The sequence below is a fragment of the Bradyrhizobium sp. Leo170 genome (genome assembly GCF_004296405.1).
In the GTDB taxonomy this organism is placed as follows: Bacteria; Pseudomonadota; Alphaproteobacteria; order Rhizobiales; family Xanthobacteraceae; genus Bradyrhizobium.
Genome location: NZ_PSRR01000012.1, coordinates 1 through 56530 on the forward strand (window position 1 = coordinate 1; position 56530 = coordinate 56530).

A 56530-nucleotide genomic window follows, 5' to 3' on the forward strand; every position below is an offset into this window, starting at 1 on the left:
AACGTCCACGAAAAGATTGATGCACCAACCTGGTTCCTGAACGGAAAAGACGACGTTCGCTCGTCCCATTATATGGAAGACCCTGCGACCGAGTTCGACATACAGGGCCTTGAGCTCGACTGGGTGGGAGTCTGCTGGGACGCCGATTTTCGCTCAGTCAATGGCAAATGGCAGTGCTATCGGTTTTCGGGGACGCGCTGGCAGAACGTCAATGATGACAACCGCAAGATCTACCTGGCCAACGCCTACCGTGTGCTGCTAACGCGCGCCCGCCAGGGCATGGTCATCTACGTCCCGGCGGGCGATGTCATCGACGCCACTCGTCCGCCTTCGTACTACGACGGAACAGCAGCTTTCCTCTCAAAATGCGGTCTGCCACTTATTTAATAGGCGCGCGATTGAGGCTAGCAAATGGGCCATTGACCGACTTCTTCCATAAAATCTCATATCCGCATGACGTCAGATGTTCGCAAGAAAGCGGACGTGTCGTCGATCGGTTTCGCGGTCCGTTAGTGACTCTGGTGGCGCCGTGACGTTCAGCGTGATGGCGTAGGCGATCTGCGCCTCGTCATCATTGGGATAGCGCGTGGCGACGGCTTCGGTTGCCTTGAGATAGGCCTGCGCACGCTGGCCAAACGTCGTCTTTTCGTCGCCCGAATAGAATGCCAGCATCGCGTCGATATAGTCGCGTTCGCGTTCGCTCTTGGCGCCGAGTGCCCTGGCCTTTTGCAGCGCGGCGAGGCCTTCGGTGAGGTTTTCCTTCGGCGCGGGAAAATGCGGATTGTACAGCAGGCTCAGGGCAATGCCCCAATAGGCGATTCGCTTCGAAGTTTCTTAAATTTTGCTGGGTACCTGTTCCGGGCATGGTGACCGGAGGAAAGATATGAGTAAGCGGGCCAAACGTGGAAAGGCAGAAACGCTCGCACTGCCAAGGGCCGCGAGAGTTGCAGTTGGCGCCGTGGCCGTCGCCGCATTGGGATACAGCTTGCTGTCTCGCCCGACGAGCGTGCAGCCGATACGCAAGCCGTCCGCACGCCAAGCCCTGGCATCGTCAACTCTGGTTTACATAGCAACTCCAAATTATGCCTCAGCGCCAGCTCCCGCTCCGATTTCGGCCCCGGCGCCTCTGGTCGAACCACCAAAAGCTGCTGACGGTCCCGGAGCATTTGTTCGGCAGGTGGTTGACTACGCCAGCCACCAGACGCAGGGCACCGTGATCATCGATACCAAAAACACATTCCTGTATTTCGTTCTGAGCGACACGCAAGCAATGCGCTACGGCATCGGTGTTGGCCGCGAAGGTTTCTCGTGGTCCGGCGAGCAGACTGTGGCCCGTAAAACAGAATGGCCGGATTGGCGTCCACCTGTAGAGATGATTTCGCGTCAGCCTTATCTGCCGCGGTTTATGGCAGGCGGTCCCGGCAACCCGCTCGGCGCTCGGGCGATGTATCTGGGCGAGACCGAATATAGAATTCACGGCACCAACAAGCCCGATACGATTGGGAAGCGGGTTTCGTCCGGCTGTATCCGGCTGACCAATGAGGACGTCGTGGACCTTTATGAGCGGGTGAAAGTCGGAGCGAAAGTGATCGTGCTTCCGGCAACCGCTGCCCATCGACCATCCCAGGGAGCGCCGCTCGACACCGCGTTCCGATCGCCGGACCCGGCATCGCCGTCGAACCGGCCCTCGGCAGCCAACGCGCAGATGCTGTCATCTGGACCGAAGATCGCTGAGGCCCAATAACTCAGTCCTCCGCCCTCGGTCTGCAACTGATGACAAGGAGGTAATTCAAGTCCTCGCGTCGAGGTCGGCTTCAAGCCCATCGCTGCCGTTGACGCGGTATAGCTAGAAGTCCGTTCACAGGAACAGACCGGAAAGTCCGCGACCGAGAGGCAACAGAGGTTATTGACCCTTCGCGACATATTCCACCGCGACGCATCTTCGGTTGCTGACGGGGCACGGCGGAAATCGACAAGCTGACGTCTATTGCAGAGGGCGACGCTCGTGACCCAAAGGGGACGTGACAAGGCTGCCGTAACTTACGTAATATGACCGCCCAGAGGGTGACATGGGACGGCGGGGCACGAGACGGGTTTTCTATTCGAGAACATTTCAGCGATGACCATCGAAACACTCTCCGCCGAATATGGCTCTTGGCATCCAGGGTTAGTATCGGAAATACCGCGAGAGTACCTTCCTCTGTCGACAATGTTCAGAATCGAAAATGTTTCGACGAGCATTTCAAAAGCGTACGAATTAAGCGACTACTGTAGCCTGCCGCCTACTGAATTAGTCGCATTTCGGGCCGAGCGATTGATTATACATGAACTGCTGATACACGTGACTACCACCATTTCTGTCCCCGATGGCGGGGATTACGAGGATTTGGGTCGAAACTTTCGTGAGATAACCTCAACTATTCTCAAACGGTATATTGCCCCTCATAGAGCGGAATTGGCGGAACGTTTCGATCGCTTTAGACACGCGGCGTCTGTCAGCATCGAGCGCGAGATTGCAAAGAGCTTCGCAGAGTCGAGATCGTCGGGTGAACGGCGATCAAGCCATTGGCGCCGCCGCCTATTCGGCACTGACAAACAACAACACCGGACCCGCTTTCCGGAGAATGATCCCGTGGAGCGCGACCGTTCGATAGCTTTTGGATGGCGGAAACAAGCAGAAGCGGCAACCGACCCGTTGGTTGCTGTCTGTTTCGATGCATTACACAGAATTGCAACGGGAATCATGGACCGACATGATCGGCTCGTAGGCGATAGGGCGCTGCTCGCCGAACTTGCTCTCACGTTAGTCTGTAATGGATATGGCAGCGAAGTTATTGGCGATGCAATCACCCCATTCATTGAAGAAGCGATTTCACGGGAGGGCTACAGGCAACTGCCATGGCAACCACAACCGGTCGTCATGAACGTGAAGGGTGCATCTGCGTCAGGCAAAAGCACGATGCGTCCTTTACAGCGAACGCTTGCACGCAAGTTAAATTTTCGTTGGGAAGAGTTCGCCTTAATCAGTCCGGACATTTGGCGGAAATTTCTTCTGGACTACACGTCGCTCGGTGGCGCTTACAAATACGCGGCAATGCTAACAGGTCACGAGCTTGAGGTCATCGATCAGAAGCTTGACCGTCGAATGAAGGCCAAGGCTGCCAGCGGGGAGATTTCGCACTTACTGATCGACCGGTTTCGCTTTGACAGTTTTGTACCTGAGTACGGGGGAAAAGGGTCCAATAGGCTGCTGACGCGCTTCGGTAATTTAGTTTACATGTTTTTCTTGATTACACCGCCAGAAATGACCGTCGAGCGAGCTTGGAAACGAGGATTGAAGGTCGGTAGATATAAAGCCGTTGAGGACCTCCTAGCGCACAATGTCGAAGCGTTTACTGGTATGCCTGAATTGTTCTTTACTTGGGCGCTGGCTGTCGGAAAGCGCGTTCACTACGAGTTTCTCGATAACAGTGTACCCGAGGGCCAGCCTCCGCGAACCGTGGCATTTGGCTGGAATGGCGAAATGACCATCCTCGATGTTAAGAGCATGTTGGATATTGAAAGGTTCAGAAAGATAAACATCCGCGCTAAGGGACCAGAAGAAGTGTACCGCGGAAAGAGTTTTGCACCTGAATGTAACACCGATTTTTTGAGGCGGTGTGTTCGCTGGATTCCAGTTATCAATTTCGCCAGTTACAAGACGGGTGCAGTCTACGCGCGAGTAGAACATGGGAGGTGGATATGGCGCGACGATCAAGCTCTTGCCTGCGCGCTGAATGATCCTGATACGCGAGTCGGACTTGACGTAATCGCTCCAAAGATCAACGACTTGGAGTCTGACGTGAAAGGGTATCCGACAAATCTGGAGCTTGAGAAAGTGCACACCATTGGCTCTTGGGCCGAGGCTATTTACGGCTCAACCGCAGGTGCGGGATAGGTGGCACCCTTGTGGATGCGCGGCGCACCATGGCCCGCGGACCCGGGCGGCAAAGCCCATCGCCGCGCAAAGCGCCAACACTTAAAGTCAGCTTTTGGCCCTTCGCGACAGTTTGCGCAGCGCGGAGACATGTCCGCAGTTGCGGGTAGACCGGAAGTCTCGGGCTGCGAGGCAAACCGGCGCGATTGACCCACAGCAGACGCTTTTGTGTGCTTCCTGGCCCAAAATTCGAGAAACGTTCTGCGTTGCCGATCTCACTCATACTCTTATGGGTACTGGCCTGAGGGCTCATTCATCGGCGATGCAGCGACAGACGGGTAGCGACCGGACGGATCGCCCCCCTCTTACCGTGTTGTTCCGTAGTGGCATAGTTTGGAATTGGGCAATGGCCTAATATGACGTGTGTGCAGTTGTGGACGTACGCGAGGCTTAAGCAGGAGTACACTCTTAGCCATCACCGCACGGTCTTGTGGCATTTATCGGTGATGAGAACGCCGGTTGCGCTCCCGCCCTCCCCGAACCGAGGAGCCGCCATGCAGCAGCGCCGCCGTTTCAAACAAACCACATCCCTAGATCAGCGCTTGATCGACGAAGCTCAGCGCTTGCGAAAAGAGGCGCGAGGCACTCCGCACGGCGTCCAGCGCGAACGGCTTATCCGAAGAGCTCGTCAGGCCGAAACCGCCGCGCACATAAACGAGTGGCTCCGGTCGCCCGGACTGAGGGCACCCACATAACCCATACAGCCAGCTGTTACGCCTACGCGATCCGCGGACGACAACCACATCCGGATCACGTTGAGATCATCCGCGATGACGACGAGGCAGCCAAACGTCATGCGAAGCAGTTAGTGGGTGGACGCATAGAGCTATGGCAGGAGGCGCGCATGATTACAGCCATCCAGCCGGAGGAATGAGGCCGCCTCGTTGGCGGCCTCTTAGGCGTTGATCTAAGTTCATGCGGGAAAGTCCCATAATCCCGCGTTAGGAACGCTACACCGCAGGGCCTGTTGTCCTTCAGAAATGACCGTTGTGGTCGACCTACCCAGTCTCTTGGAGCGTTAGATGAGTAACCGTAAACGAGCCATAGCGTCAAAGCGTGCCCGCGGCCCTAGAAAAGCCGCACGGGCCCAACGGAACAAGCAGGCTATTGTTAGAAGCCCGAAAGACAACCCTCTGCGCTCTGTTGCCGCAGGCTCCACCGAATCGCCCAAGCTTCATGACGATTCAAAACAAAAGGCTCCCATCGTTGAGAATCGGGTGGCTGCCTTACAAGATGGCTTACGTCAGATGATGAGGGACAACAATCCAAGGGAAGGGTTTGATCTTTCTTTAGTGACGGCAAACCTGCAGGCTTATCAAGCGAAGCTTCTGGAAATGGCAGAAGCCAACATGCAATTTGCTTTTGAATTCGGCCAGAGGCTTGTAGCGATCAGGTCACCATTCGAATTTTTCGCCGTCATTGCAGAATTTACAAGCAGGCGGATCGACATGTTCCGGAAGTATTCGAAGGAGATGGCTGCGTATCCGTTCTTGGGGCACGGAACCCCTTAGTGGTCGCGCGCATGGGCCGTGAGTCGTCGGGCGGGAGCGAAGCCGTCAGGTCGCGGTTGTTCCGCCGATTCGAAGTGCCCCGCCAGCGCGGACCATCTAAGGATTGACCCGATGTCCACAACTGAAACCGTCCTGCTGATAGTCTTGGCCGGACTTGTCGTTCTGATCCTCGGCAATATCGCGTTTCAGGTGGCAGCGGAGCGAAAGAACCCGCCGATCGGCGCCTTCATCGAGTGCGACGGAGTACGCCTTCATTATATCGAACGCGGCGATGTCGCCGCGCCTTGTGTGGTCCTGTTCCACGGGAATGGCACCATGATTCAGGATCTCGTCCTAAGCGGTCTGGTCGACCGCCTGGCCCACTACTACCGCGTCGTTTGCTTCGACCGGCCAGGATTTGGCTACAGCCACCGTCCCCGCACGCGCATCTGGACCGCTACAACGCAAGCTTTCTTGTTCGCGAAGGCTCTTGACCAGCTTGAGGTGCGCAATCCCGTGGTGCTCGGCCATTCCTGGGGTACGCTGGTGGCGATCGCGCTGGCGCTGCGAAGCGACTATGCCGTGAGTGGGCTCGTGCTCGCGTCCGGCTACTACTTTCCGACCTTTCGGATGGACTTTTGGCTCATGTCGGGTCCGGCACTGCCACTGCTCGGCGATCTGATGCGCTACACCATCTCGCCGATCATATCGTGGGCCATTATGCCGAAGCTTATTCGCACGCTGTTCGCGCCGCGTGCCGTTCCGCCGGAATTCAAGAACGAATTTCCGATCTCGTTGTCCCTCCGGCCCAAACAATTGAGGGCGGCTGCCGAGGAGAGCGCGTTTCTTATTCCAGTTGCCGCGCAATTGCCGCTTCAATATCAGGGCATCCGGTGTCCCGTCAGGATCGTGCATGGAAAGGGTGACCGGCTCATCGAGCCCGACCAATCGCGCCGCCTACACGAGGCGTTGCCCCGTTCCGTGCTAGATCTGGTCGAGGATGCCGGTCACATGGTGACCTATGCAGATACGCCCGGGATCGCGGATGCCGTGGCGGCGCTGGTGCTCACCGTACCGACGAGGCCGGAACTTGGAGGCGAGGCCTCGGCGTAGATGATCCGGATGTTGATGGAAGGTGTCAGCCCGTCTCGCTGTCACCGGCGGATTGGCATCTCTGCAGCATTGAATGTGTACGCACCACTATCAAGGCAGCCAAACGCTCGGTCTTGCCGTTCCACCAACACTGCTTGCCGCCGCAGACGAGGTGATCGCGTAGGCTTTCTTGTTGCAATGCGTGAGTCCGGAAGTGGCCCTTCGAGGACCTGCCGATGGGCGGCGCTGATGTCTGGTTCTGAGGTCAATGCAGACGTTGCGCGCTTTCCTGCGCGGTGCGCTCTCGAGGGCTCGCCTTGTTCGCCCAAGGGCCGAACTCTTCCATAACATCGGATATGCGAGCGGTCACTTCTGGCCCAATAAGCGAACGCTGGGGAACTGGCAGGTTTAGGATCGTATTTCTGTTAGCACCTGTGCCCCTAAGCTCGTTATGTCCGCTTCTTAGGGGGAGAGCGGACGGGGGCAGAGTGGAGCGGCGACATCGGCTCATGATCCAAGGCGGACCCTTGACGCTGCCCGCTTTAAGTAACGCGTCGTCAGGTCGATTGAAGGCGTGCCGACGGTCGGCCGCTAGACGCTAGGCTTAGGCATTCGGAGTGTGACGCGGCAACCCCGATCCAGATTTTCGTAATCGATCATGCCGCCGAGTTGCTGTGATAACAGAGAGACAACCCGCGATCCGACGCCTTCCGGCTGCTGCGTTCGGATGCCGACGCCGTTGTCACTCACAGTAAGGACCACTTCTCCATCGGTATGAAGGTCGACGTGGATATGACCCGGCCGCCCGTCCGGGAAGGCATACTTTAGGCTGTTCGTAACGAGCTCATTGACGATGATCGCGATTGGGACGGCCTGCTCGCTGTGAATATACAGCTCATCCGCCCGAGCCGTGATCGCCACAGGGCTTGTCCCAGTCAGTGACGCGGAAAGATGCTGGCATATTTCTGTGAGATACTGCTTTGCATCGACGACCTTCCGCTCGGCCCTGATCGTGAGGTGATCGTAGACCTTTGCCATCACCTGGACGCGTGAGGCCATGTCGCCGAGCGCGTCTGCCGCGCTCACGCCAGCCTGCTTGGCCTGCAATCGCATCATCGCGGATATCATGGCTAAATTGTTCTTCGTGCGATGCGCCAACTCCATGAGAAGAACCGTTTTCGCTTTCTCGGCGGCAACCACCCTCTCCAGTTCGTTACGGAATCCCTCTGCAACTAGGCCGATACCGAGACCTGTCGCAACGAACAATCCCAAAGGTAGAAGATGGGCAATCCACGGTGCAGCGGGCGCGGCGTACACCGCATATAACGTGGCGAGTGCCGTCCCGAAAAATGAGCTAGCGCGATCGAACAGAAGGCCACATAGAAAGATCCCGGGAAGAAGGAAGAACAATCCGCCGAAGCCGCTTTGCGATTGCAGACCCATTTGCACAAGAATGAAGAACGCCATGATGAGGGCGCTCGTCCCAAATCGGATATAGGCAGGTTGCGGATGAGCGGGAAGGAAATAGAGTAGGCGTTCCATTGAGTAGAAACCGTCAGGCTGCGCTTTGAGTTCCCGAAGCTCTCGGCCAATGTCCCTATTCTGTAGGCCGGCCTGCTCCGGCGGTGGCGGGCTGTAGGTGCGCTGCAACAGGAATTCGTCAAAGATGCGAGCCCTCTTCGTCGGCTCCTGGGCCCTTAGCAACAAAAATCCATGTCGCTCGCACGTCGGTATTCAAGGTAAGAGCCGCCTCGTTTTGCTCAATCTGAGTTCTTCGCACTTTGGCCCGAAGCGATCATCGAGAAGGCCGTACTCGACGACCTTGATGTGGACTCTTCGCCATTCGGGAAGGCACGGTAGCTATACTATCGATATTAGAGGGAGCGGCGTTCTCGCCGCGGGGAGGATCCGCCGGTCCGTGTGATGCTCGCTGCCGCCGTGGTCGTGTACGTGCCGAAGATGATCGCAACTCTCTTTCGCCGGCGCTGCGCTCGCAAGACGCGCGAGCGTCCTGAACAAAGGACACTAAGTGTGGTTTCTCACCGCGCTTGGATTTACGATGTGCTGGGACTCTGATTCCTAATGTTCTCTACGGCGTTCACAAACTCCGGCACAGTCCCAAATCTGCCAACATTGCCAAGGGCGGTACCGATCACATGGTGGGCTCGTCGAATGAACGTTGCCACGGAACCCATTTCGCGCGGAAAGAGAGGAGAGATGTCCTGGCGGCCCCGAAGCCGGTACGCCTCGCGGATGTTTCGCGCGACTTCTTCTCGTTGCGTCCTGTCCTGAGTTAGTAACAATCCCATTCGCTCCGCAACGGTGAACTCGGCCGGCTCAGCGGAATGCCGCAAGAGCAACGCCTCCAGCGAGGACAGGGTATAGCTCAAGCGCTCTATGGGATTGGGGAAAGTCGTGCCTGTGCTGAACAGAAGTAAGCTCGCCCTGACGGCCAGCGCGAACGCGCTCAGTCCTTCTGGGCGCACCAGCCCCCCGACCGCGTCAAGGCCGGGCCTCATTCCCTTCAATGCGTCTTCGGAAATTCGCCAGTCAGGCGCGTTCGGCACAAGTATAGCCTCCTTGTAGGAAAACGTCCCATCTCCGAGAACAAGGAGGTTCGAACTCGGGACAAGCTCCGATCCGAGCAGGGCATTCGCGGAAACCGCTGGAAAATTTAGAGCGGCCGGCGAGAAGAATCGCAGGAACGCAACGATTATCCTGGCAATGACCGCACCTTCTTCTTCGATCTTTCCTGCTTCTGCGCGCAATTTGAAAACAACGGCGGCGAAGCCCTGCATGCGCTCGCGCAGCTTGTTGAATAGGCCGACGATACTGTCGCGTTGCTGTGGCGCAAAGCTGAGGGCCTGCGACTCCAGCCTTTCGATCATGGCCTTGGTTATCGTCGCTATTTCGGCTGGCCCCACCGTGAACGAGTTCTGCACTTCGAGATTGGCAATGGGTGCCCACAGCTCCAGCGGCCGGACGGCATCCCGGCCATCTCTTGCTATGGTCTCAGCGAGACTCTTCCTATCCTCCACCTGAAAACTGTCTTGCAGCCATTTGATTATTGTCTTCTCCACGAACCCGCGGCTCAGCATCCGGCGCGCCCAATCTGTCTTTACGATGCTTTCCGTCAGGGCCTGCATCTCGGCAAAGGTCTCTTCATCGAGCCCAAAATGGGCGCTGTCCTTATACGTGAACACAAACGCACGCCGGCCCTCGGCATCATTCGCCCAGACGAGAGGGACCGCGAGCATCTCCTGGTCGGTGAGGGTCACGCCGGGTGGACGCTCGCTCGGAAATCCGTCGCCGCGGGCCGGCTCCAGTTCGATCTTTCTTACCTTGTGCAAGAGCGCGTCTGCCGCCGCGGCCAGTGTGGCCGCCCGGCCTGGTGCAAAGGAGAATTCCTGCTCCGGCTCCTCGACACCTCCGCCGGACGAGACGTTCGTTTCAGCAGCGACCGCCGGCGCCGGCTTGGTAGCTGTCTCAAGCCGGTTCAAGGATTCCTGCAGCTTGCGCAATTCGTCCAAATCGGCCGAGTGAAATTGATCGAGCTCACTCTGCAGCCAGCCATGAAAGGACAAGATGCTGTCGGTGTAGGATTCGGCAAAGGTTCGAATATCAACGAATTCGCCACAGCTCTCGATAAATGTCCGCGCCGGAGCCGACCAATTGCGCCACTCCAGCAATGGGGCAGTCCTGATGTGAATGCCGGTTTCAAGCGTCCCGCCTTCGGGATGATCGGGATTCGATTGGAAATGCATGTACATCTCGGAATTAGGCAACTCATTGTGCAGAATGTAGTTGCGCAGATCCTGGACGAACCTTACGAGCGCCTGGTCTTTGAAATCAGCGTCTACCTTGGCCTGGTAGCGGTCCAGCATTGGCGTATTGCTGTAATTCTCCCGCATGAATATGCGCGTGTGTTCGACCAGTGTCAGTGCCCCCGCGACGAAGTTGTGGACGCGGCGCGTAACCTCGCGATGGGTCTGGCTTCCCGCTTCCCGGTTGGCGACCGCCATCAGGCGAATGCCTTCATCGGGATCGTTCACGCGGCGTGTGATTTCGATCAGCTCCTGGGCGTTCATCCGAAATATGTTGAGCGTGAATGTTCGCTGGTGAGAGCGGTTTATGTGCTCCATCCCACGCGAAGCATGGATGACTTTGAGAAGATCGCCTCGATTTGCTTCGCTCACGACCTTTTCCCCAATTGGATACGTTAGAAGATATCACGAAAGCCGCAGACCAGGGCGTCTTTGCTTCGTTGATGATGTTGGCCCAATGACGGTAGACTGCGAGATCGTAAAAAAGACCAACTATGGGCCCAGCCGGCGAAGTCAGCTCTTGGCCCGTCTCAGACCTCCGGCGATGACCGCTTTCGCGCCGCTCTTAAGGGCATAGCGGACATCAAACGCGCCTTGATCCGCTGCGTCCCAATCTATGAGCACACGTTCTATTTAGTCCCGATGGACGCCGGTTCGTTGATGGCGCCGACCGCTCGATGATGTGTTGTCGAGAACAAGCCATCTTATCTTGCTTCTTCCGGTGGCACTTCGCTGTATTCCCTCCCTTCTGGTCTTTCCGGCGTCGACCCAATTGGCAAGTTGAAAACATTAATGTTGCCTTGGCTCAAGAACGCTCTTGGAATCTACTAAACTAGATGAAGGCGCTTCCAGAAGAGTCGCCCCCTCCATCCACGTTAAAGCTGTCGGCTATTTCGTGCATCTAGCACTGTCTTAATGACCATGTCGGGCAGGTTCGCCTGTAGAGTAGCAAGTTGCTGCTGAACTGGTGCGAGCCCCGTCGCATCGGCGCTGACCGTATCAACGTCTCTGTGCCAACTGCCGATACCGTTAGTGCTATCTTGGATAGCTCCCCTACGCCTTCAACACGCCTTTGGCTTCCGCTTCAGCGCCCGCCGCTTTTGAGTAGCGGTCAATTTACGTTTAAGCGAGGCCAGTACTGCCACGGTATTTTTCTGTTCCCGAGATTTTCGGATCGATACTTGTGCAATGGTCATGATGCTCCCCCAAGCGACCAATGCTCGAATCTTTGGAGGGCTTGATCAAGATCACTGATGCGTGCGCGTCTCGATCAACTTCGGAGTGTTGCTTTGGAGCGACACGCGTGAGACGGAGTTGCACGTATAGCAGCGGAATACACGCGCGGCACCAAATCGCGCTTGTTCGGCCAGTCTGCTAGATGCTGCATCGGGTTTCCGCACGCCTCACACATGCGGACTTCATCTTGTGGTTCCCCAACTGCGGTAATGGAAAGCCGGTCCCGTAAGCTTCGAAACCACCGATAAACCCAGAGTTGAACCGCCGCATGAGTCGAATTGATGAAGATGCCGACCCGTAAAACTACGGGCCGCCCTTTCGACATTAACCGAACCGCTCAACCCTAATCCGCGACTTCGCTTGTACCGCGGTGCCAAACCAGCGAAATCAGCATCGCAGTTCTACCTCGGCGCGAGCGATGAAGCGGATTAAGTCCAGAGTATCCGAAGTGAAATGTCCGGCCTGCAACGGCACCGGACTTGAGCCGGTCCGACAACCACCGTCCCCAGGCCGGAGGCTCTATTCACCGAAGTGCAAGGCTTGCGACGGGAAGGGGAGATTGAAGGAGGCGGCCTTAAAAGATCGCCCTAAGTCCGAAAGCTAAAGCGCGTCAGCGTGTCCTGATTGAGGACCACGGTTCCACACTACTTTTTGATTTCGGCTGCGGTGCATGCTTGAGCTGAGCCTCGATGCAACTCTTTCGCTTGCAACCGTCGATTGTACGCTGTTTCTGGGCGATGTCAGCTTCTGGCCTTGGCTGTGTGAAAACGCCAAGAAGCTTGATGGCGATAGAAGAAGTTGTTCGTCCAAGACTGTCTTAGCCCCTCAAACTCGCAAGCGCACTCAACTTTAAGAACGAACTGAAGAAGGTAATTCTCGCCGCGTTTCGATCTTTCGCGTTTTTACATAGCCAGGGCCCAAGCCGGACCTGTCGATCGGTCGCTCTGGTGGTCTGGTTTTGGGGTCAATGCGGACAAAGCGTGCCCGAGTGCGCGCGAAGGCCTTTCCCGAACATTGGTCTGGTCATCCAAAGGCCGCGTTCTTCCATAACCACTCGTACGCGAATGCGGGCCGTCAAAAATGCTTGGCGGCCAGAAGTCCGAGCAGAACCGTGCCTGAGACGGCGGATACTGCGACCATGTTGATCAGGTTTTGCGTGGCCACCGATAGCGTCGATGCCGCAGACGCCGCCGGCGAGTTCGCTTTTGATTTCTTGCGTTTTTGCCTTTGTGGCGTTGTATTTGCAGACATTGTATTCCCGGAGATGGTGGATCAGGCCGCATTGCAGCCTGACCCTGACGCTTTCCCTGTCGAGATTTGGCCCCGATCTGCAGCCACCATTGCATGTCGAGGGACGAGAAAGCTTAAGGGGTCTGGTAAACCAAAGCTGACCAGAGTTGATGGTTTATGAATTCGCGAAGTCTATCGCGCGGCAAGCGGCGCTAGGCTTCGGCAATATCGTCGACTATATCAATCGGGACCTCTCGCGGCAGCGTGCCAGTGTGCGCCGGTACCACACGCTGACATGCCACCTCATCTATCCGGCCGGTGAAAACTCGACCGGCCTGATGGGCTCCAGACGGGTTCGCCGCCATCCCCATCGCCGCAATTGATCCGTCCCAGCGTGCGGCTTCTCCTGCGGTCCCCGCGCTTTATGGGTCCGGGTCCCCTCGCTCGTTATGCTGCCTCGCTTGGGAGCGTCGACGTCATTTCGGCGATCTTCTGAAACTCGATAAATAGCTCGGGCTGGAACTGCTCGAGGTAACGCGCCACGCGGTCGTTGGTGATCAGCTTGCGGAGATAGCCCTTCACGACCGTGAGGTGGAGGTGATCCTGGCCGTACGAGTCTTGGATCGAAGATATCGCTTCCTGCAATCGCGAGAGTTCGCGTTCCATGCGGGCAATAGCTTCGGCCGTCATGCCCTTCAACCGTTTGGGCGTCTGTGGGGTGACCAGCTGGGCCTGAGGAGTGCCGGCCAATATGGCTGAGGCATAACTGACAGAAAAATTGTTGGCATTGATGAGGAGTTCGGCGGCCTCGATCTGACGCAGAGGGCTCATCTTGCGAAGAACATCAAAGACAGCCAGGGGACACATCCTGTCCTTTAATAGGCCGACAACCTCCTCGCATATCCCGTCAAGCAGCTGTGCTTTACGCGCTATGCTGCGAACATGGATGTCGAGGGCCCGTGCTATTTTATCCTTAGGGACGTTGCGCTCGATCGCTTTGGCGATCATTCGCTGCTCCTGGATCGGAGACAGGCGGCTAACGCGCTTGTTGTAGGTAAACGCTTCATCGTCGGTCGAGACCAGGCATTCAACCTCACTCTCCCCAAGGTCGCGAAGCACTTCGATCCGCAAGTGGCCATCAAGCAACAGGTAGGAATTCGGATCTCTCGTGTCCCGAATAACGACAGGCGGTTCGACCAGTCCGATCTCGCGAATGGAGGCTGCAATCTGGCGGTATTTATGACTAGATTTCGCGGTTTTCTCGATCGCCTTGACTGGCAAGATCGAGGTGATTTGCACCACCACGAAATCGGAGCCAAAAGCCTGGGTGATCGTGTTTGAGGCAGTAGTATCGACTGGTTTGCTCATGTCGTTAATCCATCGGCGATCCGCTGTTCCAGAAAGGCGGGCATAGTGTCCAGACGCTCGGCCTTGAGCAGATTTGCAAACTTCTCATCGTCGCGTAGCTCTCGCATAGCTTCGACGATGAACAGTAATCGGCTTTGTGTGACCTCGGCCTTCTTGACGAGCAGCTTTTGACGGTCCGCCTCTTGACGATAGATACGAATGATCGATTCGCCGGTAAGCGGTCGCTTGGCGCCGTCGCGCCGTCCAAACCGGCTGTCATGAATGTGTTTGCCGCTGCGCTGTCGCTGCTCGATAATCCTGCGCACCGCGACCAGCTTCTTTCCGCGTAATTTTCTTTCCGTGTAGGCCTGCGTCAGAGCTTGCTGAACATCCTCATCGCTCGATTTTGCAATCTCGATTGCCATATTCAGGGGAAGAATGCCTGCTTCGACAGCCGTGACGAGCCGTTCCTCGCCCTTTTCCAATAGGGTGCCAATCATTTGAATGTATTCGACGCTAACGCCGATCTTTGGTGCAATCTCGCGGTCGCTATAGCCGCGGCCACGCAGCGTGCTGATATCCTGCAACAGGTCGATAGCTCGATGCTGCCGCCTGGCACAATTTTCAACCAGGCTCATAACTAGGCAATCACTTTCCTCGGCCTCGATGACTATGGCTGGAATCTCTGTCTGACCGAGCTGAATGAACGCTTCGATCCGGCCCTGGCCACACACAAGATCATAGCTTGCTGAGTCCGCATCGCTCTTTCGTGGGCTAACCGTGACCGGACGCTTGAGCCCGACATTGGCAATGCTCTGCACGATCTCCTGAAAATTGCGACGATTTCGGACTCTAGGATTTAGAAAGCGAATCTGGTCAATCGGGATGGTATTTACATGTTTCGGTCCTCTCGATTTGGATTTACTCATGCTGCCTCCAGAAATGAGGTGTGGGCCGCCATCGAATAGAGAAAGTCGAGCGATTCGAATCGGTAAGCGTCGAGCGAAAGCGCATTGTCTTCCGCCATCCGAATCCGGCCCTCTTTCATGTCGATACTTGGAAGAACATAGTAGTCGAGAGGCTGTTCGTTCGAGCGATCCAGGCGAACGGCAACCGTGACGTCCGGCGCAAGACCCGTGTCAAACCGAATTTGCCATCGGAGCGCACCAGTCTGGGTCTCAAAGGACCGCGCGAGCACGATTGAAGCGGTAAATTCCTTATTGACCAGAAGGAGATGAGTTATGGGGTCACAGACGACGGATCCGCCCGCCTTTTCGAGGCCCGCTACAATTTCGGCTAATAGTCCAGGAAAGGATTTGCGTAGGTGCCGATTGATTTCGATGAATTTGTAATCACGATCGGGCGTGTAGCCTATAAGGCTGTAAGCTCTCAAAAGGCTGCCGAAGCGGTGACGGTATAGGCTCGATGAGGGCATACCGTCCCGCTCGTCGATAATGAAGCCTGACAGGGAGCCCTCCTCTGCAAGCACGGCTTGAAGAAGGGCGAGCAATTCCTCATCGGAATAATGATTGTGACGTTGGTCTATAATGTGTCTGGCACGCTCAAATAGAGCGCGGTTGACAATCGAGGGAAAGACACCATCCGCTCGAACCCAGGTGTCGCGCTGATTGACTACACGTCGCTGCTTCAACTTGTAAGAAACGCGATTGAAGACGTTGTTGCCGATATACTTTTCGTTCGTCAAAATCTGATGGATTGATGCCCGAGTCCATGGGCGACCAAGGTCGCTCATGATGCCCCGCTGGTTTAACGCTAGTGCGATTTCGCGCTCCGACTTACCTCCTTCGACGAACATCGAATAGATGCTGTGGACGTGTTCGATTTCGTCAGGCGGGCCAGGAGTAAGGACGACGCGGTCGGTTTGGAGGCTCTTTCGATCGCCGCGGCCGAGTTCACCCTTGGGATTCCGAAGCTCATCGATTAAGAGGCGTCGCAACCCAAATCCAGCCGGGCCGCCCTGGCGAAAGCCGTGTTCGATGAGTCGGCATTGGCCGGCAAAAACCTTGACCGATAGCTCGCGGCTATATTCACCAGCCATGACCCGTTTGACGTTCTTGAGGAGGATCGAACCGATACTGCCGTCATTGTCAAACTGTTCGCCGCAATAATGGACACGTATCCCTGCCCGAGAGCAAACGTGCTCGTGATATGCGCCTTCGTCCGCATCCTGAAATCGTCCCCAGCGGCTGACGTCGTAGACTAAGATTGCTTGAAAGCCGGCCGTGCCTGATTGCACTTCCATAATGAGCGATTGCAATCCGTCACGACCGTCCATTCTTAAACCGCTACGGCCGGAATCTTCAAAGACGCGCACGATAGTGAAGCCCCGTTGCTCGGCATAGCGACGTATCGTGTGGAGTTGATTTTCGGTGGAGTACTTCTGAAGGTCTGTCGACATCCGGACATAGGCAGCGGCTAGCGAAGGACCTTCTCCTCGATTTTGGCTCTTACCGTTGCTTTTGATCCGTCTTGTCAATCAGCACCCAATTCCGATGCGATTCTGTTGGCCTCCCCCCAAGGCATATGAACTAGCCGCCTGATCGTACGGGATAGGAGGGTGGAATGTCGTTTCCAAAAAAGGGTAAGTCCTTTCCAAAAAGTGGTAAGTCCTTTCCAAAACAGGGCGGAGACGGCAGTTCGGATTTCAGCGTTGACGATCATGCGTTCGCGATGAAAATCGCATCGGCATTGACGTCGGAACTCAGGGATCGAAACTCGCGTGCAAAGTTGGTGGCGGGCTGGACGGGTGCGAATGAGCGCACGGTCAAAAATTGGATTTTAGGACGATATGCGCCCTGCAGCAGACACTTGGTGGTTTTGGCTCAGCACTCAGACCAGGTGCTAAATGCCATTCTGTCGATGGCGGATCGGCAGGATCTGCTTTTAGCTCCTAAGGTAGAGGACCTGAGACGAAAGGTATTCGAGTTGGCGGCTATCATCGGGGAGCCTAGCCGCTCATCGACTAGACCTCATACATTTTGATTTCGTCCGCCGGTCGACTCGTGTCGAGCGGGTAGCCTGGCCGGAACGGTAGTTGACTCCCTATCGAAACACGTAAAGGGTGCGCGTTGGTGATGGCTCTCTGCGCGGGAGCAGTGCACCGCACGTCAACCTGCGAACAGCGGAGCTACGCTGTGAAGAATAGCCGTGCGAAATGGAGGCAGCGTAGGGCCGCCCAAAAATTTTATCACTTCACCCATTTGAAGGTGACCTTGCTTCCTCCGAACAGTTGCCAAAACGAAGGTTCACTCCAAAGCGCGATATCGTGGCCGCCCTGTCTGAACAAAAGAGTAGTTGCAACTGTTCGGCTAACGGTCATCTCCGCACTATAGCCCTCGTTTGCACTAGTCGATTGGGTCCCTATTGCACATGTCGCACTGTCGACTGTCAAAATCTCCGATAGGCCGTCATTGTCGTGATTTTCCAGAGCAATCAACGTCGTATTCGAGCTAATGGGTGGCTGGGGAAACTGCTCGATCCAAACCTCCCATGCGTCATCAGCGCTTGGCGTATAGACCGCGATGTCAAAGGTGTGCTTCGTTGGATCGTCCGAGCTGAGTTTAGCAATGCTCTTGAGGACCTCGCTCGAGGAAAGCATTTCCGGACGGATCGGAGGGCATCCGAATATACTGCAGCCCACAGCAGGATTGAGAGCTATGCAGGAAGGCCGTGACTCGGGAGCAAACAAGACTACGTTCAAAGCTGTGCCGGATACGCAGCATTGATTTGATGACGCTGCTGGGACACCTGACTTCAGTAAGCATTGAGCAGGTGCCGTTGGGGTCGGATTTACGTATGTGTATGCGTGACAATGCGTATCCTTGGAACAGGCTTGGCGACACCATTCGGGCTGAGCTAGGGACAGATTGAACACCATGTAGTCCATCCCGAAACGAGCTGTATCGGTCTCCGTGGAAACAAGAGAATGCATGCCGGACACGCAACACTGGCTCGGCGAGGCTGTCGGCACACCTGACTTAAGGTTGCAGCTGGATGTAGGCCCTAGCGCGCCGGGACGGACGTATGTGTACGCGCGGCAGGATCGAAAGCCCCCGCAGAGATCGCGGCAGAACTCCGGTGTCGGCGGCGTGATGGTCACAAGAAGCTGAGGGATGTCCATGCCTGGACGATCTGTGTCGATCTCAGTGGAAAGCGTGCGGTATACCCCAGACACGCAGCACGAGTTGGCGCTTTCCGACGGCACGCTAGATTTAAGAAAACAGAGTGACCTCGTCGCGTCGTGGGTAAAGGCCGCACAATCTTTGTTCTTGGTGCATTCCTGCCGACACGAATCAGGGTCGGCGGAAGGGATTCCAGGTCCTAAGTCCATTCCAAACAGGTCGGTGTTCGGCAGGATCGTGGTATGAAGCTTAAAGACATCCGCGCTACAAGTGCCGCCAAAAAGCCACGCTGCGACGATGACTGTGGCGATGGCCGGCCGCTTACCGCCGATCATGACAGCCTCCAATCAGTTGGTCGGCCGGTGCCCGTGGCCGTGAAGGAGCTATCGGTTCTTCCTCAGGTTAGGTTACCACGCCGGGCAGGGTTAGGGGAAATTATGGCTCGTTCTGCCAAAACTTTTCCGGCTGCTGGAGCCGTTACTGACGGCCCAAACGGTCACTTTTTCGAGCGCGAGTCAGTGGCTTCACCGGCGCGAAGCGTCCCCCGATCGGCATCAACGCCAAAAACGTTAGCTCAGAGGCCAGTTGGCCGAGTTGGCGTGGGCAGCTGATCCCCCCACGGCCCATTTTGCCTTTACCGCACCAAAGTTGAACAGGATCGAATTGCGAGAATCCATCGAGGTGAGGCGGACTTTCAGCCCATGCGTTGAGGAGTGCGGTGAAAGATATTCAAGAGAACCAGCAGAAGGTCGCCAATTGCTGGCATGCAGCAAAATTAACTCTCGCAGCGAGGTGATCCAAAGCTGCTATGGAACAATTGGGAGCGCTCAGTCCGCGGATAGCGGCATACGCTAGACCTAATAGGCGTGTGAGACGGATCGGCCAGTCGCCCGCCGACTTGGTACTTGCAGCTGGTCCGTAACGCAACCATCCACAACGAGCTCTGAGCTACGACGACGGAGCAATAGACGAAGGGCTCAGGGCTGAAGATCAGGAACAGGTCATGAAGTTGAATGAAGCCCAGATAACGAAAACGCTGTCACAGTTTCAGGCACAAGTGCTTGCCGAGGATCATCCGGTAGCCGCACAGTTCCACGAACTGTTTGGGCAGCATACGTTCTTTCTCGATGCCAGGGGGCTGCACGTGTTGGAACTGCTCGAAGTTCCTGGGATGGAGGCTGAGGAAGGAGAGGTAATAAGTCTGGCGGATTGGGCCAGCGCTGACTTTATGAAGTTGACGACACATCAGCCCGAGCCTACGGGCCTCGTCGTTCGCCTGAAAGAAGTTCAGCACTAACACGATCTAGTCAGATAACTTTCCTTATGCGCGTTTGGCTTACTCACTTGCCGAAGTGCGGTCTTTTCGGAAGTCGATGCTGCGCAGAATAATGCTGGGCGGCGTGCCTTCGAACTCACTCGCCTGATATTTGCCGGCGGCGCAGGTCTCGATGCGCTCGCGCAACCGCATGAATTGCGCCTCGCGCTGGCCCGCTCTCGCGCGCACCACACCCTCCAACTCATCCATGGCTGAAGTTGAAATCGCGCAGGGGACCTCCCTCTGGCCGTCGAGCAGCGAGAACAGGACGACCATCCTGTCGTATTCATAGCCGATGAAGCGGCCGGGCATGAGCGTCATATGACCCACTCCTTGACAGCGGCGCAGCCAATGATGCCTCAGCCCCGCTCGCTAAGCCGAGCAAAGTCCACGAGGATGGCCGCGACGAGATCGCGATGCCTTGTGTCTTCCGGCGGCAGGCCCGCGGCGTACAGCTTGAGCACATAGCGCGCCTTGGCGGCCGCCTCCGGCCATGACGCGGCGGGAATCGACAACAGATGGTCTTCCACCTCGGCCCGGCGCTCGCGCAGTTCCCGTGCATGGGTTTCGACCTCCGCGAGCGCACGGCGGATGTCGGTCGCCTTTTGCGCCGCCATGCCGCGGTGACGGTCGAGATCGAGCGGTTCGTCAGGCATCGGATGCGCTCGCGTCAATGCCTTGCGCGTCGGCCAGATCGACAGAGCCGATCGAGACCACCTCCATCGCCAACCCGCGAGAGCCTTCCACCGGCACCTTGATCATGGTGGCGACGCGGCGGAACGCCTCGAACGATAGCCCTTCGATCGTCTCCTCGTCGGTGACGACCTCATAGGCGCCGGCGGGCAACAGGCGATCGATACCCCTGATCCGGAACGGGTGCTTGAAGGTGACGACTTCTCGTCGTGAACGGATGGTCATGCGCGCCTGCCTTTCGCAAAACGCCGGCGTCGGCGCTGGCCCCGAGAGCAGCATGCGCTCCTTGTGCTGCAATAGCCATCGCTTTCTTAGCCCGCGCGGCCAATAGAGGTATTCCATCGCTTCGCGCGTGCTCTTGTCGCAGCTGACGCAAAATGCTTTAGCGCTCGCTATTCCCAAAACATAGGCGTAGGGTCGGCTATCACCGCATTTACCGTGGCATCCATCGGTGACTGAGGGCCGCGCACGCTCCCGCCGCAAAGCGCAGGCGTGTACCCTTGCGGCAATTTCGTCTGACCGAGTGGATCGTACCGCCGGCCATCGTCCTGCGGTTGCTCGGGATCATTGTGATCGCGGTGGCCGTCTTCCATGCCTAAACTGAAATACCTGGTCAGCGGCCACCATGAAGGTATCAGCGAACATCTCGGGCGCGTCACGGTGGCGGCCGCGCTGAGGAAGGCGAGGCAGCTCGTGCAAGAAGGCTGCATCGACGTGAGGATCTGCACCCCGCGCGGGCAGGTCCTGTTGTCAGACGACTTCAACCATCTCGAAAAGCAGGAGTAGACCGCCATGGCCAAAGGCCAGCAACGAGGCAACCGCGAAGCCAAGAAGCCCAAGAAAGAAAAGATCAAGGTCATCGCCGCAGCACCTAGCCAGAAAGCTGCGACCTGGCAGCAGCCGAGCTTGACGCCAGGGAGGAAGAAATAGCCGCTGATCGGTCGTAGCGATTATGTCATTCAGCTTTTGGCATCTCGCAAGTCCTGTGATCCGCCTGCCCTCACAGGGCTAACAAGGGCAGGAATGACCGATGCACTTCGTGATCGTCACAGGCGATCGTAAGTTTCGGTGTATCAAGTGCGTTTACATCGGTCCAATGCAGGTCCCGGATTTTCAAGCATAGACCAAGAGCAAATTACGCCCGCCGAAAACGACATGAAGGCCGCCTCAGGCAATATCAAAGGTATAGAGTACCCAATAGGCCAGGGGACACATCCCGTCCTGTAATAGGCGTTCGTGCTGTGTCGTGGCGCAGACGTTAGCTCGCTTGCAATCGAAGCCGAAGCGACGCGGCCACAGATTCAAGGAGAACGTGATACGCTCGGTCGACAATTTCGTCCAGCGAGCGCGTACGGGCGAACATGGCTTGCGCCCGACCGAGCAACTCGTTGCGAGTCGGCATCCTGTTCAGATGAACGGCCGGCAGCGCGTCGACGGCATGACACTTTGCTTCGTTAATCGCTTCCCGCAGGGCGGACAGTTCGGATGAGTGCATCGCTGACGTAATTGCAAGCGCAATGCGCTCAGGATTAAAACGGTTAGCAAGCTGCTCGGCCGCTCGATTGATGACCCTCGCTCCGAGCCGATGTTGGTTGCGCCTCACCTGCTCGGGCGGCGCCTTCAGGTCCCAGACGATCCCCAGGAGAGATAGCGCCTTTAAGATGTAGAAGGTCATGTCAACTTCCCACCAACGGAAGCCTTGGCGAACGCTGCTTTGATAGGCGTGATGATTGTTGTGCCAGCCTTCGCCCATCGTAAGCAGCGCCAGCAGCCAATTGTTGCGAGAATCATCCCCAGTTACGTACCGCTTGCGTCCGTGAACATGCGCGAGAGAGTTGATGCAAAAGGTCGCGTGATAAAGCAGCACCGTGCTCCACAAGAAGCCGACCACCAGTCCTGACCATCCCGCGACGAGAAAACAGCAGGCGGCGAGTGCTATTGCAGGCAAGACCTCAAATTTGTGCAACCACCTCAATTCGGGAAACGATGCGAGATCCGCAACTTTAACAAGGTCAGTCGCGTCGTGCTGTCGCGCGAAAATCCAGCCAACATGGCTGTAAACGAAACCTTTATGCCGGGGCGAATGCACATCTCGATCGGTATCGGAATGCAAATGATGATGCCTGTGCTTGGCCGCCCACCACAGAACGCTCTTTTGGGCGCTGCTTTGAGCAAGCGCTGCTAGAATGAACTGAAACAGTCTGCTGGTAGAGTAGGACCGATGCGATAAGTACCGATGATACCCTGCACCGATGGCGAACATGCGCAGCCAATAGATCGCTATACCGATAACGGCCGCCTGCCACGTAATGCCGGACCAGAACGCTGCGGCGCATCCCAGATGGATCAATGCAAATGGAAGAGCTGACGGGTAGACGATATCATCATGCTGTTCGTCGACGTCGAGCTTCGACATATCAACAGGTCCCAATAGCTTCCTGTCAGGCGTATGCAAAGGATGCCTAAAAGGCTGGCTCAAATCGCTTAGCGAGCCCCCTCAGTCGCTCGACAAAAAAGAGCCCCGCTGCTGGGCGCGCCAAGCGGCGGGGGTCTTTACCAGAAGCTTTGCCGGTACATCCGCGGTCAAAGCGTTGGCGGCGAGGGCGGAAGTTTATCCAGCGCGCAGATTTTCCGCGGCAGATTTGCCGGTCCGGCGGTCTGCGACGACCTCGAAGGAAACCTTCTGTCCCTCATTGAGAGTGCTCAGGCCCGCACGTTCGACCGCGCTGATATGAACGAAGACATCCTGGCTGCCCTGATCCGGCTGAATAAAGCCGAAGCCCTTTTGGTTGTTGAACCACTTCACTGTTCCCGTTGTCATGGGAGATCGTCCTTCGATGTGTGTATTTGAGACCGCGCTAAACGCTATCGGTTAACTCGAGATCTGGGAGGAGGGTCGTCAGTCAGGCGCGCTATTCGCGGCGAGGCCAAGTCGTTCGGCCGAAAACTCGAATGTTTAAGACATAGTTACATTGCAGTCGCAGCGCAAGGGAATGTTTGCGGATCGCGCTTAAGGGCCCATGTGCCATTTCAGCGCTCCTGCGGCGCGGTTTTCCCCTACCGAGCACATGGGCACCATCTCACGAGACGGCCAGCCTTGAACGCGATGTCTGCGGAGGGGCCCTCAGGAGCTGGAACACGGGCTCGCAATCGGAACGAGGCCAATTGGAACACGAGATTCGCGTTCGGTCAGCGCAAGCCTTGCACCAGCGCCGAACTTCGCACTTTCCCTTGGCTTGCGTTTAAGCCAGACTTATACTCGCACATGACGATAAGGACTAAATCACCAAAACGCACTCGCCCATCCACTGTTCAAGATCCCATGATGGGGTTTCGGGCGCCGCCGTTGTTGCGAGCCTCTATCGTAAAATGGGCTGAGAACCAGGCTGACAGACCTACGTTACCAGAAGCCGTCCGGCGCTTGGTCGAGCTAGGACTGACGGCGAAGACGGAGCGCCGTTCCGGGAACGAAGGGCAGAAACAGCGCGCCCGTACAATGGCCGGTGAGACGATCGACGAGATGGCCGATGCCACAGCCAATCAGCACACTCGGGCCAGCCGCAAGCGACGCCTCCTCAAAGGACCGGAAGAGTTTCAGGATGTGCGAGTGGATCGGCGCGGAAGAAAGACATGAGTCATGCACGCCACTCACTGGCTGGTCGAATTGGGGGTGAAATCCGAGAAGTGACCGATGAGGGCGCAAACGAGAATGAAACGCGCCTTCGTCAACATCGCACGCTAACAAGATCACCACGACACAGACCGGGAGAGTAACCGAGCCGGGTCGCTATATGTCAAGCTTGGATGGCCTACGTTACGCGGCCCGATCTCGGCGTCCGGCGGCATTAGGTCAACCATACTGCCTGTGTGGCCTCACTGAAGCTCCCGATAGTGTTCACTGCATCACAGTACAGAGCAGCCGCAAATCTTAGGGGAAGAAATATGTCACATGCCTACAAGGCGAATGAAGACGTTCACCACCAGCCTCAAGGACCACAGGGTCGTGCCGCAACTGACCAGTCGATGATCTACACCATCGTTCGGCGTATGCCGATTGAGGCAGACGGGCGGATTAGATACCGCATCAAGAGTAAGTCAGAGAATATTGAGCGAGTAGTTACCGAGGATCAGCTTTCCTATCCTCAGTGATTTCTATGACGTAGGACTCCGATTGTGCTGAATGATCGCGAAAACATCCTGAACGCACTCCGTGAGAAGCCGCTCAAACTCTACGAAGTCATGAAACGTGCCAATGTCGTGAATGAGGAAACTTGCCAATCGCTTCTGTTGAAAATGCGAGAGGAAGGCTTGGTCAAGTTCGATATCCATAAGGGGCGCTGGCTCATCGGATGATTCGCAAATTGCGCCCCGTCCAGCACTGATCGCAGAAAGATCGCTACGCGATTAAGGAGGCATTTCCGAGTTGGCGTTGCCTCGGCGGAGACCTAAACCGGCCCGCAGGTTTCATGTGGCTGATCTGCATCCCCTCCGGCCGCAACCACTTGTAAGCCGTGATTTCCTGCTTCTCGGTGAGTTGATGATGTGTGGGGCACATAAGGACCCTTTCGGGCAGGACCTGCCCCTCAGCAGCTCGGTTTGCGGTCACCGCCATCAGTTTCTACCAGCGAGGGCCTGCAGGTTGGGCGCCCGCCGACCGTAATGCAGAAGCTTTAACGTCACTCGGTTTCCTGAGGTCGGTGAAAGTCGGAATTCGAGGCTAGTTTTGGTCGTCCATGTAACACCGAGAATCCTGGATTCTTGCTATTCTCGCTTAGGGAGAGGACCTCAGCCGCAGCGTTCGAGCAAGTTTCTTTCTAGTTTCTCTCCCTCCGCCATATGGCGATTGAAGTCGAATGGCGGAAACGCGCCGCAGGCGTGATTCCGGCGGAGCCGAGAGCGCGGCCCAAAGGGCAACGCCATTCCCCTATCTTGCCAACGGCGTCGCTGGCTGGCCCTTCGCCAGAGCTACGGCGGTTTGTTGAGTGGCCTCAAGCGCAGCCTGAACGTCAGGGCGCACGCCGACGCCTCCCCAGTTGCTGTGCGTGATCGGATTTTCAGCCCTGCCAGTCGGCACGACAACGAAGAGGTCGGAACCTAGTTCATTCAGACCGCCTGGATTCGCTCCTCCGCGTGTTGTTGCGCCAACCACAGTTGCGCGCTTGAGCATTTGCAGGTCGTAGGCAAACTCCTCACCCGCCGAATAAGTCTTTGGGCCAACCAGCACATAGACGGGCTTGCCAAGATAGTGCACCGGCGTCGATGAACTCCAAAACGACTCCGTTCTGAAAGTCGAAGTCCCACGATTGCGCCAGATGAGGTCGTTGATATGAACACGCTTGCCGGGATCGAGGAAGAAACTGACAAGGTAGGCTACAGACGCCGGATGTCCGCCGCCATTGTCCCGCATGTCGATGATGAGCGCGGCGGTGTCCGACAGGTTACGCATGGCGTCGTCGGCTGCCGGATTAAAGACCTCGGGCGGAACGAACCGCGCCAAGTGGATGTATCCGATATTGCCGTCTAATCGTTTCACCTCAAAGCCGGCATCCTGCGGCGTGGTCGGCGGAGGCTGGTTACGGAACGGCGAGCCAAAGATCACCCTCATATGGCTGTCGTTGGTGATCGCACGGAGTTGCTCGGTCAGTTGCAGCGCAAACTGAGCTGGATCGGTTACGCCGGCATAGGCGTTCGTTCTCAATGCCTTCTCTAGCGCATCCGCCGCCTGCATGCCCACATCCGGGAACACATAACCCTCGCGCAACTCGACAGCGATGCCGCCGATCACCTTTCTGACCGTTGTCTGATCCAAGAGCACGCTTTGCGCCGTATCGGAAGCCACCTCGGCACTTGCCGTTGATGGCGCGGCCACAAGTGTAGAAATTGTCGCGAAGCAGGCGATAAGAAATGACGATCGACGATACAGCATCTGGCTCCCGGTTACGGTCGGATTCATTACAACAGGTGCCAATTTTAGGACAGATCTGTGGCGAACGCTAATCGCCACAGAGTGCCGAAGCCGCGCTTGCCGACGATTGATCGCGAGCCAACCGCGTTCGCCGGACCGGCCGCGTGCGATTTCCGTCCCCCACGGATTAAGCTATCATCCGATTCGAGCGCGGCCCACGCCTCCCCCCTCCGATCGGGAAAGTATCACTCATACCGGGCCACCTGATCATCGAACCGACTGTTCGAGCGCCAAGCATAAGGAGGGATTGCGAAGATTGCTCGCAATAGGAGGTTGCCGATGAAGCTGTCTGCGCCGATTTACCATTGAAGCACAAAGCCAAACGACTATCCCGCGGGGAAGGTATTCCACTCCATGTCGCGCTGAATCGCATAGCCCTTCAGGAAGGCTATAGCGATTGGAGCCTGCTTGCGGCGAAGCTGTCCGCGTCCAGGCCTGCTGGCAAGCTGCTTGCGCGATTGAAGCCTGGTGACCTGGTGCTGGTGGGCGCGCGCCCGGGCCAAGGCAAGACGCTGATGAGTCTTGAGCTCGCCGTCGAAGCCATGAAAGCCGGCAATCGCGCCGTGTTCTTCACGCTGGAATATACGGAAAAAGACGTTCTGGATCGCTTCCAGGCAATCGGGGCGGAGTACGCGCGGTTCGACGGACTGTTCGAGCTCGACTGCTCCGACGCGATAAGTGCCGATTACATCACAAGGATGTTGGCGACAGCGGCTCGCGGCACCCTGGTGGTGGTGGACTATCTGCAATTGCTGGATCAGAGACGTGAAAACCCCGGATTGGCAGAGCAGGTTCGCGTGCTGAAATCGTTCGCGCGAGACCGGGGGCTCATCATCGTCTTCGTCTCGCAGATCGATCGATCATACGATCCGGCGAGGAAGACGTGTCCTGACATTGGCGATGTCCGGCTGCCCAATCCGCTGGACTTGCGGCTGTTCAACAAGACCTGCTTCTTGAACAAAGGTGAGGTCCAGTTCCGGGCCGTGAGCTAGCGCGGGCCAATTCGGTCTTGCTCCTGTCGTGTGCCAAATCGATCGCGCGCGACAGGGCCGCAACGTCCCGTTCCATCCGTTTCTGATACCGCCAATGATGCATTTGGCGGCTGTTTGCGCCGTCGCGACGCGCGACAGAAACCAATCGTTAGGACTCTGTTGGGACCGATTTTCGCGGCTTCGATTCGTTCTTTGAGAACGAAGTAAAGTCAGATGCAGAACAAGGCGATGCCATCCAACTTTGTTTCTTCTTCGTCTCTGTGCACTTTTGAACAAACTCGCGGTCGCGATAGGAAACTGGTGTTGTCCCTCTTGGGCGAAGAATTGCGCGCTTGCGAAACTCTCCGCCGCCGCGCTGCCTCGCGCCGCCCTGTTGGAACAAAAGCGCGCAATATCGGGTTGGCTCACTACTTGTCCAAGGAGGAGAGCAATGGATTGGAATCGCGTTGAGGGCAACTGGAAGGCAATGAAAGGCAAGGTCAAGGAGCAGTGGGGAAAGCTCACCGATGATGACCTCGACGTCATCGCGGGAAAGCAGGACCAACTCGAAGGACGTTTGCAGCAACGCTACGGCTATGCGAAGGACCAGGCCAGAAAAGAGATCGATGACTGGTATGGTCGTCAGAACTGGTAACTTCAAGAAGCCCCGCTTTTGCGGGGCTTACTTTTGATCGGAAGATCCAAGTTTCGACCTCCTTCCGGACAGGAACAAAATGTCGCACCGGCACGTTCTTCGTCCACAATCGGAATGGAGGAATGAGATGAGGAGCTACCTTCTTGCCGCCACCATGATCGTATTGTTTGCCGCCCCCGCTCTGGCTGAAGACGTTGGCGTTGGGGTTGGGGTTCAGGCCGGACCGGTTGGCGGTGGCGTCACTATTGGTGAGCCTCGCGATCACCGCGACCGCGATCGGACCACCGTCATCAAAGAGCGTGAGCCTCGCGATACCGACAGAACGACGGTCATCAAGAAAGAAAACGAGGACGGATCTCGCGAGAAAACCGTCATCCATCATGACAACGACTGACTGGAAAGCTGGTGAAGACAGCCGGTAACAGCCGAAGAAGTTGGAAAGGCAGTCGGGCCGCCAGGCGGGCATTCTACTAGAGCATTTTCGGTTCTGATTGAATCAGAACCGAAGCTCTCGATTCTTGCTTTGACGCGTTTTCTTCACGCGAACCGGTGTCCACTTCGCTCGAAAACGCTCTAATCCGCAAGATACTGCGCGGGCCCTTCAAGTCCTAAAAGAGCCTCCGTTGCTGGCCAGCGGGGGCTTTTCTCATACGGGGCGTTTTGTTGGAGATCGGAAATGGGAACGAACGATCGCTCTCGGCGCTTGGCTGGCATGTTCTGCCCGCAATGCTCTGTTCGAGAAAGCCGGACAATACGAGGCGCAGATTTCGATCAACGCGTGACTGTTCGCGCCGTCCGCAAGCCCGGCCGAAACCAATCGTTAGGACTCTGTCGGGACTGATTCTTCCGATATCGATTCGTTCTTTGAGAACGAAGTGGAGCCGTATGCAGAACAGTCAAAGGCAAGGTGCCTCGCAACGACGATGCCGACGCTCGCGATACAATTTCAGGGAAAGAACCGATCCTCTAGACCGTCGTTGAAGCCAGAGGAATTTGAACAATCTCGGTGTCCTCTTCATTTGTCACCAAGATGAAGTTTCCTTCGCGCACCATCTCCGGTTTTTCCGTTCCGATCCTGTGAGCGATGAAGCTCCCGTGATCCCTGGCCTCGTCGTCATTCGTACACGCATGGCCGGACAGGTCATGAGCTTCGATTTGGCCAGCTAGATGGAAGAAATACCTGGGCATGTCGGCCAACTGCAATTCGGCTTGCTTGTTCCTAAATCAAACAGCGCGCCCCGCCCTGGGCGTGCTAGTCGCCTTTTTTGTCACCGCTCGGGGGCGCCGGCCTGGGTGGTGGTGGGCTGCCCACGCTTCCGGGTGTACCGCCGGTCCGGGCTCCAGGTTTGAGTGGCGGGGCGCTCCCGCCCACGGCGCCTGTTGCGGCGGCCGGGTCGCCAGGCCTGGGCGGCGGTGGACTGCCGACGCCTTGCGCAAACACCTGAATTGGCGCGAGTGCGAGAGCTGCGGCGATCAGTATGGAGAGCTTGCTTTTTGACATTCGCTTCTCCCAATGATGTCTCACGATAACCTTCGGGCTAGGTGCAAAGTTCCTCATCGACACCGACCAGTGAAGCAAGTCCTGATAATCCTTGAAGCTGGTCTCGCATTGATGTTCTACGGAGTGGTTCAAGGCCTTCTTCTTCCATCGTTCGATGGGAAGCGATCAATAGTCGCCGTCCTCGGGGCGCATATCTGCGACGAGGTGCGATTTCTGCGATTTGCGCACAAGTCTTTCAAGCGCGGCGCACTTTTTCCGAATCGGTGTTCCGCGATAGCTCTCTTGTCAGATCAGTTGCAGCCATTGCGAGTCAGGCGGGCATGTCCCTCAAACGATTACCAGAACCACGCTGTTGCGTGGGCGATGATTGCTGCCGTGATCCTCACCAAGGACTTTACGGAGAAACGAGATGACCAGCCTCAAGATATCAGTCGCTTCGGCCATGCTGCTTTCGGCTGTGGCGGCGGCGCCGGTGTTCGCGCAGCAAGCGATTCAGGAGCCCGGCCTGCGGGCATTCTATTACCCCAACTCGGATGTGCTGAATTCGGGCGCGAGCGCAAACAAGCTTGTGAATGACGCCAGCGCCTACGCGGCAATGGAAGGCGGTCGTGCTTCGCAATGTGCTCCGCGGGTTCGGTCTCAGAAATCCGGATCGCGGGCCGTTGCAGCAGCGGACAATCGGCAGCTTCGCTGCGACTGACGCTTCGTCCATCCTGAACCTCTAACGACAGTGCGGGTCTGCTTCGGCGGCCCGCGCTTTCACACGCTGAGAGCTGGAGAGCTTCGGTCGCTTCCCTGGTCCCGGATCTCGCTCGGGTCCTCGGAAAGCAACGCGCGAATTTCTCGCAGCTCCTCCAGGATGAAATTCAGCACCACGCGCGTGCGCGGCGCAAGATGCCGACGTGAGGAGTAGACCAGGCTGAACGGAATGTTCGGCGACGGGAAGTTGTTCAGGACGCGGACGAGCTGGCCGCTGCGCAGATCGTCGAACACATCGACCAGCGCGAGATAGGCAATCCCGTATCCATCTCTCGCCGCCAGATGCACCGCGCTGGCGTCGTTGGCGAGGAATCCTCCCGATACGCGAATTTGCTGGGTGCCTTTGTTGGTCACGAACGTCCACATATCCGGATGCTGGCTGGTGGCGTGGACGATGCAGGTGTGCTGTGCAAGTTCGGCGGGCAAGGAAGGTGCGCCATGCTTTTCGACATAGCTCGGTGCCGCCACGGCGACGCGCGAAATCGTGCCGGCATGACGAACGACCAGCGATGCATCGGCGATTTCGCCGACGCGCATCGCAAGATCGAGACGATCTTCGATCATGTCACCAATCCGATCACTCACCACCAGCTCGACCTTCAGCCCCGGGTGATCCGCCAGCAACTCGGGCAGACGGCGCGCGAGGAAGCGAGCTGCGGTGCCGGTCACGCCGACGCGGACCAGTCCGATGGGAGAGGCGCTCTGTCGTCCCACGGCCGTCAGCATGCCCTCGACGCCGTCCAATATCGGTCGCGCGAGGAGGACAAGCATCTGTCCGTCATCGGTGAGGCTGATCTTTCGCGTGGTGCGATGGAATAAGCGAACGCCGAAGTGCTCTTCGAGCTGCGAAATCTGGCGGGCGACCGCGGCCTGGCTCACATCACGCTCGCGCGCGACGGCGGAAAACGAAAGAACTTCCGCTACGCGTACGAGAATGCCGAGGCTGCCGAGAAGGTCCATCGCCGGTGCGCCTGTTCTCTAAGGCTCCGCCACCTGCAGACGCGCTTTCTCCAGCCTTTCCTTGAGAGAGAATAGTTTTCCACTGAGCTCATCGAGTTCGCCGGGCGCGAACTCCGCGAAGATAAATTCAATCAATGAATCTCGTCGCGGCGCCAATCCTTCCAGATGCTCCAACGCTCGATGCGTCAGCGACAGGTTGACGATTCGTCCGTCTCGTCGCGATGTCTTTCTCTGGATTAAGCCCTCTTTCTCAAGGATTTTTGACTGCGTTGTGACAAACGACGCTTCGACGTTCAAAATTTTCGAAACCTTGCCGACCGACAACCCGCTGTCATCGCCGGCATCGGCGAGGATCAGCATGATCTTCCATTGCGGGCCGGTGATTCCGAGCGTTTTCGCCCAGGACTGATAGAGTTCATCAAGAGATGCGTGGAGCGACGCTATTTCCCGACCAAACTGTCGAATAGAGTCTCGCTTCCTCATTGCGAATACATCTGCTCCGTTCATTGGTCATGTCACCGAGTGTATCTTGGCTGCAACAAGATCGATTTTGTTGTCATTTGGTAATGGTGTTATCTAGATCATGACAAATAAGTTCGTTACTTATGCTCGGGCAAGGGGGCTGGTCGGCTCGACGCGATAAATTTTCCGTCAGCTTGGGACACTTGTAATTGGGCATTACGCGAGAGCGATGGGTCTCAGGCCGCTCGTTCCGCTTCGACTGACACCAGTCCGTCAGATCAGGAGGTTGCAATAAAATGACTGTCGTTAGGACATTCGTACTTGGTGGGGCCGCAAGCCTCATCACTCTGGCGGGCGCGCAGGCGGCCGATCTTCCGGTGAAGGCGAAGGCCGTCGAATATGTGAAGGTCTGCTCGCTGTACGGCGCCGGCTTCTGGTACATCCCGGGCACCGACACCTGCATGAAGATCGGCGGCTATCTGCGCGTGGACGCCACCTTCAACGGCGGTATCCATGGCACGCCGGCGTGGAACGGCGATATCGGTCAGGGGAACCGTTATCGCGATTACTTCGCCGCTCGTTCCCGTATGGCGCTGACGATCGATACCCGCACCGCCACCGAATATGGCGTGGTCCGCACCTTCGGCCAGGCCGACTTCCAGTTCTCGACGCTCGGCGGCAGCACCTACAACCCGAACTCGATCAATACCGGCCTGCCGGTTGCCGGCTCGCAGTTGCTCGACACTCCCGGCGGCGGCTATGTCGCGGTCGAATACGTCTTCATTCAGTTTGCCGGTTTCACGTTTGGTAAGTCCGCTTCCGCCTACGCTACTCCGTGGCAGGGCTTCCCGGGCAACATCAACTCCAACCTGCTCGGCGGCCAGAACACCGACACCGGTGTGAACAACATCCAGTACACCGCGCAGTTCGGCAACGGCGTGTCGGCCAGCATCGGCTTGGACGATCCGACGGTCTGGGATCGCACCGCGGTCTACAACCTGTCGCTGCCTCTGAACGCGACGTTCAACTCGGGCAACGCCTATGCGGGCGTTCACTCGCCTGACGTGGTCGGCAACATCCGCGTCGACCAGGCTTGGGGTCTGTTCCAGATTTCGGCCGCGGCGCATGAAGTGAGCGGCTCCTACAACACGCTCAACGCGGCTGGCGCGCCAGCCGGCGGCGTGGGTCTGCCGGGTGCGGCACCGACCGGAGCGTCCGAGCTTTCCGGTCACCCTGACACCAAGTGGGGTGGCGCGGCGATGATCGGCGTGAACATCAAGAACATCCCGACCGGCCCCGGCGACGACATCAAGTTCGACGTCAGCTACGCCAAGGGCGCGACCAAGTACGTGATCTCCTCCTCGTCAGCCTCGCCGAGCTTCGCGATGTTCGGCGGCGGCGGCGCGGGCGCCTACCAGAGCATCGGCTTCGGTGCCACCACCGACGGCGTCTACCTGCCGGTCGCGGCCGGCGGCGACGGATCGCTGCATCTGACGGAAGCCTTCGGCATCCGCGGCGCTTTCAACCACAACTGGGATCCCTACTGGTCGACCAGCGTCTTCGGCAGCTATTCGGCAGTCCGGTATGATGGTGCGGCGAAGGCGTTCATGTGCCTCAACTACACCACGCCGGCCAAGGCGGTCAGCGCGGACTTCGTCTGCAACCCGAACTTCAACGTGTCGCAGCTCGGTGCGGTCACTCGCTGGACCCCGGTCAAGAACCTGACCTTCTCGGCCGAATTCCAGTGGTTCCACCTCGACCAGAGCTTCCAGGGCACCGCCGTCCTGGGCCCGTCGGCGCCCAAGCCGGCCGCCCGCTACGAGTTCAAGGACCAGGATACCTTCCTGCTCCAGCTCCGCGCGCAGCGTAACTTCTGAGGACAAAGAGCCGCAGCACGCCTGCGGTTCTACCAACGTCAACAGAGACCTGCCGCAAACAGTTCTTCGTGTTGACCTCCAGGGACCTCCGGCGATGCCCCGCCGGAGGTCTTTCCTTTTGGCATGACATATTGTTCACGTGACATGGTGTCCGCGCGACATATTGTTGTTGCGTCCGGTTCCGCATTTGCTCATATTTTATGCAGAACTAGCCGGTGAATTTCGATTTTCGCTCTGGCGTTTCCTATGGCGGCCGATGCAGCATTCCGCGCCCTGTCGGCGCTCTAGGGTCGCTTCCATAAGGAGCAGTCGGGGACGCCGTCGGTTATGCCCATCCTGTCCCGCGAGCATAATGAATCAGCAGAAATGTCTTACCTTGACGGTTCCCTGGGCTATGCCCTCCACCGGGCGCAACTGGCGGTCTTTGAGGGAATTCTTCAGTGTTTCGCTGAGTCCGACGTAACGGCTGCGGAATTCCTGGTGCTTGTGGTGGTGGCGGAGAACCCCGGCATCAACCAGGCTGATCTCGCCAAGAGCCTTGAAGTGGAGCGCCCGAGGATCGTTCCGACCCTCAACAGCCTGGAACAGCGCGGATTAGCCAAGCGCACCCAGGTCGCGCAAGATGCCCGCGTCAGGCAGATCCACCTTACCAAGAGCGGCCATCAGCTCGTGAAGGTGCTGCAACGGCGCGCCCGGGACCATCAGAAAAGGGTCATGGCGCGGCTCGACGAAACCGAGGCAAAGGTGATTCTCTCCTGCCTCTGGAAACTCGCAGGGCGAGATTGTCCCGACGAAGAGCGCATCCGTCGGAACGGAGCACAAGTCCGCAGCGTCTGAGCCTTCGCTGCGAACGTGCTGATGAGCCGCTGGTCCCGCTGCTCGGCGTCATTCCGGCTGACGATCACGCCTGGACGTTGATCAGCTTCGCCGCGGTCAGGCCGAGGATGTCGGCCTTCTCATCGCTCAATGACGTGCATGCGAAGATGTGGTCGACCGGCTGCAACTGCCACGGATAAGGATAGTCGCTGCCCAGCACGAGCTGGGACGCGCCGACCTGCGCGGCCAGATGCCGGATGGCCTCCGGCGAGAACACCAGCGAATCGAAATAGATCTGCTTGAGATATTCGGTCGGCCGCTTCTTCAGCTTGATGTCGGGATTGCAATTGGCCGGGCTGACCAGGCAGGCGTGATCCGCACGATCCGCATAGGAAGGCAGATAACCGCCGCCATGCGCGGCGATGATCTTCAACCCGGGGAAACGGTCGAACGTGCCTTCGAAGATCAGGTGCGCCAGCGCAATGCTGGTCTCGGTCGGGTAGGCAACGAGGTTGGAGAGCCAGCCGTTACCGGCGAGATGCTTGTTCAATTCCGCGATGCCCTGCGGATGGATGAACAAGGGGACGCCAAGCTCTTCAGCCTTGGCCCAGACCGGGTGAAATTTGGGATCGGAAAACGGCATGCCCTCGACCATGCCGCCGATGGCTGCGCCTTTCAGCCCCTGCTTCTTGACCGCTGTCTCCAGCTCCTTCACCGCAAGATCGGGTGCCTGCAGCGTCAGCGACGCGAAGCCGGCAAAACGATCCGGCTTGGATGCACAAAGCTCGGCGAGCTTTTCGTTCTGCATCTGCACGATTTTGCCGGCGAGCTCACGATCGCGGCTGTACCAGAACGGATTGATCGACAGCACTTCCATGTCGACCGCCTGCGCGTCCATCGCCGCCAGCCGCTGATCGAGACTGATGAATGCTTCCTCGGCGCCGCGCACCGGAGGGACCTGGATCTTGCCGGCATCGTTGCCCAGCAGTGCGCCGGCCTCCCGGATCTGGCAATGCGCGTGAACGTCGATGGTCTTCACACGCTTGCCGTTGACACTGACCGGCAGCGTCTGGCGCGCCGGCTGCTGCGCGTGCGCGCTCCGCAACAGACCGCAACTGCAGAACATGATGCTGGCGGCAGCGCCGCCCTTCAAGAAGTTTCGACGGGTGGTCACGCGGGTTCCTCCCAGTTTTATTTTTGAAGCCCGCAAGGTAAGGTAGAAAAAGCGGCCTCAGCAAGGCAGCCGGTGCGCGGCGCACAAATGCAACCGCGGTTAGAGCGCTCTTTTCAGAGGTGCTTTTCGAAGAACGTGTCCGGATACGGATCGTCGTTGAAACGCTCGATCTCGTTCCAGCCGCGGTTGCGGTAAAGCTGCTGCGCCTCGGGCAGCGCGCTGTTCGTATCGAGACGCAGGACCTTGATGGACAACTCGCGGGCGATGTTCTCGGCCGCCTCCATGAGACGACGTGCGAGCCCAAGGCCGCGTGCTGATGGCGCGACCCACAGCCGCTTGATTTCCGCGATCTCGCCGCCACCGCCCTTCAGTCCGACGCAGCCGATCAGCAAGCCGTCCGACATCGCGACGAGGAATGCGCCGCGCGGGCGGATCAAATTCACGGCCTCCGGATCGCGAGACAGCGAGACGTCGAAGCCTTTCTCAAAGCGGCGCGCGAGTTCGGCATAATATTCGCCGAGGCAATATCTGGCGTCGTCGCGCCTCGGGTCCATTTCCTCGAGCACGATGCGGCCGCGCCCCAGCGCGGAAGCGACAAGGTCCATCGCGCGCAGAAGTTCTTCCTGCCGCGCGTGGCGGGCCAGGAAGTCTTTGGCTTGGGCGTTGGAGAGCGCTTCATAAGCGCGGAATTCGGAACGGCCGGCCTTGGTCAGCCGGGCGACGCGGCGCCGCGCATCCTCGGGATGCGGCACGGTCTCGATCAGGCCTTCGTCTTCCAGGCCGCGCAGCAGGCGGCTCATCAGGCCGGAGTCGAGCCCGAGATACTCGCGGATCGCCGCGACATCCGACTGCCCATGCCCAATTGCGTTGAGCACGCGGGCGCTGCCGAGCGGGCGTCCGCGCCCGAGAAAGGACGTGTCCAGGGCGCCCACCTCGGAGGTGACGGCACGGTTGAAGCGGCGGACACGCGCGATGGGGTCGAGCGGCATGATATCTGACTTTAGTCAGATAACTCGTCCTGTCAACCGGACAGGCGATTTGCGATGACGTTCCGCGCGGTGCCCTATCCAGGTCCGAAATCGCCGTCCTCACGTCCGGCGCGGTCACGCCGGCTTTATGCCGGCCTTTGCAATGACGTCACGCCATTTCGGGACTTCGTCTTCGATGCGCTTTCTCATGCCCTCGGGTCCGTTGGCGATGACCTCGAAGCCATCATTGCGCAACTGCTCAGCGATCTTCGGTGTCTTCAGGATCCCGATCGACTTGGCCGAAAGCAATTCGATTATGTCCACCGGCGTTTTCGCAGGCGCAAGAAAACCCTGAAACGTGTCCGAGATGAAATCTCTGTAGCCAAGCTCGACCATGGTCGGAACGTCGGGCAGATCGAACCAGCGATGCGCGCCGGTCACGGCCAACGCTTTTAGCGCGCCTGATTTGATATGCGGATGCGCCGGTGGCAGCGCCGCAAAAGCGACCTGCGTGGTTCCGGCAAGGATCGCCTGGATCGCAGGCCCCGCGCCCGAGAACGGCACATGAGTCATATTGGCCCCGCAGACGATCTTGAAGAGTTCGCCTGACAGATGCGGTGTCGTTCCGACGCCGGGACTCGCATAGTTCAGTTCGTTCGGATCGGCCTTGGCACGCGAGACGAGATCGGCGATCGAAGTCACGCCGAGATCGGGGGACACCAGAATCACGTTCGGCGAGGTACCGAGTTCGGCGATGGGCGCAAAATCCTTGTACGGATCATATGGGATCTTGGCATAAAGTCCGGGATTGACGACATAGGCGCTCGAGGTGACGAGCAGCGTGCAGCCGTCAGCGTCTGCATGCGCAGCAATCCCGATGCCGATATTGCCGCCCGCACCGGGACGGTTCTCGATCACCGCCGTTCCGCCGATCGCCTGGCCGAGATGGGTTGCGAGGACGCGCGCGATGATGTCGGTCGGCCCCGCCGGCGCGAATGGCACGATGATCTTGATCGGCCGGTCGGGATAGCTTCCTGCGCCGGCTGGTCCTGGCCTGAGGCTTGCGCCTGTTACCAGACCGATGAACGTTCCGCCGGCGTGCAGGATCTCCCGGCGCGACCGGTTCTTGTGTTTCCTCTCCTGCATTTTTCTTTTTCCTGTTCTGTCCCTAAAGCGGGATGACTTTTCTTCAACGCCCTACATGTCGAACACCGCGACCGCGCGGATCGGCGAGGCCGTGCCTTCGCGCCACTTCATCGGCAGGCCGATGAAGGTGAATTGTCCCTTGCCCAGCAGCGCTTCGAGATTGCAGAGGCTTTCGATGTGGGTGATGTCCAGATCGAGACACGCCTTGTGCACCAGCAGATTGACGTCGCTGTCAGGTCCTGGCCGCATCGAATCGATGCCGAAATGCACGATGCCTTGGCTGGCGAGCCACTCCGTGGCGGCGACGTTCACGCCGGGATTGTCGGTCGAATAGGCCTTGCGCGGAAAGGTACGTTCGTGATGACCCGTGCATAGCAGCACCGTGCCGCCTTTCGGCACGCCGACGGCGGACTGCTTTACGGCGGTTTGAAGATCAGCGGGCGAGATTTCGGCGCGCGGCGCGATGTGCCGCAGGTCGAGGCAGATGCCCGGCACGATGCATTTTTCCAGCGGGTACTGGTCGATCGATATGCCTCGTGGCCCGAAATGCCGCGGTGCATCAATATGGGTTCCGCCATGATCGGCCATCGAGATGAACATCGACGACAGTCCGTACACATTTCCGGACTCTGCCAAGGCTTCTTCATGGTTCTTCCACATGCCGTGTATGATCGGCGGATGGCCAGGATAGCTCGGCGTACGATGATAGAGCTCGCGGCTGAGGTCGACGATCTTCATGAGGTGCACCTTCCTGGGTGGGAACTGCGGACGAACGGCATGTGTGCATGGCCGGCTGAATGAGCTTGTCCTTTGGCGTCGGACGTCCTCGATGCGCATTCGGCGGCGTGCCTGGTCCCGCCATCCTACGTTTGGTGAAGGCTCCCCTCAATGCGTCATTACAATGCGAACGAATCGGCGAGCCCGCGAGGCGTTAACCTCATCCATTTACAATCCGTAAACACCTGCAAGCGCAGCCTCCGCACCGGAGGTGCAGCATGCTCATCTACCCCGTACCTGTCGAAGTGACGAAGGCGAGGGTTCAGCTTCTCGCCCATCAGATGGAAAAGGCCCCGCCTCGTATCATCAACGAAGCCGTCCTTGACGTTTTCGCGGCCAAGAACAAGGTCGAACGCGACGCTGTTGCCGTCGATATCAAGGCGTAGAGCGCACGGACGTCCCTCTCGTATTGTCAGCGCCAGCCCTTGCAGTGAGAAAAGCCATCCCTCACGTTGCGCCGAGTCGGCCTGCGCGATCAATGGCGGCGCGGACCTATCGAAGCGTTCGGGCGTTGACGGCAGACCATCCCGGTGATGGTGGCGCCATTGTCTCACCGCGAGGTCACACGAATGAAGCGGCAGTTCATCATCGCCCTCGGCGGGACGACGTTGCTACTCGCGTCATTTGCTTCCGGGCAACCGATGGCGCAGGGCACGGACGCATCGGGACAGCAATTGTTCAACAATTCCTGCCGGACCTGCCACACCACGAAAGAGGGTGACAATCGCGTCGGTCCGCATCTGCACAACATCGTCGGCCGGAAGGCTGGCTCATTGCCGAATTATCGCTACTCCGAGGCGATGCAATCTGCTGATTTCGTGTGGGACGAAGACAAGCTCGGACGCTTCATCGAAAATCCGGATGCCCTGGTGCCGGGCAACGGCATGACGCCCTATACTGGAGTCCGTTCTGCCGAGGACAAGGCGAAGATAATTGCCTTCCTGAAGTCATCGAGCCAATGAGCCGCGCCACTTTCCCGGCACGACAAGCATGCTCCGGAAAAGTGGAAACCGGTTTCGCCTAGAGGTGATGACTTTTCTTCGAAGCGTCATCCCGCTCTAGCTCTTTGTTTGAGCATGATCTCCGCGCAAACGCTTCGCGTTTGTCGCGAGGGAAAACCGGTCTCCACTGTTCCGGATCATGCTCTAGCGAGAAGTCCGAAGCGTTAGCGCGGAGATCATGCGCGGGCAAAGCGATGAAATCATGATCCGATTGATCGGATCATGATCCGGAACGCGCTACAGCGGTAACGCTTTTTCGCGCACAATCCTTTGAGCCTTGGATTATCGTCGCCTCACTGCGTGGCGTACCGCGCGGAGCATTCACCACCATATGAAGGAAGCGCGAGTGAACGGTAATACGCATGCCACTCTCGATCCACAAGTCGCGGAGCTTCTGGCGAAATTGCACGCCGCTGGGACGCTAACATTGGGGACGACCCTTTCCGCTGACGAAAAGATCGCCGCTGTGCGCACGAGAATGACCAGCATCGCTCAACTCGGGTTCCCGCCCGAGCCAATCGGGATGAGGGAAGCTTTCATTCCCGGTGCTCCCGGTAAGCTGATGACACGTGTCTATATACCCCAGCGAGAACTCGCGCTTCCTGCGCCAGCGCTGCTGTACTGTCACGGCGGCGGCTTTGTCGCTGGAAGTCTGGACAACTACGATACCGCTCTTGCTGCGCTGGCAAACCGCGCCGCTTGCCTGGTCGTGTCGGTGGCCTACCGGTTAGCTCCGGAGCATCCCTACCCGGCGGCGAATGAGGATGTCTGGGCTGCGCTACAGTGGTTGAGCCGTACAACTGAAATCAATGTCGATCCGCGACGCATCGCAGTGGGAGGCGACAGTGCGGGTGGATTGCTCGCGGCATGGGTCGCACAGAAGGCAAGAACCGAAGGGTTGCCCTTGAGCATGCAGGTTCTGCTCTATCCCAACCTGGATACGACGGTATCGAGCAAATCCTGGCAAGAACTTGGGACCGGCACGTACGGATTGCGGCGAGACGATATGCTCGATTGGTATGATGCTTATCTCCCGCCAGGCATCGATCGCACCGATCCACGGGTTTCACCTGCCTACGCGACTGATCTCGCGGGGTTGGCGCCGGCATTGATCATCACTGCCGAATTCGATCCGTTGCGTGACGAGGGAAACGCGTACGCCGCCAGGCTCCGCGACGCCGGGGTTCCGATCGACCACTATTGCTGGCCAGGGATGATTCACGGGCTGCTGTTGGTCGCAGGCGTGCTCGATGCGGGGACGGTGCTAGTTCAGCGCGTGTCCGACGGCCTTCGGTCCGCTTTTCATCGCTAGAGCATGATCCGATTCCGTCCAATCGGATCATGCTCGATCGGTTTCAGTGCGTCGGCACGACGAAGATCTGGCCGGGATAGATCCGGTTGGGATTGCGGATCTGCTCCTTGTTCGCCCGGTAGATGACAGCATAGCGCTGCCCTGCGCCGAATGCGCGCTGGCTGATGCGCCAGAGGCTGTCACCGCGGGAGACGGTGGCGGTCGTGATCTTCTGCACCACCACGGCGGAGGGTGAGCCCTTGTCGGACGGAGCGGTCGTCTGGGCAGCGGCCAGCTTGGTCGCGGCGGCTTCCGAGGGCTTGGCCTGCGCCGGCAAGGAGGCGGTCGTCAGCGTGCCCGGAACGTTGAACGGCACCTCGGCACGCGCGCGGACGGCGCCGGAAGCAGCCTCCACCTCGTCCAGCCTGATCCGGTAATTGCCCGCCGCTACGCCGGCATTGATCGCGACCGAGAGACGTCCGTTGTCGTCCGACGTCACGGCGGTGACAAAGCTGTCGTTGAGATAGAGCCTCACCGCGGCGCCGGGGTGTGTGCGACCGCTGACACGGAGCTTTCCGCCCGGCTCGGTCTCGACCGCTTCCACGACGATCGCGCGCTCCGCTCCCGGCGTCGGGGCGGGATCCTGCGAGAGGACCTTCACAGGTTTATCCGGCGCTATCAGCGCCACGATCGGCTGCTCCTTCCCGGCGGGCTCGAGCGCCACCGCGACGCTCTGCTTGGACGCGGTCTCCTTGCCGTCGGGCTGCTTGACGCGCAGGGTTAGATCGTAATTCCCCGGCGGCAGCGGGCGCGGGATCATTGCGAATTGTCCCGATTGATCGGCGACGATGCGATCGTGCAGTTCGCCGTTGCGGAGCAGCTCCACCGTCGCACCCGGCGTCGCGCGGCCCGCGATCACGGCTTCGCCTGTTGGTTCGATGCGGACGACGTCGAACTCGGGCGTGCCCTCGCTGCTACCCGGCGCGGGAGGCAGGCCGGTAAGCGCCGTTGCGAGGTTCGCAGCCTCCGATTGCAGGGCCGACAGAGCCGATGGTGCCTGATCGCGCTTGCCCGATGCCGAATCCTGCGCTGCAGGCGCAGAAGTCGTGGCAGAGCTGGTGTCGACCGGTGGCGTTTGCCGCGCGGGAGGAATGAGGAAGAACAGCGCGACGACGCCGGCAATGGCAAATGCCAGCATCGGCACGACCATTCGGCTTATCGACGTGGCGCTCATGATGTTCATCCGTTTGGCCGAATCGCTTGATGGCGCGAGGCGCAGCATGGCGGGAACAGTGCTCCCATCTGTTCGGTCCATCAAGTAGCCTTCAAGTAGCGTTAAGTAGCGTTGCGGATTGGTCAGCCGGGCTGACCTAATCGGCGCTTCCTCAGTGCCAATCCGCCAGATTGATCGCGAGTGCAATGGCCCCAACCAGGACTAGGCTCACCGCCCAGACCGTCTCCAGATTGAACCAGCTTCTCGCCACGTACCTCACGCCGAGATAACGATACACCAGCCACGCCAGGCATCCGCCGGCGCTGATCATGGCTGCGGTGTGGACCAGGGCGACCAGCAGCGCCATGGCGAGGTTCTGGTTGACGACGCCTGCCGCTGCCTCATGGCCATCATGGATGCCGGAGGGCAGGCAAAGCCCGAGATAGAGCGGCACGATCATCAGCCCGGCGCCATGGGCGATCGCGACCGCGAACGACCACAGGCCAAGTTGTGTCGGCGGTATCCGTGCTAGCGCGCGGGGATGGCGAGGCCTGAGCAGTCGCGCGACGCCGAAGGCGATGACGAGCAGGCTGGCGCCGGCCTGGATCGGGCGCTGCCACTCCACCAGCGCGATCAGGAGCGCGAACGGCAGCAGCACCAGCAGCATCGCCAAGAGGTGACCGACCGACAGCGGCAACAGCGCACTGACGAGCGCGCGCGGGGATTTCTCCATCAGGCCCGCGGCGACCGCGAGCGGCCAGCCCATGCCGGGATTGATCCCGTGATAGAGGCCGCTCGCGACGATGCCAAGCCAGAGCCAGAGGATGGGCGAACCTGCTTCGTTCAATTCCAGACCGACGGATAGCAGAAGGAGTCCGTCGAGCAGTCGCCGCCTTCAAGGCGGATCTGATGCGCCCGGTAGCCATCGGGGAAGCTCACGAAGTAATCGCGGGCGAGCTCCAGTCCGCCCTGCGGCCCGACATTGGCCATCACCTTCGCGCCCGGCACGCCGTCGGGATAGAACTGGTCATCCCAGCTCGAGTAGAGCGAGTTGGTCCAGTACACCCGCTTGCCGTCGCGGCTGATCTCGACCATCTGCGGACCGCCGGCGAAAGCCTTTCCGTTGGGATGAGGCGTGCGGCGCGCGATGCCGCCGACATGCACGGAGCCGGCAAGCTTCGGCTTCCTGGGATCGCGGACGTCGTATTGGCGCATCTCGCCGGTGCCCCAGCAGGCGACGTAGAGAAAGCGATCGTCCATCGACAGATCGATGTCGGTCACCAGCGGCGGCACCGCGCCAAAGCCCTGCAACAACGGCGGCAGTTTTTCCTTTGGCGCGGGTTCGGCGGGAATCGTCGCCGTCTTCTCGATGTGGAACTTGCCGCCCTCGCGCCACCAGGTCCAGATCGAGCCTTCGAGATTGGTGGTGTCGACGACGACGCCGGCGAAGCCATATTCCCTGACCGGATCATGCGCAGGACGTATCTCAAGCGCCATCTGGTGGTTGGCGCCGAGATCGATGGTCTGCACGTTGCGGCGGGCGCGAAGGTCCCAGAAATGCAGCCTGTGGCCGTATTTGTTCGACAGCAGATCTCCCGGGACGATGCCGTTCTCGAATTGTGGCGGCAGCCCCCACTCGCTGCTCACCATGTAGTCGCGCGGCAGATTCCACCAGAAGTCATAATGCAGCGTCTGCGGGCCGCGATCGATCTCCCAGCGCCCGAGCACGTCGAAGCTCTCGCAATCCATGATGAAGATGCCGGGAGGCCCCTTGGTGCCATCCTTGCCGCTGCCGCCGAGCGTCGAGACATAAATGCCGTCCGGCCCGCAATGGATCGTGTGCGGCCGCGAATAGCCGGTCTTGTCGAACACTTCCTCGGGCTCGATGATCTTGTGCAGCTTCGCCTTCGTCGGATCTGGCTTCGTATCGACGATATAGATCCGCGAGGACCGTAGTCCCGGGATGATGAGATAGCGGCGTTCGACAAAGGCGTGTCCCGCGAGCGGCGACAGCGCGGAGGAGCAGGCGTTCCAGCCGAAATGATGGAATTCATCGCCCTTGTTCGGCATCGTCACGGTATGGACGATCTGGCTGTAGGTCTTTGAGCCCGGCTTGACGTCGATCACCGCGAGCGCGTCGGGCTTCGAGAAATCGGGGCTGAGCAACAGCGTGTAGGCAAAATCCTCCGGCGGCGCTTCCATGGCAAGCTTCGGCGACGCATGGAACGTGGGGTCCGGTCTCATCGTCATGACTTCCTCCGGGTTATGTCGGCTTGCGCCAGCGGCTCGGACGCGCGGAGCGAGGGTGGCAGCTTGCGTTGGGACTTGCGATCAGGACTCCGCGGGCGAGGGTTGGCAAAGCCAGCTTACGGCATCGCGCGCCCGCTAGGAATATGCTTGCGGGCACACTCGCGACATTCTGCCGTGAATGGAGACGGGTAGTATCGTAATATCGTAGCCCGGGTGAAGCGCAGCGTAACCCGGGGCCACTTGCACACGCTGATGCAAACACCCGGGTTACGCTGGCGCTCCACCCGGGCTACGAGGCTCGAACTTGATAATCCCTAAGCCATTTCCGTCGTCAATTCGAAGGTTGGTTGCTAAGAGCCGAGCCTGCGTTCATTCGGGCTCGATCTCACCCGGATTTCAATCTATGATTGATAAAAGCAGAGTTCGGCGACAGGCGTGAACCGGGAGGGTCCAATGCGTTTCAAAATGCTGACGCTTGTCGCGTTAGTCGCGAGCTTGCAGTCCTTTGGCGCATTCAACCGGCCCGCTGCGGCAACTGACGATGAAGGTCCCCGGGAAGTCCTCTGGCCGACAAAATCCTGGCAGACGTCGAGCCCCGAAGAACAGGGGATGGACTCGGCGAGTCTTGTCCGGCTGATAGAGCACGTCGGCACTTATCAGCAGGACAGCCTGACGATCATTCGCCACGGAAAGATCGTAGCTGATGTCTACTACGCTCCGTACATCGCCGGGGTCAGCCACGATTTGAGATCAGTGACCAAGAGCGTCGTCGGCACGCTGACCGCTATTGAGCTGCAAAAGGGCGACCTTGATAGCGTTGATCACCCGGTCATCGATCTGTTTTCAGACAAGCAAATCCAGGACGTCGATGACCGGAAAAAGGCGATGACGGTGCAAAGCCTTCTCGACATGACATCGGGCATCGAATGGCTGGAGAAGGCCTATCGCCCCGGCGAGACAATCATGAAGATGTACGAAAGCCCCGATCGGACAGCCTTCGTGCTGAACCAGCCGATGGCTGGCGCGCCCGGCGCCAGTTTCAACTACAATGGTGGCAACCCGTATCTGCTGTCCGCGCTCATCAACAGGAAGTCCGGGCAGAGCGCCCTTGATTTTGCAAAGAAGGAACTGTTCGAACCGCTGGGCATCCACAGCGCCCGATGGGGAAATGTGGATGCGCAGGGTGTGTCGGACGGCGAAGCGGGCCTGTATCTCGCGCCTCACGATATGGCCAGGATCGGATACCTGTATCTTCACAACGGGCAGTGGGAAGGAAAACAGCTTATCCCGGCTTCATGGGTCGAGAGGGCGAAGTCCGGGCCCGTGGCCGCGACGTTTGGATTCCGCTACGGAAACCTGTGGTGGTCGTATCCCGAAAAGGGCGCCTACATGGCGCGCGGCCGGCATTCGCAATTGATCCTCATCATACCGAGGCTCGATGTTATCGTCGTTATGACCGGAGCCCTGCGGGACACCGAATTCTATTCGGCCTCCGGGCTGATCGACGACATTTCAAACGCGGTCAAATCCGATAAGCCGCTGCCCGAGGATCCCATCGCCAAGGCGTTGTTGACTGAAGCGATACGTCGAGCCGCGACGGAAAAACCATGCGCCATCGGCGGCACGCCAGAGCTGGCCAAGGCGGTTTCGGGAAAGGTCTATCATTTCTTCGACAACAGGCTGCGGTTGAAAAGCTTCACGCTGAATTTCTACGAGTCGGATTCCTCATGGGTCATCACGACCTATACCGACAAGGGAAACGGCCGGTTTACAGGATTGGTCGGCCTAGATGGATTCTATCGCAAGAGCCCTCCGGCGCAGTATGGGATCAATGCCGCAAGAGGACGCTGGACCAGCGAAGATACGTTTGTGATGGAGCGCCGGATCCTGGGCCATGGCGAAATCCAGACCTGGGCGCTGACCTTCGACGGCGACAAAGTGAAGGTGAATTTCGAAAACACCGACGGCTTCAAGGCGGAGCTGCAAGGCGAGAGCACCGAGTAAATGCAGCCCGCTGCGAGGGCGGGGCCCGATCCTGCAACAGATGGAGCGCCCCAAGCCGCGCGATGTGTCCGTCGAATATCGGAAGTGGGTATTCGCGTCGGTGTGGTCGACGAGACGGTCATGACTATCTCGCCGACCAAGGAGCCGATTCGGTCCGTTCAGCGTCACGACAGGGACTGCGCGACGCCGGTCCGGCGGCCAAGCCTGGATATTTCGACCGGAGTGATTTCTCCATCGAGCCAGTCTTGCTCGCGCGCCAGGGCCCTCCAGGAATCTTCCAAGCGCTTGAAGTAAGTTTTCGTCTGTTTGTCAGTTGTGCGCTTTGCAAGCTTTGAACAGATCACCGCGTTATCCAAAAGATGCTGCGACTGCTTCATGGAAAGTCCTCCCGTTTCGAAAGAAACGTAGGCGATCGGCAAGGCCATTCAACGAAACTTCCGTGACCATTTGGTCACGCTCATGAACACTTGTTCATCGTGAGCTTGCAGTCGCGGGCAAGCAAATGAAGTCAATCACGGCTCCGATGTCTCACGCAGCGATTTCCGAACGCGCTTACATCTCGACTTTGCGAGGAGCGGGAACATCGCGATATTGGCCGCGTTGAGGGGCCATCGGAATGCGTCAATGGAAGGCCGCCTATGAACAAAGCAACGCTGAACAGAACAACGCTGAATGATTTCGCAACCGCATGCGTCCTGGCGCTCGCGCTCGGCATCGTCCCGGGCACGGCACAGGAGGCCGGGCGAACGAAGGTCGGCACGCTCACCTGCAGCATATCACCCGGGGTTGGAATGATCGTCGGGGGACAGCGGCAACTGAGCTGCATCCTTACGTCGGCGAAGGGCAGGGCACGCGAGCCTTATGATGGCACCGTCAGCACGCTCGGAATCGACATTGGCGCCACGTCCGGCGGCCAACTGACATGGGCGGTTTTTGCGCCGACAACACTGCGCCGCGGCGCGTTGGCGGGAACCTATGTGGGTGCGACCGCCGGCGGCACAGTTGGCGCCGGCGTGGGCGCCAACGTCCTGGTCGGAGGCTCGGACCGCACGGTCACCTTGCAGCCGGTGTCCGTGCAGGCGCAGACCGGCCTGAACATTGCCGCGGGCGTCTCCAATATGGAGCTGCGGCCGGCCGCTGCGCCGCCCGCCCGGCGCAGGGCTCAGTGACTGGTATAGGCCCGGCTCATGGCTTAGTGCCGGCGTCCGTGTTCCGGAATGCCTTCTCTCCGGCATCGGACACTTCGACCCACTTCTTGTCGGGCGCGGCGTCGGCGACGTAGTTGTCGTGCCAGTTCCACCACTTGTAGGTGGGGGTCTGGGGATAGCCTTCGGGCGAGTCCTCCCAGACCTCCTGCCGGCCCAGCGGCGTGATGTCGAGGTAGTTCCAGGTGCCTCCCATCTGCTCGTCGCCGCGGTTGTTGATGAAGTAGGTGCGGAACACGCGGTCATCGTCGCGGTAGAACACGTTGGTGCCGTGCCACTCGTTCACGCCGAAGTCGGCGTCGAAGCTGTCCGTGATGGTGAACCATGGCATCTGCCATCCCATCCGCGCCTTCAGCCGCGTGATGTCCGCCTGCGGCGCGCGTGAGACAAAGACGAGGGTGGTGTCACGGGCGTTCAGGTGGGCGAGGTGGGCGACCTGGTCGGCCACCATGGAGCAGCCCCGGCAGGCGTGGTCGGGCCAGCCGAACACGCCTGGCTCGAAGAAGGCGCGATAGACGATGAGCTGACGCCGGCCGTCGAACAGGTCGAGCAGGCTGGCCTTGCCCGCGGGCCCCTGGAACGCATACGCCTTTTCCACGGCCATCCACGGCATGCGCCGGCGCTCGGCGGCGAGCGCGTCACGGGCGCGGGTCTGTGCTTTCTCCTTCGCGAGCAACTGCTGGCGGGCCGCTTCCCACTCCTGCGGCGATACGACCGGTGGTGCGTGCATGGCGGGCTGGCCGCCTTTCCGTCCGTACTCTGTCGATGTGTTCATGGCTCTTGAAACCTCCTGGATTTGGCCGAATTCGCGCGCCTCGTGGCGCGAGGCGCGTTTCCATTCGCCGCTCATGGCTCGTCGTTGGTCATGAGCCAGCTTGGCACCGGAGATCGAACGGTGGGAGTAACAAGTGTGGCGCTATTTGGTTCGAGCTGACAGCGGACATAGCGATGGTTTGACCGATTTTCAGCTCGGACGCACGTGCGGGCGATGATATCGCAAACAGCATCTCAAGGGATCGCGCACGATCGGCGGCGTGCAAGCCGTGTGCGATTCAAAGGCCCAACCGGCGGCTTAAGCTCAGTTAATTGCGCTTCGGCCTGACGGTGTCCGCAGTACCCTGTATGAAGGCCTGGATTTTCACAACGTCCGCTTCCGTCAGCTTGCCGGTGAAATCAGGCATGCCTTTGTCGCGGAACGGGCCGTGGAAGACGTTGTCCTTCAGATTGGCGATCTCTTCGGCGCGAACGTAGCCGAGATTTCTTATGTTGCCGCCGCGGTCGACACCAGGCACACCATGGCAGCCTGCACAGGCCGCGACATAGATGTCACCGCCTTCCTTGACATCCTTCGGATCGTACTTCACTCCCTGCAGGAGACCCTCGGTCTGATACTTCACGAACTCCGGCAGCTTCGCCTTGCCGCCCAGCGCAAATGTATAGACCGTTCCCGGGTTCTGGTACTCGGTCACTCGGTGCGCAATGCCGAAAACGCCGCCCCAGCCGACCGCAATCGAAACATACTGTGTGTTATCGATCATGTAAGTTGCGGCAGCCGCGACCACGCCGGTGCCGGTCGGAGTTTCCCACAGCTTGGTTCCCGTTGCTGCGTCATAGGCGACGAAGCGGCCATCCGCTGTCCCCTGGAAAACCAGGTTGCCCGCGGTGGTCAGCGTACCGCCGTTCCACGGCGACACGTGCTCGACTCGCCAGACTTCCCTTTGATGCACCGGATCCCAAGCGAGCAGTCGTCCAAATGCAGACGACTTCGGAGGCGTGCTGTTGAAAACGACGCCGACATTCCCACCCAATATGGAGCCAAGCTTTCCCGGCGTAGCTGCATTCTGCGTAAACGACTTTTCCGGCGTCAGACTAAGCGGTAGGTGCTGCGCTGGAATGTAGACGAGGCCGGTCTGGGGATTGAACGACATTGGGTGCCAATTGTGAGCTCCGTCTGGCCCGGGAATGGAGTCGTATGGATCGTCACCGCGCGCAGCCGGTAGCTCGATGGGCCGCCCGTTGGCGTCGTATCCCGTCGCCCAATTCACATCGACGAAGTTCTTCGCCGAGATAAACTTGCCGTTGGTACGATCGACGACGAAGAAGAAACCATTCTTCGGCGCGTGCAAGATCACCTTACGCAGTACGCCGTCGATCACAATGTCAGCGAGGATCATCGGCTGGGTTGACGTGTAGTCCCAATTGTCGCCGGGCGTCTCCTGGTAATGCCAGATATATTGGCCTGTGTCGGCGTTGAGCGCGACAAGCGAGGCGAGGTAGAGATTGTCGCCGCCCGACGGACTACGGATTTTGCGATTCCAGGGACCGCCGTTTCCAGTGCCGACATAGACCATGTTCAGGTCGGGATCGAACGTGATCGTGTCCCACGGAGTGCCGCCGCCACCATTGAGCCAGTATTTGCCTGCCGGGTCCCACGTCTTGGCCGCGGCTTCCATCGAAGCGTCCTCAAACGGCTTCGATGGATCCCCGGGCACAGTGAACCAGCGCCAGAGTTGATTACCCGTCTCGGTGTCGTACGCCGTGACATAGCCGCGCGCACCGTACTCGGCGCCGCTTTGGCCGATCACGACTTTGCCGTTGAACGCGCGTGGAGCGCCCGTGATGGTGTAGGAGTGCTCGTGGTCGATCAGCGTGTCCTTTTCCCAGACCTTCGCGCCGGTCGCGGCATCGAGCGCGATCAGGCGCCCGTCATAGGCCCCCACGAATACCTTGCCCTTGTAAATGGCGACGCCACGGTTGACCACGTCGCAGCAGCCCCTATAGCCCTTTGACCGGTCGACACCTGGATCGAACGACCAGAGTTTTTTCCCGGTCCGCGCGTCAATGGCATGGACCACGCTCCAAGACGCTGACTGATACATGATGCCGTCGACGACGACGGGCGTTGCTTCGATGCCCCGCGACGATTCGAGATTGTAGCTCCAGACCAAGCCAAGGTTCTTCACGTTGTCGGTGTTGATCTGATCGAGCTTGCTGAACCGCGTTTCCGCGTAGTCCAGGCCGATGGTTGGCCAATCCTTGGATATTGTCGCGTTTGCCTTGATAAAGTTGCTGTCGACCGCCGAGGTACTCGCCTTGATGCGGTCGAGCGTCGCGTTGGTGACGCTCTGCGCCGACGCGTTGAAAGGGAGGGAAAGACCAAGGAGAGCTGCAAGAACAACTTTTATGTTACTGGAGGAGCTCTGGATCTTGAACCGATATCCCGGCGTCGTCTCCAGCGATTCACTCTCTACGTTTGATAGCGCCACGTGTGGTCCCTGGCTTACGAGTGCTTGCGCGCTCACCGAGAAGCGATGCCCGCGCCCACGGCTTGCGTTGGTCGATAGGGCGCATTCAAACTGTCTCCCGCTACTGCACGATTTCAGTCTCCCAAAAAAAGGTTGCAGTTGTAGGCGAGCGGCCAACACATGGCGGAAGGTGACTTGGACCGCGCGGTCCGAAGCGGGCCAGTGGCAACCTATTGCCGGGGTGTTGGCTCAATGCCAAAGTTGCCGAATGCAAATACGAGACGCCTTGCCAGAGGACGCGATTGCCGGCTGTATCGTGTTGAAGTGGTCGATCGCGGAGCTTTGCGAAGCTGACCATCGAAACGATCCCTCTATCCTGGCGCGATGGTTGGGCAACAAGACCCATGAGAACTTCCGCGCTTGGGTCAAGCAACCCGACAATTCAGTGCTGGTGGCCATCGAACATGGCGACATTCTCGCGGTCGGTTCAGTAACCGATGTGGGAAGGATCGGCCTTAACTATGTATCGCCTGATGCACGGTTTCGGGGAGTTAGCCGCGCCCTGTTGCGCGCACTGGAGGCGCGAGCCGCTGAACGAGGCAACGATCGGTGCAAGTTGTCAGCACCGAGACCGCCCGCCGATTTTATCTGTCGAACGGCTATGTTGAAGACGGGCCCGCGGTCGCGGTGTTTGCCTGCGGCGCGCGTGAGACAAAGACGAGAGTGGTATCACGGGCGTTCAGATGGGCGAGGTGGGCAACCTGGTCGGCCACCATGGAGCAGCCCCGGCAGGCGTGGTCGGGCCAGCCGAACACGCCCTGCTCGAAGAAGGCGCGATAGACGATGCGCTGACGCCGGCCGCCGAACAGGTCGAGCAGAGTGGCCTTGCCCGCGGGCCCCTCGAACGCATACGCCTTTTCCACGGCCATCCACGGCATGCGCCGGCGCTCGGCGGCGAGCGCGTCACGGGCGCGCGTCTGCGCCTTCTCCTTTACAAGCAACTGCTTGCGCGCCGCTTCCCACTCGTGCGGCAACACGACCGGTGGTATGTGCATGGCCGACTGGCCGCCTTTCCGTCCGCTTTCTGTCGATGTGTTCATGGCTCCTGAAACCTCCTGGATTTGGGCGAATTCGGGCGCCTCGTGGCGCGAGGCGCGTTTCCATTCGCCGCAGGCTTGGCAGCGGAAATCGAACGGTGAGAGTTACAAGTGTGGCGCTACTCGGTTCGAGTCGCTGATTGCAGCCGCCATGCGCGAGGCAGGCATTTCTGGCGTCAATTCGAATGTGGCTTAGGGCCCAGAAGCAGAAGTATCACTGACGCATTATTGGTGCGCTGCCATAAGGTGTTGGGTCGGCCTCACCAGCTCGCTTTGCTTGATGTGCCGCATGGCTTGATGCAGACTTTGCTGTCTCAAGACTTGCCTATATGAGGCAAATTCGCGACTGAAGGGCAGGCATTGCCTGCGAGGCTGACATATGAGCGCAGGGCTCGACATGTCCGCACCGCAAATGTTGCGTCATGGGCGCGACGTGTTGTTCGCGCTGTGCCTCATGGCAGGACTTGTCTTCGGTCGGGTCACGCCGGCCCTCGCGCTCGAACAGGTGTCGCTGCAACTGAAGTGGAAACATCAGTTCCAGTTCGCCGGGTATTACGCCGCGGTCGAGCAGGGATTCTATCGCGACAATGGCCTCGATGTCTCGGTTCGCGAGGGCGGTCCTGGCATCGATGCGGGCCTCGAAGTGGCCAAAGGCGCTGCCGACTTTGGCGTGTGCACGACCAGCGTGCTCGTCAATAGCGCCGAACGCGCCAACAATGTCGTCCTCGCCGTGATCTTTCAGCACTCCGCGGCGATCATCCTGGTGCTGCACCGCGCCGGCATCCATGCAGTGTCCGAGTTGAAGGGCCACGCTTTGATGGATGCCCCCGGCAGCGATGATATCGCGGCGATGCTGAAGCACGAGGGGGTCAGCTATGCGGACCTTCCCCGCATCACCCACTCCGGGAATCCGCGTGATCTGCTCAGCGGCAGGGCCGATGCGATGGTTGCCTACAGCACCAATGAGCCGTACCTGTTCGAAGAGTACGGCACGCCTTATATGGCCTTCTCGCCGCGCGCCTACGGGTTCGACTTTTACGGTGACAACCTCTGCACCTCAAGGCGCCAGATTGTAGAACATCCCGAGCGCGCAGCAGCGTTTCGCGCGGCAAGCTTGAAGGGGTGGGCCTATGCGCTCGCCCACAAGGAGGAGATCGCCGATCTGATACGACGCAAGTACTCCGCGCAAAAAAGTCAGAAGGCGCTCCTGTTCGAGGCAACACGGACCGAGCTGCTGATCGAGCCGCATCTCACGGCAATCGGTCATCAGAGTACCGCGCGCTGGAACGCCATCGCTCGCGCTTATGTCGACCTCGGCATGTTGCGTGAAGCGAAACTCGCGGAAGGGCTGATCTATGCGTCTGACGATGAAACATGGCGATCGCAGATGCGAGATCCGAGAGTGTGGGCGTTCCTTGCGGTCGTTGTCGCGATCCTGCTGGGCCGGATCCTTTATCGCCGGATTGCGCGCGCAGTCGGTGCGCTGCGACTGAGCGCGGCGATGTCGGGATTGTTCGTCCTCCTCAGCATTCCCGCGCTGATATTCATCCTCGCCTACAACTACTGGCAAAACTCGGCCACGATCAATGCGACGCTGAACGACGTCGTGGCCAAGACCAGGCGGGCTAGCATGGATGACGCGCGAAGCCTGATCAATCCGGTCGCGGCCACGCTCGAGTTGCTCGCCTCCTTCGCCGCGGAGGATCCCGAGGCCTTCAAGAAGGAGGAGAGCCGCGAGTTGCTCTTCAAAGCGCTCACGTCGGCGCCGCAGATCGACGCGGTCTATGTCAGTTTGGAGGATGGCTATCATCGCGTTGTGACCCGGATCGACGATGACCGCCGGCGCTCCGATCCCAAAATTCCAGCGACAGCGAACTGGCATTCCGCCTATATCGACAGCTTCTCCGGCTCACCGCGACGGGTCCGACACCGCACGTTCTACGATACGTGGCCTCACGTCGTAGGGAATTATGACCTTCCGACAATCGAGGACATCAGGACCCTCGCGGGCTACCAAGCGGCGAAGGATAGCCGCGCACTGATCATCGAGGGGCCTCGGCCGAATCCAGACACCGGCTTTCCGGTCATCATTCTGAGAGTGCCTGTTGTCAAGGACGATGCGTTCGTCGGCTGTGCTTCCGCAAATATCACGCTCAACGTGCTGTCGCAGTTTCTCACCAGCCACCGCGCCAGCCCCCACAGCACCACTGTGATCGCCAATCCGACCGAGGGCACGATCATCGCCTATCCCGACCCGAAGAAAGGCGTGAGACTGGAGAACGACCGCCTGGAAATGGCCAGGCTGGATACGATTGACGACGGCAACGTACGTGAAGCCCATCGGCTACAGAGCGATACCAATCGCGACGACTTCCTCTTCCGCTCGCCGCAGGGCGGCGAAGAAATCAGCGCCTCATTTGCCCGCGTTCCTGGAAGTTTCGGCAAACCATGGGAGGTCATCACCCTGACGCCGACCGATGATTTCATCGGAACCCTCAAGCGAACGAACAAGCAGATGGTCGCCCTGATCGTTGCTCTCACCGGCATCGAGTTGCTGCTGATCTATTTCTTCTCCCGCAGATTGTCACGGCCGATCGAATGCGTGTCGCGGGACTTGCGGTCAGTCGAGGACCTGACGTTCTCATACGGGGTCGCGACGCCATCAAAGATCAAGGAGATCAAGGAACTCCAAGCCGCCGTCAAGTTGTTCGAGACGTCGCTGCGCTCCTTCTCTTCGTTCGTGCCGATGGGCATAGTCAGGAATCTGATCAAGACGGGAACCCCGCTGACGCTCGGTGTCGAACAGCGTTTCATGACGATGCTTTTCACCGACTTGAAGGACTTTTCCACCCTGTCGGAGCAAATGGCGCCGAATGATCTACTCGCGCAACTTTCGCACTATTTTGAAGTCGTCTCGCAGGCGATAGCGGAGGAGTCCGGCACGGTCGATAAGTTCATCGGTGACGGCATCATGGCGTTCTGGGGCGCTCCGGTCCATCGCGACGACGATGTGTTGCGTGGCTGCTGCGGCGCGATGCGGGCGACGAGGCGAATGGAACAGCTCAATGCGGACTGGAGTAAGCAGGGGCGACCGTCGTTGCATCTTCGGGTCGGGCTGCATTGCGCTGAGGTGCTCGTCGGCAACGTCGGTTCAAGCGAGCGGCTCAGCTACACCGTCATGGGAGATGGGGTGAACGTTGCCGCACGACTGGAGGGCATCAACAAGAATTTCGGGACCACGATCTGCATCAGCGACAGCGTGGTCGAAGCCGTCGGGCCGGAAATCGTGGCAAGGCCGATCAGAAAGGTTCAGGTCAAGGGTCGCAAGCGGGAGTTCATGATCTATGAGCTTCTGGGCATCAGGGCCAGCGACGATCCGGAGCTCAAGGCGCGGGACAATGCAACCAGACTGTGCGATTTGACATGGGAAGCCTCGTTACATTTCGAGCGAAGTGAATTCGATCAAGCCGCCCGCCGCTACGAAGATATCTTGACTGCCTTCCCCGATGATCCAGTTGCAAAGTCGCTGCTTGCAATGTGCTCGGCAAAGGCATCGGCTTAGCCAGGCGCGCGTCCTAGTCCGGCACCGGCACGTCGAACGTGTTCAGCGTGACGGAGACCATGGCGTAGATGCCGACGAGATAGGACAGCTCGGCTGCACCGTGCTCGCCGAACTCCTGCAGGGCAGCGCGATAGGTCAATTCCGGCAGCACGCCACCGTTCACCAGCGCCGAGGCCATGTCATAGGCGACCGCCTCCTGCCGCGTCAGGTCGAGCGGGCGCTGGCCGGCGACGATGGTGGCGAGCTTCTCGTCGGAGAGGCCGCGCGCCTCGGCGACCAGCACGTGGGCATAGAGCTCATAGCCCGAGCGGAAATGCGATCCGGTGACGAGGATCGCGACCTCGCGCACCGGTGCCGGCAGCAGCGGGTTCGAGGCGACGGCCTTCACCAGATCCCACACCGGTTTGCCGAACCTCGGCTCGCGCAGCCAGGGATTCCAGGGGCCGAGCAGCGCGCCGTCGGCGCGCATGTTCACGAAGCCCTTGAAATGGCGTTCGATGCCCTTGCGCATGTCGTCATAGAGCGGCTTCTGCTCGTCGGTCAGCTCGGTCGGATCGAGGATGGGAAGGCGCACGGTAAAGCCCCTCTCTCTGATGAAAATCCAAAAGAAGATTTGAGCGTGGCCTGCGTGGCGGCACGAAGCAAGTGAAGTTGCCGTGACATGCGATCGGGCGAGATGCGGCCGATTCGGCTTCCAAATTTGTCGGCGATTTGCCTTAAGTCTGACCGCCGCGACGCGGCGTCAGTGTGAACCGCAAGCCGTCGCTGGCCAGGAAATAGAGCGGCCGCATGTCGTGCGGACCGAAAGCTGCAGCAGTGAGCGGACCGCCGAAGCAGGCCCCGGTGTCGAGATTGACGCGATTGCTGCGAAGATCCGGCCTGCTGGTGTCGGTCGGCGTGTGGCCATGGACCACGAACGCGCCGTGCCAATCCTCCGAGGACAGGAACGGTCCCCGGATCCAGAGCATGTCGCGCTCGGATTGCGCGTCGAGCGGGACGTCCGGGCGCACGCCGGCATGAACGAAGAACCGATCATGGTCGTGAAAAGAGAGGGGCAGCGCCTTGATCCAGGCGAGATGGTCCGGCGGGATATCGCAGGGATCGTCGACGCCGTAAGCCGCCAGCGTGGCCTCGCCGCCGTTCGACCACCATTGAATCAGCTCGGCGTCCGAGCGGTCGCGCTTGGCCGCCATCACAAGCATGTCGTCGTGATTTCCGCGCAGGCAGCGAAATCTGGACGGCGCGGCGGCCTGCTCGCGCATCAGATAGGCGATCACCTCCCGCGA

The 56530-nt window shown here is 58.9% G+C and carries 50 protein-coding genes and 4 pseudogenes (1 of these 54 cut by a window edge); 24 read left to right on the plus strand and 30 right to left on the minus strand.

Features of this window, described 5'->3' with window-relative positions:
* Nucleotides 1-387: DNA/RNA helicase domain-containing protein (locus CWO89_RS04090; protein WP_130577390.1), on the plus strand; the 387-nt coding region annotated here is incomplete at its 5' end.
* 72 nt (nt 388-459) lie between these two features.
* Here CWO89_RS04090 and CWO89_RS47555 read toward each other — a convergent pair.
* Entirely contained in the window at nt 460-672 is a 213-nt protein-coding gene (locus CWO89_RS47555) for a hypothetical protein (protein WP_245475708.1), read from the minus strand.
* Nucleotides 673-883: 211 nt separating this feature from the next.
* Between CWO89_RS47555 and CWO89_RS04100 the strand changes: the two genes are divergently transcribed.
* The 4 genes from CWO89_RS04100 to CWO89_RS04120 all read left to right on the plus strand — a co-directional run bounded on the left by CWO89_RS04100 (nt 884) and on the right by CWO89_RS04120 (nt 6579).
* A complete protein-coding gene (locus tag CWO89_RS04100; protein WP_165420989.1) occupies nt 884-1744 on the plus strand; it encodes a L,D-transpeptidase in 861 nt (286 codons plus the stop codon).
* A 375-nt stretch (nt 1745-2119) separates the two neighbouring features.
* Complete coding sequence (locus CWO89_RS04105) at nt 2120-3937, plus strand: hypothetical protein (protein WP_130577392.1); 1818 nt, start codon at nt 2120-2122, stop codon at nt 3935-3937.
* A gap of 1061 nt (nt 3938-4998) precedes the next feature.
* Nucleotides 4999-5487, plus strand: a complete 489-nt coding sequence (locus tag CWO89_RS04115) for a phasin family protein (protein WP_130577393.1) — start codon at nt 4999-5001, stop codon at nt 5485-5487.
* Between the two features lie 111 nt (nt 5488-5598).
* Nucleotides 5599-6579, plus strand: coding sequence for an alpha/beta fold hydrolase (locus CWO89_RS04120; protein WP_130577394.1), 981 nt, complete (start codon nt 5599-5601; stop codon nt 6577-6579).
* A gap of 570 nt (nt 6580-7149) precedes the next feature.
* Here the strand turns inward: CWO89_RS04120 and CWO89_RS04125 are convergent.
* The gene (locus CWO89_RS04125) at nt 7150-8208 is read right to left on the minus strand and encodes a sensor histidine kinase (protein WP_130577395.1); all 1059 of its coding nucleotides are present in this window, start codon (nt 8206-8208) and stop codon (nt 7150-7152) included.
* A 404-nt stretch (nt 8209-8612) separates the two neighbouring features.
* Nucleotides 8613-10754: a hypothetical protein gene (locus CWO89_RS04130; RefSeq protein ID WP_130577396.1), complete on the minus strand. Its 2142-nt coding sequence runs from the start codon at nt 10752-10754 to the stop codon at nt 8613-8615.
* 2264 nt (nt 10755-13018) lie between these two features.
* Between CWO89_RS04130 and CWO89_RS04135 the strand changes: the two genes are divergently transcribed.
* A complete protein-coding gene (locus CWO89_RS04135) occupies nt 13019-13231 on the plus strand; it encodes a hypothetical protein (protein WP_130577397.1) in 213 nt (70 codons plus the stop codon).
* A gap of 64 nt (nt 13232-13295) precedes the next feature.
* Here CWO89_RS04135 and CWO89_RS04140 read toward each other — a convergent pair whose 3' ends face one another.
* Genes CWO89_RS04140 through CWO89_RS04150 form a run of 3 tightly spaced genes read right to left on the minus strand, consistent with a single transcriptional unit; the run spans nt 13296 to nt 16692 of the window.
* Nucleotides 13296-14216 carry a plasmid partitioning protein RepB C-terminal domain-containing protein gene (locus CWO89_RS04140; RefSeq protein WP_130577398.1) on the minus strand — a complete coding sequence of 307 codons (921 nt, stop codon included), beginning with the start codon at nt 14214-14216 and terminating at the stop codon, nt 13296-13298.
* Nucleotides 14213-15124 (minus strand): plasmid partitioning protein RepB C-terminal domain-containing protein, encoded by a 912-nt coding sequence (locus CWO89_RS04145; protein WP_130577399.1) that lies wholly within the window; start codon nt 15122-15124, stop codon nt 14213-14215. Before CWO89_RS04145 ends, CWO89_RS04140 begins: the two co-directional genes overlap by 4 nt.
* The gene (locus tag CWO89_RS04150; protein WP_283813499.1) at nt 15121-16692 is read right to left on the minus strand and encodes a recombinase family protein; all 1572 of its coding nucleotides are present in this window, start codon (nt 16690-16692) and stop codon (nt 15121-15123) included. Before CWO89_RS04150 ends, CWO89_RS04145 begins: the two co-directional genes overlap by 4 nt.
* Nucleotides 16693-16778: 86 nt before the next feature.
* On the opposite strand from CWO89_RS04150, the gene CWO89_RS04155 reads away from it, so the two are divergent.
* On the plus strand, nt 16779-17198 hold the full coding sequence (locus CWO89_RS04155) for a hypothetical protein (protein ID WP_130577400.1): 420 nt from the start codon (nt 16779-16781) through the stop codon (nt 17196-17198).
* A 205-nt stretch (nt 17199-17403) separates the two neighbouring features.
* Here CWO89_RS04155 and CWO89_RS49395 read toward each other — a convergent pair whose 3' ends face one another.
* On the minus strand, nt 17404-18672 hold the full coding sequence (locus CWO89_RS49395; protein ID WP_130577401.1) for a PAN domain-containing protein: 1269 nt from the start codon (nt 18670-18672) through the stop codon (nt 17404-17406).
* 668 nt (nt 18673-19340) lie between these two features.
* Between CWO89_RS49395 and CWO89_RS04165 the strand changes: the two genes are divergently transcribed.
* The gene (locus CWO89_RS04165; RefSeq protein WP_130577402.1) at nt 19341-19634 is read left to right on the plus strand and encodes a hypothetical protein; all 294 of its coding nucleotides are present in this window, start codon (nt 19341-19343) and stop codon (nt 19632-19634) included.
* 39 nt (nt 19635-19673) lie between these two features.
* Here the strand turns inward: CWO89_RS04165 and CWO89_RS04170 are convergent, their stop codons facing one another.
* From CWO89_RS04170 to CWO89_RS04180, 3 genes are read right to left on the minus strand one after another with little or no spacing between them, the layout of a single operon-like run.
* On the minus strand, nt 19674-19973 hold the full coding sequence (locus tag CWO89_RS04170) for a DUF1488 family protein (RefSeq protein ID WP_130577403.1): 300 nt from the start codon (nt 19971-19973) through the stop codon (nt 19674-19676).
* Nucleotides 19974-20011: 38 nt separating this feature from the next.
* Nucleotides 20012-20308 carry a hypothetical protein gene (locus CWO89_RS04175; RefSeq protein ID WP_028169256.1) on the minus strand — a complete coding sequence of 99 codons (297 nt, stop codon included), beginning with the start codon at nt 20306-20308 and terminating at the stop codon, nt 20012-20014.
* A complete protein-coding gene (locus tag CWO89_RS04180) occupies nt 20301-20570 on the minus strand; it encodes a hypothetical protein (protein WP_130577433.1) in 270 nt (89 codons plus the stop codon). The genes CWO89_RS04175 and CWO89_RS04180 overlap by 8 nt, the downstream gene beginning before the upstream one ends.
* A gap of 366 nt (nt 20571-20936) precedes the next feature.
* On the opposite strand from CWO89_RS04180, the gene CWO89_RS04185 reads away from it, so the two are divergent.
* Nucleotides 20937-21131 (plus strand): hypothetical protein, encoded by a 195-nt coding sequence (locus CWO89_RS04185; protein ID WP_130577404.1) that lies wholly within the window; start codon nt 20937-20939, stop codon nt 21129-21131.
* 6 nt (nt 21132-21137) lie between these two features.
* The gene (locus CWO89_RS45685; RefSeq protein ID WP_165420990.1) at nt 21138-21275 is read left to right on the plus strand and encodes a hypothetical protein; all 138 of its coding nucleotides are present in this window, start codon (nt 21138-21140) and stop codon (nt 21273-21275) included.
* A gap of 328 nt (nt 21276-21603) precedes the next feature.
* Here the strand turns inward: CWO89_RS45685 and CWO89_RS04190 are convergent, their stop codons facing one another.
* Together CWO89_RS04190 and CWO89_RS04195 are read right to left on the minus strand one after the other, a co-directional pair.
* Nucleotides 21604-22761, minus strand: coding sequence for an acyl-CoA desaturase (locus tag CWO89_RS04190; RefSeq protein ID WP_130577405.1), 1158 nt, complete (start codon nt 22759-22761; stop codon nt 21604-21606).
* Between the two features lie 195 nt (nt 22762-22956).
* Nucleotides 22957-23166 (minus strand): cold-shock protein, encoded by a 210-nt coding sequence (locus CWO89_RS04195; protein WP_028169253.1) that lies wholly within the window; start codon nt 23164-23166, stop codon nt 22957-22959.
* Between the two features lie 1352 nt (nt 23167-24518).
* On the opposite strand from CWO89_RS04195, the gene CWO89_RS04205 reads away from it, so the two are divergent.
* Nucleotides 24519-24698 (plus strand): hypothetical protein, encoded by a 180-nt coding sequence (locus CWO89_RS04205; protein WP_130577407.1) that lies wholly within the window; start codon nt 24519-24521, stop codon nt 24696-24698.
* A gap of 571 nt (nt 24699-25269) precedes the next feature.
* Here CWO89_RS04205 and CWO89_RS04210 read toward each other — a convergent pair.
* Nucleotides 25270-26271 (minus strand): S41 family peptidase, encoded by a 1002-nt coding sequence (locus CWO89_RS04210; RefSeq protein WP_130577434.1) that lies wholly within the window; start codon nt 26269-26271, stop codon nt 25270-25272.
* A 318-nt stretch (nt 26272-26589) separates the two neighbouring features.
* Here CWO89_RS04210 and CWO89_RS04215 point away from each other — a divergent pair.
* The 3 genes and pseudogenes from CWO89_RS04215 to CWO89_RS04225 all read left to right on the plus strand — a co-directional run bounded on the left by CWO89_RS04215 (nt 26590) and on the right by CWO89_RS04225 (nt 28330).
* Nucleotides 26590-27302, plus strand: a pseudogene (locus CWO89_RS04215) (DNA helicase).
* A 430-nt stretch (nt 27303-27732) separates the two neighbouring features.
* Nucleotides 27733-27936 carry a CsbD family protein gene (locus CWO89_RS04220; protein WP_130577408.1) on the plus strand — a complete coding sequence of 68 codons (204 nt, stop codon included), beginning with the start codon at nt 27733-27735 and terminating at the stop codon, nt 27934-27936.
* A gap of 127 nt (nt 27937-28063) precedes the next feature.
* Nucleotides 28064-28330 carry a hypothetical protein gene (locus CWO89_RS04225; RefSeq protein ID WP_130577409.1) on the plus strand — a complete coding sequence of 89 codons (267 nt, stop codon included), beginning with the start codon at nt 28064-28066 and terminating at the stop codon, nt 28328-28330.
* A gap of 572 nt (nt 28331-28902) precedes the next feature.
* Here the strand turns inward: CWO89_RS04225 and CWO89_RS04230 are convergent.
* Nucleotides 28903-29124 (minus strand): DUF6894 family protein, encoded by a 222-nt coding sequence (locus CWO89_RS04230; protein ID WP_130577435.1) that lies wholly within the window; start codon nt 29122-29124, stop codon nt 28903-28905.
* 382 nt (nt 29125-29506) lie between these two features.
* Here CWO89_RS04230 and CWO89_RS04235 point away from each other — a divergent pair, with 382 nt between their 5' ends.
* Entirely contained in the window at nt 29507-30013 is a 507-nt protein-coding gene (locus CWO89_RS04235; protein ID WP_130577410.1) for a hypothetical protein, read from the plus strand.
* A gap of 183 nt (nt 30014-30196) precedes the next feature.
* On the opposite strand, the gene CWO89_RS04240 is transcribed toward CWO89_RS04235, so the two are convergent.
* From CWO89_RS04240 to CWO89_RS04245, 3 genes and pseudogenes are all read right to left on the minus strand, one after another.
* Nucleotides 30197-30940 carry a substrate binding domain-containing protein gene (locus tag CWO89_RS04240; RefSeq protein ID WP_245475711.1) on the minus strand — a complete coding sequence of 248 codons (744 nt, stop codon included), beginning with the start codon at nt 30938-30940 and terminating at the stop codon, nt 30197-30199.
* A 39-nt stretch (nt 30941-30979) separates the two neighbouring features.
* A pseudogene (locus tag CWO89_RS47565) lies at nt 30980-31156 on the minus strand (helix-turn-helix domain-containing protein); the annotation flags it as partial.
* 18 nt (nt 31157-31174) lie between these two features.
* Nucleotides 31175-31663 carry a MarR family winged helix-turn-helix transcriptional regulator gene (locus CWO89_RS04245; protein ID WP_130577412.1) on the minus strand — a complete coding sequence of 163 codons (489 nt, stop codon included), beginning with the start codon at nt 31661-31663 and terminating at the stop codon, nt 31175-31177.
* Nucleotides 31664-31914: 251 nt separating this feature from the next.
* Here CWO89_RS04245 and CWO89_RS04250 point away from each other — a divergent pair, with 251 nt between their 5' ends.
* Both CWO89_RS04250 and CWO89_RS04255 read left to right on the plus strand, forming a co-directional pair.
* On the plus strand, nt 31915-33495 hold the full coding sequence (locus CWO89_RS04250) for a porin (protein ID WP_130577413.1): 1581 nt from the start codon (nt 31915-31917) through the stop codon (nt 33493-33495).
* 327 nt (nt 33496-33822) lie between these two features.
* Nucleotides 33823-34332: a MarR family winged helix-turn-helix transcriptional regulator gene (locus CWO89_RS04255; protein WP_130577414.1), complete on the plus strand. Its 510-nt coding sequence runs from the start codon at nt 33823-33825 to the stop codon at nt 34330-34332.
* Between the two features lie 64 nt (nt 34333-34396).
* Here CWO89_RS04255 and CWO89_RS04260 read toward each other — a convergent pair whose 3' ends face one another.
* From CWO89_RS04260 to CWO89_RS04275, 4 genes are all read right to left on the minus strand, one after another.
* Nucleotides 34397-35485 carry an amidohydrolase family protein gene (locus tag CWO89_RS04260; RefSeq protein WP_130577415.1) on the minus strand — a complete coding sequence of 363 codons (1089 nt, stop codon included), beginning with the start codon at nt 35483-35485 and terminating at the stop codon, nt 34397-34399.
* Nucleotides 35486-35598: 113 nt separating this feature from the next.
* Nucleotides 35599-36474, minus strand: a complete 876-nt coding sequence (locus CWO89_RS04265; RefSeq protein WP_130577416.1) for a bifunctional helix-turn-helix transcriptional regulator/GNAT family N-acetyltransferase — start codon at nt 36472-36474, stop codon at nt 35599-35601.
* A 114-nt stretch (nt 36475-36588) separates the two neighbouring features.
* Nucleotides 36589-37599 carry a Bug family tripartite tricarboxylate transporter substrate binding protein gene (locus tag CWO89_RS04270; RefSeq protein WP_130577417.1) on the minus strand — a complete coding sequence of 337 codons (1011 nt, stop codon included), beginning with the start codon at nt 37597-37599 and terminating at the stop codon, nt 36589-36591.
* 51 nt (nt 37600-37650) lie between these two features.
* Entirely contained in the window at nt 37651-38337 is a 687-nt protein-coding gene (locus CWO89_RS04275) for a cyclase family protein (protein ID WP_165420991.1), read from the minus strand.
* Between the two features lie 257 nt (nt 38338-38594).
* Here CWO89_RS04275 and CWO89_RS45690 point away from each other — a divergent pair, with 257 nt between their 5' ends.
* The 3 genes from CWO89_RS45690 (at nt 38595) to CWO89_RS04285 (ending at nt 40689) form a co-directional block, all read left to right on the plus strand.
* The gene (locus CWO89_RS45690; RefSeq protein WP_165420992.1) at nt 38595-38762 is read left to right on the plus strand and encodes a hypothetical protein; all 168 of its coding nucleotides are present in this window, start codon (nt 38595-38597) and stop codon (nt 38760-38762) included.
* Nucleotides 38763-38945: 183 nt separating this feature from the next.
* The gene (locus CWO89_RS04280; RefSeq protein ID WP_130577419.1) at nt 38946-39338 is read left to right on the plus strand and encodes a c-type cytochrome; all 393 of its coding nucleotides are present in this window, start codon (nt 38946-38948) and stop codon (nt 39336-39338) included.
* A gap of 385 nt (nt 39339-39723) precedes the next feature.
* Entirely contained in the window at nt 39724-40689 is a 966-nt protein-coding gene (locus CWO89_RS04285) for an alpha/beta hydrolase (protein ID WP_165420993.1), read from the plus strand.
* Between the two features lie 43 nt (nt 40690-40732).
* Here CWO89_RS04285 and CWO89_RS04290 read toward each other — a convergent pair whose 3' ends face one another.
* From CWO89_RS04290 to CWO89_RS04300, 3 genes are all read right to left on the minus strand, one after another.
* Nucleotides 40733-41902 carry a LysM peptidoglycan-binding domain-containing protein gene (locus CWO89_RS04290; RefSeq protein ID WP_245475710.1) on the minus strand — a complete coding sequence of 390 codons (1170 nt, stop codon included), beginning with the start codon at nt 41900-41902 and terminating at the stop codon, nt 40733-40735.
* 151 nt (nt 41903-42053) lie between these two features.
* Entirely contained in the window at nt 42054-42647 is a 594-nt protein-coding gene (locus CWO89_RS04295) for a hypothetical protein (RefSeq protein WP_245475712.1), read from the minus strand.
* Between the two features lie 77 nt (nt 42648-42724).
* Nucleotides 42725-44131 carry a selenium-binding protein SBP56-related protein gene (locus tag CWO89_RS04300; RefSeq protein ID WP_130577422.1) on the minus strand — a complete coding sequence of 469 codons (1407 nt, stop codon included), beginning with the start codon at nt 44129-44131 and terminating at the stop codon, nt 42725-42727.
* Between the two features lie 453 nt (nt 44132-44584).
* Between CWO89_RS04300 and CWO89_RS04305 the strand changes: the two genes are divergently transcribed.
* Nucleotides 44585-46135 (plus strand): serine hydrolase domain-containing protein, encoded by a 1551-nt coding sequence (locus CWO89_RS04305; protein WP_130577423.1) that lies wholly within the window; start codon nt 44585-44587, stop codon nt 46133-46135.
* Nucleotides 46136-46299: 164 nt separating this feature from the next.
* Here the strand turns inward: CWO89_RS04305 and CWO89_RS04310 are convergent, their stop codons facing one another.
* Nucleotides 46300-46560, minus strand: a complete 261-nt coding sequence (locus CWO89_RS04310; protein WP_349017004.1) for a hypothetical protein — start codon at nt 46558-46560, stop codon at nt 46300-46302.
* Nucleotides 46561-46773: 213 nt separating this feature from the next.
* On the opposite strand from CWO89_RS04310, the gene CWO89_RS04315 reads away from it, so the two are divergent.
* Nucleotides 46774-47304, plus strand: a complete 531-nt coding sequence (locus tag CWO89_RS04315; RefSeq protein ID WP_130577424.1) for a DUF992 domain-containing protein — start codon at nt 46774-46776, stop codon at nt 47302-47304.
* Nucleotides 47305-47320: 16 nt separating this feature from the next.
* Here the strand turns inward: CWO89_RS04315 and CWO89_RS04320 are convergent, their stop codons facing one another.
* Complete coding sequence (locus tag CWO89_RS04320) at nt 47321-48115, minus strand: DUF899 domain-containing protein (protein WP_165420995.1); 795 nt, start codon at nt 48113-48115, stop codon at nt 47321-47323.
* A gap of 307 nt (nt 48116-48422) precedes the next feature.
* Nucleotides 48423-50525 carry a PQQ-dependent dehydrogenase, methanol/ethanol family gene (locus CWO89_RS04325; protein WP_245475714.1) on the minus strand — a complete coding sequence of 701 codons (2103 nt, stop codon included), beginning with the start codon at nt 50523-50525 and terminating at the stop codon, nt 48423-48425.
* Nucleotides 50526-50853: 328 nt separating this feature from the next.
* Here CWO89_RS04325 and CWO89_RS49400 point away from each other — a divergent pair.
* A pseudogene (locus tag CWO89_RS49400) lies at nt 50854-51144 on the plus strand (GNAT family N-acetyltransferase); the annotation flags it as partial.
* Nucleotides 51145-51268: 124 nt separating this feature from the next.
* On the opposite strand, the pseudogene CWO89_RS04335 reads toward CWO89_RS49400, so the two are convergent.
* Nucleotides 51269-51685 (minus strand): annotated as a pseudogene (locus CWO89_RS04335) (DUF899 family protein); the annotation flags it as partial.
* A 394-nt stretch (nt 51686-52079) separates the two neighbouring features.
* Between CWO89_RS04335 and CWO89_RS04340 the strand changes: the two are divergent.
* A complete protein-coding gene (locus tag CWO89_RS04340; protein WP_165420994.1) occupies nt 52080-55244 on the plus strand; it encodes an ABC transporter substrate-binding protein in 3165 nt (1054 codons plus the stop codon).
* 13 nt (nt 55245-55257) lie between these two features.
* On the opposite strand, the gene CWO89_RS04345 is transcribed toward CWO89_RS04340, so the two are convergent.
* The gene (locus tag CWO89_RS04345) at nt 55258-55818 is read right to left on the minus strand and encodes a carboxymuconolactone decarboxylase family protein (protein ID WP_130577426.1); all 561 of its coding nucleotides are present in this window, start codon (nt 55816-55818) and stop codon (nt 55258-55260) included.
* 142 nt (nt 55819-55960) lie between these two features.
* Nucleotides 55961-56530: the 3' portion of a metallophosphoesterase family protein gene (locus CWO89_RS04350; protein ID WP_130577427.1), read on the minus strand. Its footprint extends 147 nt past the window's final position; only the last 570 of its 717 coding nucleotides appear in the window; its start codon lies off the right edge, out of view; its stop codon occupies nt 55961-55963.

Excerpts from the sequence above, each read along its gene's own strand:
- CWO89_RS47555 (WP_245475708.1), bottom strand. The coding sequence starts at position 672 with ATGCTGGCATTCTATTCGGGCGACGAAAAGACGACGTTTGGCCAGCGT.
- CWO89_RS04100 (WP_165420989.1), top strand. The coding sequence starts at position 884 with ATGAGTAAGCGGGCCAAACGTGGAAAGGCAGAAACGCTCGCACTGCCA.
- CWO89_RS04105 (WP_130577392.1), top strand. The coding sequence starts at position 2,120 with ATGACCATCGAAACACTCTCCGCCGAATATGGCTCTTGGCATCCAGGG.
- CWO89_RS04115 (WP_130577393.1), top strand. The coding sequence starts at position 4,999 with ATGAGTAACCGTAAACGAGCCATAGCGTCAAAGCGTGCCCGCGGCCCT.
- CWO89_RS04120 (WP_130577394.1), top strand. The coding sequence starts at position 5,599 with ATGTCCACAACTGAAACCGTCCTGCTGATAGTCTTGGCCGGACTTGTC.
- CWO89_RS04135 (WP_130577397.1), top strand. The coding sequence starts at position 13,019 with ATGGTTTATGAATTCGCGAAGTCTATCGCGCGGCAAGCGGCGCTAGGC.
- CWO89_RS04140 (WP_130577398.1), bottom strand. The coding sequence starts at position 14,216 with ATGAGCAAACCAGTCGATACTACTGCCTCAAACACGATCACCCAGGCT.
- CWO89_RS04145 (WP_130577399.1), bottom strand. The coding sequence starts at position 15,124 with ATGAGTAAATCCAAATCGAGAGGACCGAAACATGTAAATACCATCCCG.
- CWO89_RS04155 (WP_130577400.1), top strand. The coding sequence starts at position 16,779 with ATGTCGTTTCCAAAAAAGGGTAAGTCCTTTCCAAAAAGTGGTAAGTCC.
- CWO89_RS49395 (WP_130577401.1), bottom strand. The coding sequence starts at position 18,672 with ATGATCGGCGGTAAGCGGCCGGCCATCGCCACAGTCATCGTCGCAGCG.
- CWO89_RS04165 (WP_130577402.1), top strand. The coding sequence starts at position 19,341 with ATGAAGTTGAATGAAGCCCAGATAACGAAAACGCTGTCACAGTTTCAG.
- CWO89_RS04170 (WP_130577403.1), bottom strand. The coding sequence starts at position 19,973 with ATGACGCTCATGCCCGGCCGCTTCATCGGCTATGAATACGACAGGATG.
- CWO89_RS04175 (WP_028169256.1), bottom strand. The coding sequence starts at position 20,308 with ATGCCTGACGAACCGCTCGATCTCGACCGTCACCGCGGCATGGCGGCG.
- CWO89_RS04180 (WP_130577433.1), bottom strand. The coding sequence starts at position 20,570 with ATGACCATCCGTTCACGACGAGAAGTCGTCACCTTCAAGCACCCGTTC.
- CWO89_RS04185 (WP_130577404.1), top strand. The coding sequence starts at position 20,937 with ATGCCTAAACTGAAATACCTGGTCAGCGGCCACCATGAAGGTATCAGC.
- CWO89_RS45685 (WP_165420990.1), top strand. The coding sequence starts at position 21,138 with ATGGCCAAAGGCCAGCAACGAGGCAACCGCGAAGCCAAGAAGCCCAAG.
- CWO89_RS04190 (WP_130577405.1), bottom strand. The coding sequence starts at position 22,761 with ATGTCGAAGCTCGACGTCGACGAACAGCATGATGATATCGTCTACCCG.
- CWO89_RS04195 (WP_028169253.1), bottom strand. The coding sequence starts at position 23,166 with ATGACAACGGGAACAGTGAAGTGGTTCAACAACCAAAAGGGCTTCGGC.
- CWO89_RS04210 (WP_130577434.1), bottom strand. The coding sequence starts at position 26,271 with ATGCTGTATCGTCGATCGTCATTTCTTATCGCCTGCTTCGCGACAATT.
- CWO89_RS04220 (WP_130577408.1), top strand. The coding sequence starts at position 27,733 with ATGGATTGGAATCGCGTTGAGGGCAACTGGAAGGCAATGAAAGGCAAG.
- CWO89_RS04225 (WP_130577409.1), top strand. The coding sequence starts at position 28,064 with ATGAGGAGCTACCTTCTTGCCGCCACCATGATCGTATTGTTTGCCGCC.
- CWO89_RS04230 (WP_130577435.1), bottom strand. The coding sequence starts at position 29,124 with ATGCCCAGGTATTTCTTCCATCTAGCTGGCCAAATCGAAGCTCATGAC.
- CWO89_RS04245 (WP_130577412.1), bottom strand. The coding sequence starts at position 31,663 with ATGAACGGAGCAGATGTATTCGCAATGAGGAAGCGAGACTCTATTCGA.
- CWO89_RS04250 (WP_130577413.1), top strand. The coding sequence starts at position 31,915 with ATGACTGTCGTTAGGACATTCGTACTTGGTGGGGCCGCAAGCCTCATC.
- CWO89_RS04255 (WP_130577414.1), top strand. The coding sequence starts at position 33,823 with ATGCCCATCCTGTCCCGCGAGCATAATGAATCAGCAGAAATGTCTTAC.
- CWO89_RS04265 (WP_130577416.1), bottom strand. The coding sequence starts at position 36,474 with ATGCCGCTCGACCCCATCGCGCGTGTCCGCCGCTTCAACCGTGCCGTC.
- CWO89_RS04270 (WP_130577417.1), bottom strand. The coding sequence starts at position 37,599 with ATGCAGGAGAGGAAACACAAGAACCGGTCGCGCCGGGAGATCCTGCAC.
- CWO89_RS04275 (WP_165420991.1), bottom strand. The coding sequence starts at position 38,337 with ATGAAGATCGTCGACCTCAGCCGCGAGCTCTATCATCGTACGCCGAGC.
- CWO89_RS45690 (WP_165420992.1), top strand. The coding sequence starts at position 38,595 with ATGCTCATCTACCCCGTACCTGTCGAAGTGACGAAGGCGAGGGTTCAG.
- CWO89_RS04280 (WP_130577419.1), top strand. The coding sequence starts at position 38,946 with ATGAAGCGGCAGTTCATCATCGCCCTCGGCGGGACGACGTTGCTACTC.
- CWO89_RS04290 (WP_245475710.1), bottom strand. The coding sequence starts at position 41,902 with ATGAGCGCCACGTCGATAAGCCGAATGGTCGTGCCGATGCTGGCATTT.
- CWO89_RS04295 (WP_245475712.1), bottom strand. The coding sequence starts at position 42,647 with ATGGGCTGGCCGCTCGCGGTCGCCGCGGGCCTGATGGAGAAATCCCCG.
- CWO89_RS04300 (WP_130577422.1), bottom strand. The coding sequence starts at position 44,131 with ATGACGATGAGACCGGACCCCACGTTCCATGCGTCGCCGAAGCTTGCC.
- CWO89_RS04305 (WP_130577423.1), top strand. The coding sequence starts at position 44,585 with ATGCGTTTCAAAATGCTGACGCTTGTCGCGTTAGTCGCGAGCTTGCAG.
- CWO89_RS04310 (WP_349017004.1), bottom strand. The coding sequence starts at position 46,560 with ATGGCCTTGCCGATCGCCTACGTTTCTTTCGAAACGGGAGGACTTTCC.
- CWO89_RS04315 (WP_130577424.1), top strand. The coding sequence starts at position 46,774 with ATGAACAAAGCAACGCTGAACAGAACAACGCTGAATGATTTCGCAACC.
- CWO89_RS04320 (WP_165420995.1), bottom strand. The coding sequence starts at position 48,115 with ATGAACACATCGACAGAGTACGGACGGAAAGGCGGCCAGCCCGCCATG.
- CWO89_RS04340 (WP_165420994.1), top strand. The coding sequence starts at position 52,080 with ATGTCCGCACCGCAAATGTTGCGTCATGGGCGCGACGTGTTGTTCGCG.